General features: G+C 70.5%; 64 protein-coding genes and 2 pseudogenes (1 of these 66 only partly in view). 15 read left to right on the forward strand and 51 right to left on the reverse strand.

Annotated elements, in window-relative coordinates:
* Both ACH4FX_RS02885 and ACH4FX_RS02890 read left to right on the forward strand, forming a co-directional pair.
* Window positions 1–472, forward strand: partial view of a response regulator transcription factor gene (locus ACH4FX_RS02885; RefSeq protein WP_003984832.1) — the 3' portion only. 209 nt of this gene lie to the left of the window's left edge; 472 of the gene's 681 nt are visible here — the last part of the coding sequence; its start codon lies beyond the left edge, outside the window; its stop codon occupies window positions 470–472.
* A 59-nt stretch (window positions 473–531) separates the two neighbouring features.
* On the forward strand, window positions 532–1779 hold the full coding sequence (locus ACH4FX_RS02890; RefSeq protein ID WP_398474397.1) for an ATP-binding protein: 1248 nt from the start codon (window positions 532–534) through the stop codon (window positions 1777–1779).
* A 64-nt stretch (window positions 1780–1843) separates the two neighbouring features.
* Here the strand turns inward: ACH4FX_RS02890 and ACH4FX_RS02895 are convergent, their stop codons facing one another.
* Together ACH4FX_RS02895 and ACH4FX_RS02900 are read right to left on the reverse strand one after the other, a co-directional pair.
* Window positions 1844–2374, reverse strand: coding sequence for a GtrA family protein (locus tag ACH4FX_RS02895; protein WP_398474398.1), 531 nt, complete (start codon window positions 2372–2374; stop codon window positions 1844–1846).
* Window positions 2375–2510: 136 nt separating this feature from the next.
* Entirely contained in the window at window positions 2511–2948 is a 438-nt protein-coding gene (locus ACH4FX_RS02900; RefSeq protein ID WP_398474399.1) for a protease inhibitor I42 family protein, read from the reverse strand.
* Window positions 2949–3093: 145 nt separating this feature from the next.
* On the opposite strand from ACH4FX_RS02900, the gene ACH4FX_RS02905 reads away from it, so the two are divergent.
* The 3 genes from ACH4FX_RS02905 to ACH4FX_RS02915 all read left to right on the forward strand — a co-directional run bounded on the left by ACH4FX_RS02905 (window position 3094) and on the right by ACH4FX_RS02915 (window position 6028).
* Complete coding sequence (locus tag ACH4FX_RS02905) at window positions 3094–4233, forward strand: 5-(carboxyamino)imidazole ribonucleotide synthase (protein WP_398474400.1); 1140 nt, start codon at window positions 3094–3096, stop codon at window positions 4231–4233.
* A gap of 107 nt (window positions 4234–4340) precedes the next feature.
* Entirely contained in the window at window positions 4341–4844 is a 504-nt protein-coding gene (purE, locus tag ACH4FX_RS02910; RefSeq protein WP_398474402.1) for a 5-(carboxyamino)imidazole ribonucleotide mutase, read from the forward strand.
* Window positions 4841–6028 carry a dipeptidase gene (locus tag ACH4FX_RS02915; protein ID WP_398474404.1) on the forward strand — a complete coding sequence of 396 codons (1188 nt, stop codon included), beginning with the start codon at window positions 4841–4843 and terminating at the stop codon, window positions 6026–6028. Before purE ends, ACH4FX_RS02915 begins: the two co-directional genes overlap by 4 nt.
* A 63-nt stretch (window positions 6029–6091) precedes the next feature.
* On the opposite strand, the gene ACH4FX_RS02920 is transcribed toward ACH4FX_RS02915, so the two are convergent.
* Entirely contained in the window at window positions 6092–7432 is a 1341-nt protein-coding gene (locus ACH4FX_RS02920) for a UDP-glucose dehydrogenase family protein (protein WP_398474406.1), read from the reverse strand.
* Window positions 7433–7631: 199 nt separating this feature from the next.
* Between ACH4FX_RS02920 and ACH4FX_RS02925 the strand changes: the two genes are divergently transcribed.
* Entirely contained in the window at window positions 7632–8804 is a 1173-nt protein-coding gene (locus ACH4FX_RS02925) for an acyl-CoA dehydrogenase family protein (RefSeq protein ID WP_398474408.1), read from the forward strand.
* Window positions 8805–8869: 65 nt separating this feature from the next.
* On the opposite strand, the gene ACH4FX_RS02930 is transcribed toward ACH4FX_RS02925, so the two are convergent.
* Window positions 8870–10183, reverse strand: coding sequence for an LCP family protein (locus tag ACH4FX_RS02930; protein ID WP_398474410.1), 1314 nt, complete (start codon window positions 10181–10183; stop codon window positions 8870–8872).
* Between the two features lie 292 nt (window positions 10184–10475).
* Here ACH4FX_RS02930 and ACH4FX_RS02935 point away from each other — a divergent pair.
* Together ACH4FX_RS02935 and ACH4FX_RS02940 are read left to right on the forward strand one after the other, a co-directional pair.
* Window positions 10476–10721 (forward strand): annotated as a pseudogene (locus ACH4FX_RS02935) (acyl-CoA thioesterase); the annotation flags it as partial.
* A 130-nt stretch (window positions 10722–10851) separates the two neighbouring features.
* The gene (locus tag ACH4FX_RS02940) at window positions 10852–11400 is read left to right on the forward strand and encodes an acyl-CoA thioesterase (protein ID WP_398474411.1); all 549 of its coding nucleotides are present in this window, start codon (window positions 10852–10854) and stop codon (window positions 11398–11400) included.
* 1 nt (window position 11401) lies between these two features.
* Here the strand turns inward: ACH4FX_RS02940 and ACH4FX_RS02945 are convergent, their stop codons facing one another.
* From ACH4FX_RS02945 to ACH4FX_RS02965, 5 genes are all read right to left on the reverse strand, one after another.
* Entirely contained in the window at window positions 11402–12580 is a 1179-nt protein-coding gene (locus ACH4FX_RS02945; RefSeq protein ID WP_398474413.1) for a methyltransferase domain-containing protein, read from the reverse strand.
* Window positions 12577–13533: an ATP-grasp ribosomal peptide maturase gene (gene tgmB / locus ACH4FX_RS02950; protein WP_398474415.1), complete on the reverse strand. Its 957-nt coding sequence runs from the start codon at window positions 13531–13533 to the stop codon at window positions 12577–12579. The genes ACH4FX_RS02945 and tgmB overlap by 4 nt, the downstream gene beginning before the upstream one ends.
* Window positions 13533–13829, reverse strand: a complete 297-nt coding sequence (gene tgmA, locus ACH4FX_RS02955) for a putative ATP-grasp-modified RiPP (protein WP_398474417.1) — start codon at window positions 13827–13829, stop codon at window positions 13533–13535. The genes tgmB and tgmA overlap by 1 nt, the downstream gene beginning before the upstream one ends.
* A 322-nt stretch (window positions 13830–14151) precedes the next feature.
* Window positions 14152–14343: a DUF397 domain-containing protein gene (locus tag ACH4FX_RS02960; protein WP_398474419.1), complete on the reverse strand. Its 192-nt coding sequence runs from the start codon at window positions 14341–14343 to the stop codon at window positions 14152–14154.
* Window positions 14344–14355: 12 nt separating this feature from the next.
* Window positions 14356–15204 carry a Scr1 family TA system antitoxin-like transcriptional regulator gene (locus tag ACH4FX_RS02965; RefSeq protein ID WP_398474421.1) on the reverse strand — a complete coding sequence of 283 codons (849 nt, stop codon included), beginning with the start codon at window positions 15202–15204 and terminating at the stop codon, window positions 14356–14358.
* 236 nt (window positions 15205–15440) lie between these two features.
* On the opposite strand from ACH4FX_RS02965, the gene ACH4FX_RS02970 reads away from it, so the two are divergent.
* Both ACH4FX_RS02970 and ACH4FX_RS02975 read left to right on the forward strand, forming a co-directional pair.
* Window positions 15441–15896, forward strand: a complete 456-nt coding sequence (locus ACH4FX_RS02970) for an ATP-binding protein (RefSeq protein ID WP_398474423.1) — start codon at window positions 15441–15443, stop codon at window positions 15894–15896.
* Window positions 15893–16105 (forward strand): hypothetical protein, encoded by a 213-nt coding sequence (locus ACH4FX_RS02975; protein ID WP_398474425.1) that lies wholly within the window; start codon window positions 15893–15895, stop codon window positions 16103–16105. The genes ACH4FX_RS02970 and ACH4FX_RS02975 overlap by 4 nt, the downstream gene beginning before the upstream one ends.
* Window positions 16106–16541: 436 nt before the next feature.
* Here ACH4FX_RS02975 and ACH4FX_RS02980 read toward each other — a convergent pair whose 3' ends face one another.
* From ACH4FX_RS02980 to ACH4FX_RS03175, 40 genes are all read right to left on the reverse strand, one after another.
* Window positions 16542–16799, reverse strand: coding sequence for a hypothetical protein (locus tag ACH4FX_RS02980; protein ID WP_398474427.1), 258 nt, complete (start codon window positions 16797–16799; stop codon window positions 16542–16544).
* Window positions 16796–17047 carry a hypothetical protein gene (locus ACH4FX_RS02985; protein WP_398474429.1) on the reverse strand — a complete coding sequence of 84 codons (252 nt, stop codon included), beginning with the start codon at window positions 17045–17047 and terminating at the stop codon, window positions 16796–16798. Before ACH4FX_RS02985 ends, ACH4FX_RS02980 begins: the two co-directional genes overlap by 4 nt.
* A 68-nt stretch (window positions 17048–17115) precedes the next feature.
* Window positions 17116–17982 carry a peptidoglycan-binding protein gene (locus tag ACH4FX_RS02990; protein ID WP_398474431.1) on the reverse strand — a complete coding sequence of 289 codons (867 nt, stop codon included), beginning with the start codon at window positions 17980–17982 and terminating at the stop codon, window positions 17116–17118.
* Between the two features lie 66 nt (window positions 17983–18048).
* Window positions 18049–18294 carry a hypothetical protein gene (locus ACH4FX_RS02995; RefSeq protein WP_398346823.1) on the reverse strand — a complete coding sequence of 82 codons (246 nt, stop codon included), beginning with the start codon at window positions 18292–18294 and terminating at the stop codon, window positions 18049–18051.
* Between the two features lie 27 nt (window positions 18295–18321).
* A complete protein-coding gene (locus ACH4FX_RS03000) occupies window positions 18322–19797 on the reverse strand; it encodes a hypothetical protein (RefSeq protein ID WP_398474433.1) in 1476 nt (491 codons plus the stop codon).
* Window positions 19798–19809: 12 nt separating this feature from the next.
* Window positions 19810–20553, reverse strand: a complete 744-nt coding sequence (locus ACH4FX_RS03005) for a hypothetical protein (protein ID WP_398474435.1) — start codon at window positions 20551–20553, stop codon at window positions 19810–19812.
* A gap of 1 nt (window position 20554) precedes the next feature.
* Entirely contained in the window at window positions 20555–21655 is a 1101-nt protein-coding gene (locus ACH4FX_RS03010; protein WP_398474437.1) for a hypothetical protein, read from the reverse strand.
* 449 nt (window positions 21656–22104) lie between these two features.
* Window positions 22105–23106, reverse strand: coding sequence for a hypothetical protein (locus tag ACH4FX_RS03015; protein WP_398474439.1), 1002 nt, complete (start codon window positions 23104–23106; stop codon window positions 22105–22107).
* Window positions 23107–23119: 13 nt separating this feature from the next.
* Entirely contained in the window at window positions 23120–24052 is a 933-nt protein-coding gene (locus ACH4FX_RS03020) for a phage distal tail protein (RefSeq protein WP_398474441.1), read from the reverse strand.
* 1 nt (window position 24053) lies between these two features.
* Window positions 24054–26462, reverse strand: coding sequence for a phage tail tape measure protein (locus tag ACH4FX_RS03025; RefSeq protein WP_398474633.1), 2409 nt, complete (start codon window positions 26460–26462; stop codon window positions 24054–24056).
* Window positions 26463–26695: 233 nt separating this feature from the next.
* Window positions 26696–27181 carry a hypothetical protein gene (locus ACH4FX_RS03030; protein WP_398474443.1) on the reverse strand — a complete coding sequence of 162 codons (486 nt, stop codon included), beginning with the start codon at window positions 27179–27181 and terminating at the stop codon, window positions 26696–26698.
* Window positions 27181–27705 carry a phage tail tube protein gene (locus tag ACH4FX_RS03035; RefSeq protein WP_398474445.1) on the reverse strand — a complete coding sequence of 175 codons (525 nt, stop codon included), beginning with the start codon at window positions 27703–27705 and terminating at the stop codon, window positions 27181–27183. The genes ACH4FX_RS03030 and ACH4FX_RS03035 overlap by 1 nt, the downstream gene beginning before the upstream one ends.
* A gap of 9 nt (window positions 27706–27714) precedes the next feature.
* On the reverse strand, window positions 27715–28146 hold the full coding sequence (locus ACH4FX_RS03040; protein WP_398474447.1) for a minor capsid protein: 432 nt from the start codon (window positions 28144–28146) through the stop codon (window positions 27715–27717).
* Window positions 28146–28499, reverse strand: a complete 354-nt coding sequence (locus tag ACH4FX_RS03045) for a hypothetical protein (protein ID WP_398474449.1) — start codon at window positions 28497–28499, stop codon at window positions 28146–28148. Before ACH4FX_RS03045 ends, ACH4FX_RS03040 begins: the two co-directional genes overlap by 1 nt.
* Window positions 28496–28807 carry a hypothetical protein gene (locus tag ACH4FX_RS03050; protein ID WP_398346835.1) on the reverse strand — a complete coding sequence of 104 codons (312 nt, stop codon included), beginning with the start codon at window positions 28805–28807 and terminating at the stop codon, window positions 28496–28498. Before ACH4FX_RS03050 ends, ACH4FX_RS03045 begins: the two co-directional genes overlap by 4 nt.
* 5 nt (window positions 28808–28812) lie before the next feature.
* The gene (locus ACH4FX_RS03055; RefSeq protein ID WP_398474450.1) at window positions 28813–29211 is read right to left on the reverse strand and encodes a hypothetical protein; all 399 of its coding nucleotides are present in this window, start codon (window positions 29209–29211) and stop codon (window positions 28813–28815) included.
* Window positions 29212–29335: 124 nt separating this feature from the next.
* Complete coding sequence (locus ACH4FX_RS03060; protein ID WP_398474452.1) at window positions 29336–30193, reverse strand: N4-gp56 family major capsid protein; 858 nt, start codon at window positions 30191–30193, stop codon at window positions 29336–29338.
* 64 nt (window positions 30194–30257) lie between these two features.
* A complete protein-coding gene (locus ACH4FX_RS03065; protein ID WP_398474454.1) occupies window positions 30258–30890 on the reverse strand; it encodes a hypothetical protein in 633 nt (210 codons plus the stop codon).
* Between the two features lie 278 nt (window positions 30891–31168).
* A complete protein-coding gene (locus ACH4FX_RS03070) occupies window positions 31169–31333 on the reverse strand; it encodes an Rmf/CrpP fold protein (RefSeq protein WP_398474456.1) in 165 nt (54 codons plus the stop codon).
* A 9-nt stretch (window positions 31334–31342) separates the two neighbouring features.
* Window positions 31343–33562 (reverse strand): phage minor capsid protein, encoded by a 2220-nt coding sequence (locus ACH4FX_RS03075; protein WP_398474458.1) that lies wholly within the window; start codon window positions 33560–33562, stop codon window positions 31343–31345.
* Between the two features lie 723 nt (window positions 33563–34285).
* On the reverse strand, window positions 34286–35764 hold the full coding sequence (locus ACH4FX_RS03080; protein ID WP_398474460.1) for a phage portal protein: 1479 nt from the start codon (window positions 35762–35764) through the stop codon (window positions 34286–34288).
* Window positions 35761–35922, reverse strand: coding sequence for a hypothetical protein (locus tag ACH4FX_RS03085; protein WP_398474461.1), 162 nt, complete (start codon window positions 35920–35922; stop codon window positions 35761–35763). The genes ACH4FX_RS03080 and ACH4FX_RS03085 overlap by 4 nt, the downstream gene beginning before the upstream one ends.
* The gene (locus tag ACH4FX_RS03090) at window positions 35919–37172 is read right to left on the reverse strand and encodes a PBSX family phage terminase large subunit (RefSeq protein ID WP_398474463.1); all 1254 of its coding nucleotides are present in this window, start codon (window positions 37170–37172) and stop codon (window positions 35919–35921) included. Before ACH4FX_RS03090 ends, ACH4FX_RS03085 begins: the two co-directional genes overlap by 4 nt.
* A 3-nt stretch (window positions 37173–37175) precedes the next feature.
* Window positions 37176–37685, reverse strand: coding sequence for a helix-turn-helix domain-containing protein (locus ACH4FX_RS03095; RefSeq protein ID WP_398474465.1), 510 nt, complete (start codon window positions 37683–37685; stop codon window positions 37176–37178).
* A gap of 198 nt (window positions 37686–37883) precedes the next feature.
* Window positions 37884–38840 carry a DUF2637 domain-containing protein gene (locus ACH4FX_RS03100; protein WP_398474467.1) on the reverse strand — a complete coding sequence of 319 codons (957 nt, stop codon included), beginning with the start codon at window positions 38838–38840 and terminating at the stop codon, window positions 37884–37886.
* 76 nt (window positions 38841–38916) lie between these two features.
* Complete coding sequence (locus tag ACH4FX_RS03105) at window positions 38917–39465, reverse strand: helix-turn-helix domain-containing protein (RefSeq protein WP_398474469.1); 549 nt, start codon at window positions 39463–39465, stop codon at window positions 38917–38919.
* A 60-nt stretch (window positions 39466–39525) separates the two neighbouring features.
* Window positions 39526–40584, reverse strand: a complete 1059-nt coding sequence (locus ACH4FX_RS03110; RefSeq protein WP_398474470.1) for a hypothetical protein — start codon at window positions 40582–40584, stop codon at window positions 39526–39528.
* A 202-nt stretch (window positions 40585–40786) separates the two neighbouring features.
* Window positions 40787–41587 carry a hypothetical protein gene (locus tag ACH4FX_RS03115; protein WP_398474472.1) on the reverse strand — a complete coding sequence of 267 codons (801 nt, stop codon included), beginning with the start codon at window positions 41585–41587 and terminating at the stop codon, window positions 40787–40789.
* Window positions 41588–41966: 379 nt separating this feature from the next.
* Window positions 41967–42182 carry a hypothetical protein gene (locus tag ACH4FX_RS03120; RefSeq protein WP_398474474.1) on the reverse strand — a complete coding sequence of 72 codons (216 nt, stop codon included), beginning with the start codon at window positions 42180–42182 and terminating at the stop codon, window positions 41967–41969.
* Between the two features lie 76 nt (window positions 42183–42258).
* Window positions 42259–42765 (reverse strand): single-stranded DNA-binding protein, encoded by a 507-nt coding sequence (locus ACH4FX_RS03125; RefSeq protein WP_398474476.1) that lies wholly within the window; start codon window positions 42763–42765, stop codon window positions 42259–42261.
* Between the two features lie 100 nt (window positions 42766–42865).
* Window positions 42866–43225, reverse strand: a complete 360-nt coding sequence (locus ACH4FX_RS03130; protein ID WP_398474478.1) for a hypothetical protein — start codon at window positions 43223–43225, stop codon at window positions 42866–42868.
* On the reverse strand, window positions 43222–43908 hold the full coding sequence (locus tag ACH4FX_RS03135) for a hypothetical protein (RefSeq protein ID WP_398474480.1): 687 nt from the start codon (window positions 43906–43908) through the stop codon (window positions 43222–43224). The genes ACH4FX_RS03130 and ACH4FX_RS03135 overlap by 4 nt, the downstream gene beginning before the upstream one ends.
* A 4-nt stretch (window positions 43909–43912) precedes the next feature.
* The gene (locus ACH4FX_RS03140) at window positions 43913–44731 is read right to left on the reverse strand and encodes a helix-turn-helix domain-containing protein (RefSeq protein ID WP_398474482.1); all 819 of its coding nucleotides are present in this window, start codon (window positions 44729–44731) and stop codon (window positions 43913–43915) included.
* An 18-nt stretch (window positions 44732–44749) separates the two neighbouring features.
* Window positions 44750–44911: a hypothetical protein gene (locus ACH4FX_RS03145; protein WP_398474484.1), complete on the reverse strand. Its 162-nt coding sequence runs from the start codon at window positions 44909–44911 to the stop codon at window positions 44750–44752.
* The gene (locus tag ACH4FX_RS03150) at window positions 44908–45588 is read right to left on the reverse strand and encodes a hypothetical protein (protein WP_398474485.1); all 681 of its coding nucleotides are present in this window, start codon (window positions 45586–45588) and stop codon (window positions 44908–44910) included. The genes ACH4FX_RS03145 and ACH4FX_RS03150 overlap by 4 nt, the downstream gene beginning before the upstream one ends.
* The gene (locus ACH4FX_RS03155) at window positions 45585–46232 is read right to left on the reverse strand and encodes a hypothetical protein (RefSeq protein ID WP_398474487.1); all 648 of its coding nucleotides are present in this window, start codon (window positions 46230–46232) and stop codon (window positions 45585–45587) included. Before ACH4FX_RS03155 ends, ACH4FX_RS03150 begins: the two co-directional genes overlap by 4 nt.
* Window positions 46229–47305: a recombinase RecT gene (locus ACH4FX_RS03160; protein ID WP_398474489.1), complete on the reverse strand. Its 1077-nt coding sequence runs from the start codon at window positions 47303–47305 to the stop codon at window positions 46229–46231. Before ACH4FX_RS03160 ends, ACH4FX_RS03155 begins: the two co-directional genes overlap by 4 nt.
* Window positions 47302–47529, reverse strand: a complete 228-nt coding sequence (locus ACH4FX_RS03165; protein WP_398474491.1) for a hypothetical protein — start codon at window positions 47527–47529, stop codon at window positions 47302–47304. The genes ACH4FX_RS03160 and ACH4FX_RS03165 overlap by 4 nt, the downstream gene beginning before the upstream one ends.
* Entirely contained in the window at window positions 47529–47753 is a 225-nt protein-coding gene (locus ACH4FX_RS03170) for a hypothetical protein (RefSeq protein WP_398474493.1), read from the reverse strand. The genes ACH4FX_RS03165 and ACH4FX_RS03170 overlap by 1 nt, the downstream gene beginning before the upstream one ends.
* Window positions 47750–47962, reverse strand: a complete 213-nt coding sequence (locus tag ACH4FX_RS03175; protein WP_398474494.1) for a helix-turn-helix domain-containing protein — start codon at window positions 47960–47962, stop codon at window positions 47750–47752. Before ACH4FX_RS03175 ends, ACH4FX_RS03170 begins: the two co-directional genes overlap by 4 nt.
* A 296-nt stretch (window positions 47963–48258) precedes the next feature.
* Between ACH4FX_RS03175 and ACH4FX_RS03180 the strand changes: the two genes are divergently transcribed.
* The 4 genes and pseudogenes from ACH4FX_RS03180 to ACH4FX_RS03195 form a co-directional block, all read left to right on the forward strand.
* Window positions 48259–48669: a helix-turn-helix domain-containing protein gene (locus tag ACH4FX_RS03180; RefSeq protein WP_398474496.1), complete on the forward strand. Its 411-nt coding sequence runs from the start codon at window positions 48259–48261 to the stop codon at window positions 48667–48669.
* A gap of 19 nt (window positions 48670–48688) precedes the next feature.
* Window positions 48689–49069, forward strand: coding sequence for a hypothetical protein (locus ACH4FX_RS03185; RefSeq protein WP_398474498.1), 381 nt, complete (start codon window positions 48689–48691; stop codon window positions 49067–49069).
* A 105-nt stretch (window positions 49070–49174) separates the two neighbouring features.
* Window positions 49175–50938, forward strand: coding sequence for a recombinase family protein (locus ACH4FX_RS03190; RefSeq protein ID WP_398474499.1), 1764 nt, complete (start codon window positions 49175–49177; stop codon window positions 50936–50938).
* 21 nt (window positions 50939–50959) lie between these two features.
* Window positions 50960–51265: pseudogene (locus tag ACH4FX_RS03195) on the forward strand (acyl-CoA thioesterase); the annotation flags it as partial.
* 22 nt (window positions 51266–51287) lie between these two features.
* Here ACH4FX_RS03195 and ACH4FX_RS03200 read toward each other — a convergent pair.
* Both ACH4FX_RS03200 and ACH4FX_RS03205 read right to left on the reverse strand, forming a co-directional pair.
* Window positions 51288–51980 (reverse strand): hypothetical protein, encoded by a 693-nt coding sequence (locus ACH4FX_RS03200; protein WP_398474501.1) that lies wholly within the window; start codon window positions 51978–51980, stop codon window positions 51288–51290.
* A gap of 75 nt (window positions 51981–52055) precedes the next feature.
* Window positions 52056–53507 carry an LCP family protein gene (locus ACH4FX_RS03205; protein WP_398474503.1) on the reverse strand — a complete coding sequence of 484 codons (1452 nt, stop codon included), beginning with the start codon at window positions 53505–53507 and terminating at the stop codon, window positions 52056–52058.
* A 302-nt stretch (window positions 53508–53809) separates the two neighbouring features.
* Between ACH4FX_RS03205 and ACH4FX_RS03210 the strand changes: the two genes are divergently transcribed.
* Window positions 53810–54865, forward strand: coding sequence for a glycosyltransferase family 2 protein (locus ACH4FX_RS03210; RefSeq protein ID WP_398474505.1), 1056 nt, complete (start codon window positions 53810–53812; stop codon window positions 54863–54865).
* Window positions 54866–54964: the final 99 nt, after the last annotated feature.

Genomic DNA, 54964 nt, shown 5'->3' on the forward strand with positions numbered 1-54964 from the left:
AGGCCACTCCTTCCCCATCCTCGTGCTCACCGCCCGCGCCGACGAGGTGGACACCGTCGTCGGCCTGGACGCCGGCGCCGACGACTACGTCACCAAGCCCTTCCGGCTCGCCGAACTGCTCGCCCGGGTGCGGGCCCTGCTGCGCCGCGGTTCGTCCGCCGAGCCGCAGCAGCCGCCCGCGACCCACGGCGTACGGATCGACGTGGAGTCGCACCGCGCCTGGATGGGGGACGAGGAACTCCAGCTCACGGCCAAGGAGTTCGACCTGCTGCGGGTGCTGGTGCGGGACGCGGGACGGGTCGTCACCCGCGACCAGCTGATGCGCGAGGTCTGGGACACCACCTGGTGGTCGTCCACGAAGACGCTGGACATGCACATCTCCTGGCTCCGCAAGAAGCTCGGCGACGACGCGGCCAACCCGCGCTACATCGCCACCGTCCGCGGCGTCGGCTTCCGCTTCGAGAAGAGCTGAGGGCCCGCCGCCGGGCGGGAAGAAGCAGAAGAACGAACGCATCCCGCCCGGAGGACACCGTGCGCCGCCGTCTGATCAACTCCACCCTCGCCGTGGTGCTCGTCGTGATCGCCGTCTTCGGCGTGTCGCTGGTCATCGTCGAGACCCGCACCATCCAGTCGGGGGCGCAGGAGAGCGTCGCCTCCGAGGCCGTACGGCTCGTCGGCATCGTCGAGAGCCGGCTGGGCAGCGGCGAGAAACTGACGCCCGAGATCCTCTCGGAACAGATCACCGCGAAGCGGTACGCCGAGATCGAGGTCCCCGGCCGGCCGCGCATCGAGATCGGCTCCCGGCCGGCCGGCGACGTCATCGAGTCCACGCAGCACGGCGACCGCGGCGAGACGGTCACCGTCCAGGAGCCGCGCTCCACGGTCAGCGCCGAGATCGGCCGGACGCTGCTGGTGATCCTGGCCGTCGCGATCCTGGCGATCCTGGCCGCGGTGGTGCTCGCCGTCCGCCAGGCCCGCCGGCTGACCGCGCCGCTGACCGACCTCGCCGAGACCGCCGAGCGGCTCGGCTCCGGCGACCCGCGCCCGCGCCACCGCCGCTACGGCGTGCAGGAACTGGACCGGGTCGCGGACGTGCTGGACGCCAGCGCCGAGCGGATCGCGCGGATGCTCACCGCCGAGCGGCGGCTCGCCGCCGACGCCTCCCACCAGCTGCGCACGCCGCTGACCGCGCTGTCCATGCGGCTGGAGGAGATCACCGTCACCGACGACCCGGACACCGTGAAGGAGGAGGCCACCATCGCGCTGGGCCAGGTCGAGCGGCTGACCGACGTCGTCCAGCGGCTGCTGACCAACTCCCGCGATCCGCGCTCCGGCTCCGCCGTCGCCTTCGACCTCGACGAGGTCGTCAAGCAGCAGGTCGAGGAGTGGCGCCCGGCCTACCGCAGCGCCGGCCGGGCCATCGTGCGCTCCGGCAAGAAGGGGCTGCGCGCGGTCGGCACGCCCGGCGCGGTGGCGCAGGTGCTCGCCACCCTGATCGAGAACTCGCTGATGCACGGGGACGGGACGGTGGCGCTGCGCACCCGGGTCACCGGCAACCAGGCGGTGGTCGAGGTGACGGACGCCGGCCGGGGCGTGCCGCCGGACCTCGGTTCCCGGGTCTTCGAGCGGACGGTCAGTGGCCGGAATTCGACCGGGCTGGGGCTGGCCGTGGCCCGCGATCTGGCGGAGGCGGACGGCGGGCGGCTGGAACTGCTCCAGCAGCATCCGCCGGTCTTCGCGCTGTTCCTGGCCCGCGAGGCGGAGTCGGCCGGGGAGTGAGCGGCCGGTCGCGTGCGCCCGGTTGCTGCCCGTACGGCTGCCCGTACGGCTGCCCGTACGGCTCCTAGTCGCGCGGCGGCTCGGTGGTGGCCGCGCTCGCCGCGCGCCGCGCCTGCGCGCCCTCGGCCAGGAAGGACTCCGCGGTCTCCACGGCCTTGCGCGCGGGCAGCGCCCGGAACACCCAGGTCCGGTACGACCAGAAGCGGAAGAGCGTGGCCAGGCCGATGCCGAGGAACTTGAAGACGTTGCTCTGGAGTGAGGTGTCCCACCCGAACCCGTACGTCGCCACGTACAGGACGCCGTTCTCGATGACCAGGCCGACGACGCTGAACAGCAGGAAGAGCGTCAGCTCCTTGGTGCGGCCGTTCTTGTCGCGGTCCCGGTAGGTGAAGTAGCGGTAGCCGAGGTAGTTCGTGCCGGTGGCGACCACGGTCGCGACGATGCTGGCCCGGACGACGGGCAGCTCGGTCAGGTGCCGTACGAGGTTGAAGACCACGAAGTTGACGAGGACCCCCGCCCCGCCGACGGCGCCGAACTTCATGAGTTCGCGGGCCAGTGCGTCCAGTCGGGCCCGCAGTGCGCTCCGTTCACTCATAGTGATCGTTCAGCTCCTGGTGGTGGGCGTTCGTGGGCGTCTTCGCGCGGTCGTCAACCTGAGTCCGCCCGCTCATGCTAACCAGGCGACCTGTGTGCTGCCTGCCATCCGTGACCGGAGGGGCGCCCGGGACTTGTCAGTCCACGGTCACCCGGAAGCGCCGGATCCTGGCGTTCTCGTCCTGCTCGTCGGCCTGCGGAGTGCCACAGCGGTAGCAGTACCTGAGAGTCACCTCGGTACGTCCGGCGCCCCGGGCCGTGAAATCGGCGTAGCGGATACCGCCCGATCCCGGACGGGTCGGCTCGCCGGCGTCGTAATGCCCGATCGCCCCCTTCAGTACGGCCGGGTCCGGCGCCGGTGCCGCGAGGACCCATCGGAAGCCGCTGGCGGGGTTGTCCTTGAGGCGGATCGAGAAGTGGGTGCCGACGGAGACCGTGATCTCCCGGTCGTCCTCGGCGAAGACGACGGGGGCCGTCAGCTGGGTGACCACCGCGTAGACGGCGGCGAGCAGGGCCGCCACCGCGACGGCGATCCCCGCGGTCCTGGTGCGCCTGGGTATGCCTCCGTCGCCCATGTGTCCTCCCCCTCCACGGCGGCGGCGAGCCTACCGCTCCGGGGTGATCTCCGGAGGCCGGAACGGTGAGGGTGGCGCGCTTGCATTCGTATGTTCCTCCAAGGGGGGCGACCGGGCGGGACGGCCGGGCGGCTACCCTGGGGGCGTGACGTTCCCGGTAGTCGGCATGGTCGGCGGCGGCCAGCTCGCCCGTATGACCCACGAGGCGGGCATCCCCCTCGGCATCAGATTCAAGCTCCTCAGCGACACTCCGCAGGACTCGGCGGCCCAGGTGGTCGGTGACATCGTCATCGGCGATTACCGCGACCTGGACACGCTGCGCGCCTTCGCCCGTGGCTGTGATGTGATCACCTTCGATCATGAGCACGTTCCCACCGAGCACTTGAGGGCACTGGAGGCCGACGGCATCCCCGTACGGCCCGGCCCCGACGCGCTGGTGCACGCCCAGGACAAGGGGGTGATGCGCGCGAAGCTGACCGAGATCGGGGCACCCTGCCCCCGGCACCGCATCGTCGCCGACCCGGCGGACGTGGCGCGGTTCGCGGCGGAGGGGGAGGGCTTCCCGGTCGTCCTGAAGACGGTCCGCGGGGGCTACGACGGCAAGGGCGTATGGGTCGTACGATCCTCCGAAGAGGCGGCCGAGCCGTTCCGCGCCGGGGTGCCGGTGCTCGCCGAGGAGAAGGTCTCCTTCGTCCGGGAACTGGCCGCCAACATCGTCCGCTCGCCGCACGGCCAGGCCGTCGCGTACCCGGTCGTGGAGTCCGTCCAGGTCGACGGCGTCTGCGACACGGTCATCGCGCCCGCCCCCGGCCTGTCCGACGAGCTGTCCGGCCGGGCCCAGGAACTGGCGCTGCGCATCGCGCGGGAGCTGGGCGTGGTGGGCCACCTCGCGGTCGAGCTGTTCGAGACCGCCGACGGCCGCATCCTGGTCAACGAGCTGGCCATGCGCCCGCACAATTCCGGCCACTGGACCCAGGACGGCGCGATCACCTCGCAGTTCGCCAACCACGTACGGGCCGTCCTCGACCTTCCGCTCGGCGATCCGCGCCCGCGCGCCACGTGGACGGTGATGGCCAACGTCCTCGGCGGCGACTATCCCGACATGTATTCCGCGTACCTCCATTGCATGGCACGGGACCCGCAGTTGAAGATCCATATGTACGGGAAGGACGTGAAGCCCGGCCGCAAGGTCGGACACGTCAACACCTACGGCGACGACCTGGCCGACGTGCGCGAGCGCGCCGCGCACGCCGCCGGCTATCTGCGAGGAACCATCACCGAATGAGTGCCCACCCGTCGCCCGGCCACCGCCCCTCAACGAGCTCCCCCACACTCCGTGCGGGGGGACCCCCAGCGCGCCCCTCCGATTCTTCGCCCACTGTCGGCATCGTCATGGGCTCCGACTCCGACTGGCCCGTCATGGAGGCCGCCGCCAAGGCCCTCGACGAGTTCGAGATCCCCTACGAGGTCGACGTCGTCTCCGCGCACCGGATGCCGCACGAGATGATCGCGTACGGCGAGCAGGCCGCGGGCCGTGGCCTGAAGGCGGTCATCGCGGGGGCCGGGGGCGCCGCCCACCTGCCGGGGATGCTCGCCTCGGTCACCCCGCTGCCGGTCATCGGCGTGCCCGTACCGCTGAAGCACCTGGACGGCATGGACTCGCTGCTGTCCATCGTGCAGATGCCGGCCGGGGTGCCGGTCGCCACCGTCTCGGTCGGCGGCGCCCGCAACGCCGGGCTGCTCGCCGCCCGCATGCTCGCCGCCCACGACCCGGAGCTGCTGGCCCGGATGCGCGAGTTCCAGCAGGAGCTGAACGAGCAGGCCACCGAGAAGGGCAAGCGGCTGCGCAACAAGGTCGCCTCCCCGGCCGGCTTCGGCTTCGGGGGCGGCAAGTGAGCGCGTCCCTGGAGGCGGCCCGCGCGCTGCTCGCCGAGCACCCCGTGGTCGACGGCCACAACGACCTGCCCTGGGCGCTGCGCGAGCAGGTCCGCTACGACCTCGACCGGTGCGACATCGCCGCCGACCAGAGCGGCCGCCTGCACACCGACATCCCCCGGCTGCGGGCCGGCGGCGTCGGCGCGCAGTTCTGGTCGGTGTACGTACGCACCGACTACACCGGCGACCAGGCGGTCAGCGCCACCTTCGAACAGATCGACGTGGTGCGCCGGCTGGCCGACCGCCACCCCGGCGACCTGCGCCTGGCGTACACCGCCGACGACATGGAGGCGGCCCGCGCCGACGGCCGGATCGCCTCCCTGATGGGCGCCGAGGGCGGCCACTCGATCAACAACTCGCTGGCCACCCTGCGCGCGCTGTACGAACTCGGCGTCCGCTACATGACGCTCACCCACAACGACAACATCGACTGGGCGGACTCGGCCACCGACGAGCCGCGCGCGCACGGCCTCACCGCCTTCGGCCACGAGGTCGTCCGCGAGATGAACCGCCTCGGCATGCTCGTCGACCTCTCGCACGTCTCCGCCGACACCATGCGCGACGCGCTGGACACCAGCGCCGCGCCGGTCGTCTTCTCGCACTCCTCCGCCCGCGCGGTCTGCGACCACCCGCGCAACATCCCGGACGACGTGCTGGAGCGGCTGCCCGCCAACGGCGGCATCGCGATGGCCACCTTCGTACCGAAGTTCATCCTGCCCGAGGCCGTCGACTGGACGCTGCGCGCCGACGAGAACATGCGCGCGCACGGCTTCCACCACCTGGACACCACCGCCGAGGGCATGGCGATACACCGCGCCTTCGAGGCGGCGAACCCGCGTCCGCTCGCCACCGCCGCCACCGTCGCCGATCACCTCGACCACATGCGCGAGGTCGCCGGCATCGACCACATCGGCATCGGCGGCGACTTCGACGGCACCGCCTTCACGCCCGCCGACCTCGCCGACGTGGCCGGCTACCCGAACCTGGTCGCCGAGCTGCTCGACCGCAAGTGGTCCACAGCCGACCTGGCCAAGCTGACCTGGCAGAACGCGGTCCGTACGCTCCGCGGCGCCGAGGACGTCGCGCGCACGCTGCGCGCCGGACGCGGCCCGTCCATCGCGACCATCGACCAGCTGGACGGCTGAGCGGCAGCACAATGCCAGGAGGGCCGGACTCCGCGGAGTCCGGCCCTCACTCGTACGCCTCTGCTACGCCTGCGGACGCCCCAGCGCCCGGTACGTCCAGCCCGCCTTGCGCCACAGCGCCGGGTCGAGCGCGTTGCGCCCGTCCAGGATGCGCGGGGTGGCCACCACCTCGGCCAGCGCGGCCGGGTCCAGCTCCCGGAACTCCCGCCACTCGGTCAGGTGCAGCACCACGTCGGCGCCGCGCACCGCGTCCCGCGCCGTGTCCGCGTACCCCAGCGTCGGGAACACGCGCCGCGCGTTCTCCATGCCCTTGGGGTCGTACACCGTCACCTGGCCGCCCTGGAGGTGGATCTGCCCGGCGACGTTGAGCGCGGGGGAGTCGCGCACATCGTCCGAATCCGGCTTGAAAGTGGCGCCCAGGACGGCGACCCGGGTGCCGAGGAAGGAGCCGCCGACCGCCTCCCGGGTCAGCTCGACCATGTGGCCGCGGCGCCGCATGTTGATCGAGTCCACCTCGCGCAGGAACGTCAATGCCTGGTCGGCGCCCAGCTCACCGGCGCGCGCCATGAACGCCCGGATGTCCTTGGGCAGACAGCCGCCGCCGAAGCCGATGCCGGCGCGCAGGAACTTCTTGCCGATCCGCTCGTCGTGACCGATCGCCTCCGCCAGCTTCACCACGTCGCCGCCGGCCGCCTCGCAGACCTCCGCCATGGCGTTGATGAACGAGATCTTCGTGGCCAGGAAGGAGTTGGCGGAGGTCTTGACCAGCTCCGCGGTGGGGAAGTCGGCCACCACGAACGGCGATCCCTCGGCCACGGGCTTGGCGTACACCTCCCGCAGCACCTCCTCGGCCCGTCCGCCGTCGACACCGATCACGATCCGGTCCGGGTGCAGGGTGTCCTGCACGGCGAAGCCCTCGCGCAGGAACTCCGGGTTCCAGGCCAGCTCCACGTCCTCGCCGGCCGGCGCCAGCTCGGCGACCCGCGCGGCCAGCCGGACCGCGCTGCCCACCGGGACCGTCGACTTGCCGACCACCAGCGCCGGGCGCCGCAGCAGCGGGGCCAGCGACTCGACGGCCGAGTCGACGTACGACATGTCACAGGCGTACTCGCCGTGCTTCTGCGGGGTGTTGACGCACAGGAAGTGCACGTCGCCGAAGTCCGCGACCTCTTCCCAGGAGGTGGTGAAGCGCAGCCGGCCGCTGGCGCCCTCGATGCCCGCGACGTGCGACCGCAGCAGCTCCTCCAGGCCGGGCTCGAACATCGGGGTCTCGCCCCGCTCCAGCATCTCGATCTTCGCCGGGTCGATGTCCAGGCCCAGCACCTCGAATCCCAGCTCCGCCATGGCCGCGGCATGCGTCGCGCCGAGGTAGCCGGTGCCGATCACGGTGATCTTCAAGGCCATGGGTGCTCCAGGTGCGTACGGGGAGGTCTGCGCAGCCTGAGCATAGTCCGGCCGGTGTCCCGGCCTTCGGGCCCGGTGGCCGGGACTGTACGGGTGGCTGTCGGCAAACTCACGTCCCCCACCCGCCCGACGGCCCCTAGAATTCGGGTTACTTAACGGTAGTTAGCGTTGTAGACAGCTCTCAGGGGAGTGAGAAACCTTGGCGGGAACCGCTGATTTCGATCTGTACCGCACGTCCGAGGAGCACGACATGCTCCGCGAGTCGGTGCGCTCGCTCGCCGAGGCGAAGATCGCGCCGTTCGCCGCCGAGGTGGACGAGCAGGCCCGCTTCCCGCAGGAGGCCCGGGACGCGCTGACCCTCAACGACCTGCACGCCGTCCACGTACCGGAGGCGTACGGCGGCGCCGGCGCGGACGCGCTGGCCACCGTCATCGTCATCGAGGAGGTCGCCCGGGTCTGCGCCTCCTCCTCGCTGATCCCCGCCGTCAACAAGCTCGGCTCGCTGCCCGTGATCCTCTCCGGCTCCGAGGAGCTGAAGCGGAAGTACCTGGGCCCGCTCGCCAAGGGCGACGCGATGTTCTCGTACTGCCTGAGCGAGCCGGACGCGGGTTCGGACGCGGCCGGCATGAAGACCAAGGCCGTACGGGACGGCGACCACTACGTCCTCAACGGCGTCAAGCGCTGGATCACCAACGCCGGCGTCAGCGAGTACTACACGGTCATGGCCGTCACCGACCCCGAGAAGCGCTCCAAGGGCATCAGCGCCTTCGTCGTCGAGAAGGACGACGAGGGCGTCTCCTTCGGCGCCCCGGAGAAGAAGCTCGGCATCAAGGGCTCGCCCACCCGCGAGGTCTACCTCGACAACGTCCGCATTCCCGCCGACCGCATGATCGGCGCGGAGGGCACCGGCTTCGCGACCGCGATGAAGACGCTGGACCACACCCGCATCACCATCGCGGCCCAGGCTCTCGGCATCGCCCAGGGCGCCCTGGACTACGCCAAGGGCTACGTCCAGGAGCGCAAGCAGTTCGGCAAGCCGATCGGCGACTTCCAGGGCGTGCAGTTCATGCTCGCCGACATGGCCATGAAGCTGGAGGCCGCCCGGCAGCTCACCTACGCCGCGGCCGCCCGCTCCGAGCGGATCTCGGCCGGCGGCAAGGACGAGGACCTCACTTTCTTCGGCGCCGCCGCCAAGTGCTACGCCTCCGACGCCGCCATGGAGATCACCACCGACGCGGTCCAGCTCCTCGGCGGCTACGGCTACACCCGCGACTACCCGCTGGAGCGGATGATGCGCGACGCCAAGATCACGCAGATCTACGAGGGCACGAACCAGGTGCAGCGGATCGTCATGGCGCGCAACCTGCCGTGACGCGACGCATGTGAGAGGGCCCCCGCCTCGGCGGGGGCCCTCTCACGTGTTCCGTGCCGCTTGTTTCACTCGTTCCCGCCGACCGTCACCGGCTCGTCGTTCTTCAGCTGTTCGACGAGCTTGGCGACCTTGGCCTTGTCCCAGCGGAGGTTGCCGCCGGTGGTGCCCGCGATGGGCATGTTCATCGACTTGCCGTCGCCGCCCGTGACGCCCTTCATCGCGAAGAACATCTGGCCCAGGTCGAACAGGCCCATGTCCTTGTCGACGACCAGGGTGTCCAGGCCCGCGCCCAGCGTCGGGTAGAGCTTGAAGGGGTTCATGATCGTGCCGGGGGTGGCCGTCTGGTTGGCGAGGGCGGCCAGGAACTTCTGCTGGTTCTTCGTACGGTCCAGGTCGCTGCCCGCGAAGGCGTAGCGGGTGCGGACGAAGGCCAGGGCCTGCTCGCCGTTGAGGGTCTGCTTGCCGGCCTGGAAGTCGGCGCCGGACTTCTTGTCCTTGAACGCCTTGGGGATGTCCATCTCCACGCCGCCGATCGCGTCCACGATGTTGGCGAAGCCCGCGAAGCCGATCTCGACGTAGTGGTCGATGCGCAGGCCGGTGTTGTGCTCGACGGTGCGCACCAGCAGCTCCGGGCCGTCCTCGGCGTACGCCGCGTTGAGCTTGGTGTGCCGGCCGCGACCCGGGTACTTCTTGCCGGACTTGGAGCCGACGAACGAGGGGATCTCCACGTCCGAGTCGCGCGGCAGCGAGACCAGCGTCGGGCCGTTGCTCCCGTCGTGCAGGATCATCATCGAGTCGGTGCGCTTGCCCTCGGCGGAACCGGTGTGCAGCTTCTTCTTGTCCTCGTCGGACATGCCCTCGCGGCTGTCCGAGCCGACGATCAGGTAGTTGGTGCCGTCGCCCTCCGCCGGCCGGTCGATGACCTTGCTCAGGTCCACCTCGCGGCGCAGCTTGCCGTCCGCCCAGAAGTACGTGGCGACCGAGGTGACGAGCAGTACGGCGACCAGCGTCAGCACGGTCCACTTGATCCGGCGGCCCCAGTTGGGCGCCGGGCGCGCCCCGCGGTCGCCGCCCCGCCCGCCGCCGCGGCCCCCGCCGTAGACCTGGCCGGTGTTGTAGCCGTCGTCGTGACCGCGGCCGTCGCCGTACCGGTCGTGGCCCTGGCTCTGGTGGGGGACGGCCGGGCCGCGCGGCGAGAGGTGCGGCGGCAGCGGCGGCTCGGGCGGCTGCTGCCCCGGCCCGGGGCCGGACCCGCCAGGACCGCCGGGGCCGTGCGGACCGCCGCGCCGCACGTGCGGCATGGCGCGCGCGCCCTCCGGCTCGGCGCCGCTGCCACGTCCGTACCGGTCTCTGTTGTCGGACCCAGGCCACTCGTTCATGGAGGAAGTCTGCCTGTCCTACCGCTCCGCCATACAGCCCAGGTACGAGATCGGGCCGCCGCTGTTGCAGAGCTGATGCAAAGTGACACGGGGCGTCGCTTGCGCAATCCGGGCGGAGCCGCCCAATCCGGCCGGTTCTTCCTGGTCGGAGGCGGGGCGGCGGAGGGCGCTGGAACGGGGTGGGGCGACGGCGCGGGTAACACGCCACGGTGGCGCGGAGCGTGGAGCGTGGGGTACGGGGTGCGGGACGGGCGCCGGTGGAGGAGCGTGCGCCCGCGCATAAGCTGGGCGCATGACCGATCTCGTCACCACCGGCCCGGAGGGCGACCTTCCGGGCAAGCCCACCTCCGTCTCCCGTACGACGCTGTCGCACATCATGACGGCAGGCGACACCAACCTGCTCGGCACGGTGCACGGTGGCGTGATCATGAAACTCGTCGACGACGCGGCGGGCGCGGTGGCCGGCCGGCACTCCGGCGGGCCCGCGGTCACCGCCTCCATGGACGAGATGGCCTTCCTGGAACCGGTCCGGGTGGGCGACCTGGTCCACGCCTAGTCCTCTAAGACATAAACACGCTGACCAGCGAAAACGCGCGGCGAGGGTCTACGGGGGCGGCCCCGGCATCGTCCGAGCACGGTGTCGGGGCCGTCCGCTTATGGTGGTGAACATGACTGATCAGGTCTCTACGGAGCTGGAAAGCGATCCTGCGGGTAAGCCAACGTCGGCTTCCCGTACGACGCTGTCGCACATCATGACGGCGGGCGACACGAACCTGCTCGGCACGGTGCACGGTGGCGTGATCATGAAACTCGTCGACGACGCGGCCGGCGCCGTGGCGGGTCGGCACTCCGGCGGGCCGGCGGTCACCGCCTCCATGGACGAAATGGCGTTTCTCTCGCCTGTGCGTGTCGGCGATCTTGTGCATGTGCACGCTCAGTGCAACTGGACTGGACGGACATCCATGGAGATCGGCGTTCGGGTCATGGCCGAACGCTGGAACGAGTCCACGCCCGCGACACAGGTTGGCTCGGCGTACTTGGTCTTCGCGGCTGTGGATGAGGACGGCAAGCCCCGTTCTGTGCCGCCAGTCATACCGGAGACCGAGCGCGACAAGCGCCGCTACCAGGAGGCGCAGATCCGTCGTACGCATCGTCTGGCGCGGCGGCGGGCGATTATGGAGCTGCGGGAGCAGGGCGGGTCGGACGACGCCGGGTAGGTCATGGGGCTTTCAGGTCCCATCGGTGGCCGGTGGGGATGTGCCATGCGTAGTGCTGGCGGTTCGGGTCGCAGGCGTAGCCGAACTGATCTTGTGTGGGTTGGTCGTGGTCGTTCCACCACTGCCACGCGGTTTCCACGTGCGTCCACAGGTTGTGTGTTCCGCCGTAGGTGACGGTGTGGGGGTGGTCTGCGGTGATCGGGGCGCGGGCCCAGGTTCCGTCCTGCTGCTGTAGTTGGAGCGACAGGGTGCCGTCGTCGGCGGAGTGGTAGACGAGGGCGCTGTGTGGCAGGTGGAAGGCCAGGAGCAGGCGGAAGGGGTAGTGATCCCGGATGTCTGCTGCGGTGACCGTGGTGGGCCGTATGGCGGTTTCTGGGGCGTACGGAGGGCGGTTCTTGCGGGGGTAGGTGTGGGCGTCGCCGCGGGCCGCCATGAAGCGGCCGGTTGTGGCGGTGAAGCGGCCGGCGGCGTGGTCGCCGTCGACCGTGAGGCGGACGAGTCCCCCCTCGATGCCGAGGTCAAGGTCGGTGAGGATGGCGCCGCCGGGGCGGGTCTGCTGGAGCCACGCAGTGGGGATGGTCTGCACGGAGCAGGTGGCGAGGATGCGGTCGAAGGTGACCGATCCGGGGTGGCCGAGGCGGGCGTCGGCGGTGGTGAGGTGGGGGGTGTAGCCGAGGCCGGCCAAGCGGTCGCGGGCGGTTTCGACGAGGGCGGGGTCGATGTCGCTGGAGTGCACGCGGCGGGAGCCGAGGCGGGCGCACAAGAGGGCGGTGAGGTAGCCGGTCCCGGTGCCCACGTCCCACACATGGTGACCGTCGCGAAGGTCGAGTTCTTCGAGCATTCCGGCCGTGATGTGTGGTGCGGTGGTGGACGAGGTGGGGATGCCGGTCCACGTGCGGGCGTCGATCTGTTCGGCGGTGGCGGGGTCGAGGGCGGTGACGAGGGTGCGGTCGCTGTAGGCGGCGGTGAGCCACGCGTCGCGGTCGGAGGAGTCGTGCAGGCGCCATGCGGTGATGCCCTGCTCGGTGGTCTGCTGCTCGTACCAGCGCGGCACGAAGACGTGGCGGGGCACGGTGGCGAAGACCTGGGCCCAGGAGGCGGAGCGGAGTGCGCCGGCCTTTTCGAGGTCGATGACGAGGGCGGCCATTCGGCGCCGTACGTCGTCGGAGATGGGGTTCACAGCACTCCTTGCAGTTCGTCGGCGATGGCTTCGGCGATGGGTAGCCCGGTGGCGTGGGCGATCCAGTCCCATTGGCCGCAGGGGTTGGCTTCGAGGAACGTCCACTCGCCGGAGGGGGATACGACGAAGTCGCAGGCGGCGTATCGGAGGCCGAGGCGGCTGGTGAGGCGGCGTACGGCGTGTGCGATGCGGTCGGGGGTGTGGGTGGGTTTGTAGGTGAGGGCGGGGTAGTCGCTGCGCCAGTCCTCGTGTGCCTGGGGGCTGCCGGCGTGGATTTCGGCGGCGAAATGGCGGGAGCCAACGACGGTGAGGCGGACCTCGTACGCCTTGTCGGCCCATGCCTGAAAGAGGTGGGCGGTGGTGGTGATGCCGGAGAGGTCGGCGAGGTCGTCGGCGGTGAGGCGGCGGGTGTAGATGGTCTTGAGCTGGTCGCCCTCGATGAAGACGGGGCTGGCGATCGGCTTGCAGATGATCGGGCCGCCGATGTCGTCGGCGAACGCGCGCACGGCGGCCGGGTCGTTGGTGATCAGCGTTGGGGGGACACGCAGGCCGCACTCGCGGGCTGCGGCGAGTTGCAGGGGCTTGTACTCGGCGCGGGACATGGCGGCGGGGTGGCTGACCCACCGGCAGTTGAGCGAGGTGAGGATGCCGCCGAGGCCGGCGCGGGCCTGGGCGGCGGCGAAGCGGCGTTCCGGGCCGGACATGCCGGGTGGGAACTCAAAGGCCGTAGGGGCGCGGAAGTAGGCGGCCTCGATCTTGGAGAGGTCCGCGGTGTGGTGCGCGGTGGACAGGGTCCCGGCCCAGCCGGTGGGGCCGAGGTGGCTGTCGAGGGTGAGTTGTTGGGGGAAGTCGGCGGAGTCGAGGCGGAACACGTCGACGCCGCGGTCGGACAGCATTCGCACGATGCGGTCGGCGGGCCAGTCATCCCGGGCCGCGACGACAAGGACGGTCATCAGTCCTTGGCTCCCTCGTCGAGCGGGGGCGGGTCTTCCACGTCCCCGTCTGGGACGGTCGGATCATGGGTGCCGGCGAAGGTGAGCGGGTCGCCGAACAGGCTGACGGACACCTGTAATTCGGGGTCGTAGACGGCGGCCGGCCGTACGGACGCGCGGGTGGCGTCGGGGACGCGGGCGAAGCGCAGAATCCAAGGGCGGGTGTTCGGCCCGGTGGGGGATTCGGCGCTGTGTGGGATACGCCCGTTTTCGGGGGCGAGCGGAAAAGATTCCCGGGGGTGCGCAACCGATGTCACAGGGCCTTTCCTTCCCCTTGCGGGTATGTGTAGACCTGCTGCGTGCTGCTGTGCCCCTCCCCGTCGCAACCTGCTAGGGAAAATCGACAGGGAGGGGTTCACGGGTTCCCTCATGCCATGCGGCATTAAGAGACGCGCACCGATCCGCGCATTGCGGGATGCGGCCTCGGAGCGGCGGCGCACTGCCACGGTAGCGCGTCTTCCATGAACGTCTCAATGGTTGTACGTCTAAAGGGTGAGACTGCATATGCCAATGATTGATACCTGCATGCAACGACAAAACCCCCTATCTCGACGGATAGAGGGTTGCCGCAGTGAAGGGTCAGATCATGTCGTCGAACTCGCCTTCCTTGGCGCCTGCGAGGAACGCGCGGAACTTGGCCCGCGATGTGCGGACAATGGCGTCTGGGGCGTCGCTCTCGCGCATCAGTATTTCACCCTCGTGCATGGCGATCTCAACGCAATTGTCCTCTGCGTCGGTCGACTTAGACGACTTCCGCCACTGAATTTCCACTATCTCCAGCCTTCATGCTTGTTTTGCTATTTGACGAATGAAGTCGGCTGACTTCGCGGCAGGCAAAGACCTCTCTTGCGTGCGATCGAGAACCGCACGGTAATTGGCCAAGCGTGTTTCTGCATCCAAGAACGTTGGGCCTGTCGGAATGTCGGTCTGCACGGTGTCGAGTTGTGGGACTGGGCCATGCACGTACAGTGTCGAGCTTCCAGCATTGGGGAACCCGGGACCGAACGGAATGATGCGAACCTCGACGTTGTCGCGCTCCATCTGTTTGAGCAGGAACTCGCGTTGGGTGCGGGCGACTGCGCGTCCGCCGAACTCCATCCGCAGAGCGGCCTCATGAATCAGGAAGGTGCACGAAGGGGGCGTTGTGCGGTCGAGTACGTCGCGACGCCTCAAGCGGTGCGATAGACGACGGCGGAGCGCGGCAGGTTCGAGGGGCGGGACGGCTTCCTCAAAGACGGCGCGAGCGTAGTCCTCGGACTGAAGCAGACCAGGCATGTGCATGATCGTCACCTGTCGCAGTGCTACCGCGTGGTGCTCCAGTTCAGCCAGGTCCAAGACGCCGCTTGATAGGTCGTCTCTGTAATCCTCCCACCAGCCGTGTATGCGTTCCTCGGCCATCGCTGCCAGAGCATCGACGTAGTCGGTATCCGGGCACGCGTAGTGCGTCGCCCATGCGCGCACGCGCTCGCCGCTCACTCCGAACCTTCCGGACTCGGTGTTGCTGATCGTGGTGCGATCGGTGCCGAGTAGGCCCGCGGCCTCACCCAGTGCGAGGCCGGCATGTTCGCGCATTTTGCGCAACTCGACCCCTACGCGGCGTTGGCGCGCGGTTGGCGCCTTTCTTGGTGGCATCGGCTCCCCTCCTGCTCTGCTCCAGTGTGGACCGTGTACCAACGAGGGTCCACACGGTTCCATCTTTCGTGCGAAGGGGTACAACAAGTTAGACGGACGCGCTACCGTCTTCGCAGCACCGCGTAGTGCGCCGGTAAAGCCGCAGAGCGGCTGCTCGCGCACGCCTTCGGGCGTGCCCCGGGGAGCGGCAGAGCCACGGTGGCGCACCGCGCAGACCCGCGTTGGGAGACGTAGCAATGACTCTCGCACCCCCTGCACCATCCCCCGCACCCCCCGAAGCGCAACACCACTCGTTTCGGTTCGATCTGCCCAGCGGCGCTACCGCGCCGAAGATCGCCCGGACCGTCCTCGGTGACCTGCTGACCCTGCTCGGCGTCGACGATCTCGCCGACGACGTACGTGTATTGGTCAGTGAACTGGTAACAAACGTCCACCTGCACACTTCCACACCCGTCGTACGCCTCGACGTAGCCGTGCACCCCACGTCCGTACGCGTGGCCGTGTGGGACGACGCCCCCCGTAGCCGCCTACTCAGCCTGCCTGCTCTGGCCGACGACAAGTCGGGCCGCGGCCTGCTTCTGGTCGAGGCGCTCGCGTCGCGCTGGGGCATCTATCGGCCCAACGTCGAATGCCGCACCCGGAAGGGCGTGTGGTTCGCGCTCGACAGAGACGCCAGAGAGGACGCTGCATGACCAAACGGCTTGCACAAGCGGTCGTCTTCCCGCCTGTCTACGTGAGTTGGGTGGGCGGGGAACGCCCGGTGTGGCTGCACATCAACCACATGCAGCACTACACCGAACTCACCGTCGAGGATGCCCTCGACGCCTTATACGAACTCGCGGCCGTCATGGGCTTAGAGGTCTACGACCCCACGGTGCACGGAAGGGGGGCGGCGCAGTGACGTACGCACCCCTGCTGTGGGGCCTGTTCATCCTCGGCGTGTGCTGTGCGGCAACGGTCCTGCTCATCCACTGGGCGACGTGGCCGACCACTCTGCATGGCGTTACGCCCCCGCCAGATCGCCGCGGGTATCTCTACACCTGCCATTGCAGCGCGTACGAGGGGCCGGTGCGCGTGCACATCGACGTTGACGACGAACCACGCGGCCGGCACAGGTCGCCTGCACACCGCCGCTTCCGCCCGAACCTGCCTCCCAACGTGGCGGGCGGACAGCGTGGAGAGGGGGCGAGTTTCCCTCACAAGTAGCCGAACAGGCGTATCAGTGAGCGGACCTCTCTGGCGGCCCGCCGGCCACAAGTCGGCGGGCCGCCGCACGCCTCAAAACGACAAAGGCGCCCCCACCCCGGCACGTAGCCGGAGCGGGGGCGAAGTGCTGTTCAGCGGGCGGCGGTGGCCTGCCACAGGGTGACCAGAACGCCGACGATGGCGACCAGGGCCGCGATGCTGGGCAGGGGCCACCTGCGGCCTTCAACGGCGTCGAGGCGCTTGTCGAGATCGGCGAGGGCCCGGTCGGTCTGGTCGGACCGCTGCACGAGCAGGGACAGAGCCCCGTCGACATGGGCGAACCGCGTCTCGATCGTGCCGCGGATGCGTTCGAGTTCGACGGCGACCGCGGGCGCGTCGGGGTCGGTCACACGTCGCCCCCGTCCGTACGGGCCGGGGCCTGGTCGTCGACCAGGCCGAGGCCGACGCGGTCGAGCAGGGCCTCGACCTGCGGCAGGGCCATCACGCGGGTGAGGCCACCGGCGACGGCGAGGGCGCCGGCCACCCACGGCAGCGTGTCGGGGATGCCGGATGCGTCGATGATCGCGGGCAGGGCCAGGGAGAACATGACGATGCCCTGGAGGATGGTGCGTACGGTGCGCTTCGCTTCGGGGGACATGAGGGTTCCTCTCGGGGAATGGGAGCGGGCCCGCGCGGCGGCGCGGGCCCGTACGGGTGTGGTGGAGGTCAGACCTTGGGGACCTTGAGCGCGTCCCACTGGCGGCGGCCGGGCCAGCCATCGCAGTACTGCGGGGCGTCGCCGAGGCGCTTCTGCCACTTGCGGAACGACTCGCGATCAGCACTGGTCCACTGCGGGCCGGGCCCGGACGCATACGCCGAACACCCCACCTCGACCAGGCGCCGGCCCATCGCGGTCACGATCGGGGACCGCGGGTAGGTCTTGAAGAAGTCGACTCCCGGAAACGGCTCGTACTGCGGCGCCGGGACGGGCTTGCCGGGCTTGGTGCCGAGGCGGCGGTCGATGCGCTCGCGCATGGTGGCCATGCTGAAACCGCGCGGGTCGATCTTGGTGTTCGTCCACTCCTTGTGACCGATCACGCTCGCTGCACTCCAGCCGTAGGCGCGGCAGATGGCGGCGCCGGCCCGCTCGATGGCGTCGAGCTGCGCCTCGGGCCACGGGTCGGCCCCGTTGCCCAGGTTCACGCACTCGAATCCGTAGAAGTGCACGTTGCCGTCGGTGTTGTTGTCGTTGGTGGCGGGCAGGGCGCGCTCGGCGATCACGGCGTTGAGCACGTCGCGGTCGCCCTTGCCCGCGTGGTTGGCGCGGCCGGAGCTGATCAGGTAGACGTCGCCGTTCTTGGCGATCACGGCATGGCACAGCGGCCCGGGAAGATCGGCGTATCCGTCGTGGCACATGCGCACCGTGTTGTCGGTGCCGGAGCTGACGGTGTGATGAATGATCACGCCGTTGACCGGGCCGAACGAGCCCTTGTGGTTGCGGTTGTGGGAACGCCAGTTGCCGTACTCAATGACGTTGAGTCCCTCGGCGCGCAGGGCGGCGAGCAGGCGGTCGGCGGAAAGCGGCTGTGCCATGTATCTCCAGACATCAAGAAAGCCCCGGCCATGTGGCACGGGGCTGGGGCGTGGGAGCGGAGCGGATCAGGCGGGAGTCTCGGTCTCGCTCACCAGGAAGGCGTCGATGTTGTACCCGCGGTCGGTGGGCAGGGCGGCGGCGAACGCCTGGGCGGCGGCGCGCAGCGCGGCCTCGTTCTCCTGGGGCGTGAGGTAGACGGAGCCACCCGGCGCCCAGCCGGTGACGGCAATGTCGTGGCTGATGACGGCCCTACTCAGCCCCTTGCCGTCGCCGTAGGTCACGGTGACTTCGGCGCGGACGGTCTTGGACATGGATGGGTCCTCTCTGTTGCGGGCAGCTCAGGCCAGGGCGAGAGCCATGATCGGAAAATCGTGGTCAGTCAGTGCGTTCGCCTCGGCCTGGTTGAGGCGGGCGGGGGTGTCGGACTGGCCGTTGAGGTACCAGGCACGCGCGAACGGCGCACCGAAGAAGAAGTTCGCCGTTGCGACCGGCGACTCGTTCTGCACGTGGAAGTACGCGTAATCGGCTGTGCCGCCCGTGGTCAGTGCCCAGGTCAGCCAGTAGCGGCCGGGCGCCAGAGTCACCGTTGCAGGCATGGCGATCGGCGTTGCCCCGATGTGGTTGTTGAGCATCTGCGGTGGGCTACCGGCGGTCTGCCCGGCCATCGCGAGGCCGACCGGCGCCGCGGTGCTGGTGACCTTCGTGCCGTCCTCGCGGTAGATCCCCGCGGCGTAGCGGTTGGACGACACGCCCCCATAGCCGCGGGCGAACATGATCACCCGGTTGACCGGGGTCGGCTCGGTGATGTTGATGCCGCAGACGTACAGCCGCTGAGGAGTGAGGTACTTGATCACGGGGTTGGCGACCGTGTACGGGTCACACGTCCATGCCTGAAAACCGAGAGCCTGCGGCGTCCAGACGTTGCGGGCGCCACTGGCCGGCGCGGGGAGCTGCGCGGCGGGCACGCGCCCGTCCGCACCGAGCTGGGCGACGCCGTTCGGGGCGCCGGCCGCGGCGGCAGGGATCGCTCCGACGCGCGCGGCGTCGAGCTGCACGTCCGGGCCGCGGTCCCCGTTGACGGACGCCACGCCGCCCGCGGTGAGCGGGGGGAGCTGGGCGGCGGGCACGCGGCCGGCGGCGTCGAGCTGCGCGACACCGCCCGGTGCGCCCGGCGCGGTGTCCGGTACGGCGTGCACGTCCGCGGCGTCGAGAGTGACCTCGGCCGCGGAGCGCCCGTTGATGGACTGGACGACGCCGGGGGCACCGTCCTTTCCCGGTGCCCCGTCGGCGCCGGGCGGGCCCTGCTCGCCGCGTTCGCCGCGGGGGCCCTGTTCGCCGCGCGGGCCGGTCGCACCCTCCGGCCCGCGCGGGCCGACCAGGGACGCGAGCCAGTCGGCGGGCGTGCCGGAGAAGCCGCTCGCGACGGCTACCTCATAGGCGCTCGCGCCGCGTACGGCGACGTAGTTCGGCTTGCTGGGGTCGGTGGGCGCGATGTCGGCGAGGTCGACCTGCGGCGTCTCCGCCGGCAGCAGAATCTGATAGCTGCGGCCGTTGGGGATACCGGCGAGCTGCTCGGCGACGGTGTACGACCAGCCGGACGGGTCCATGTGCGGCGCGTCCGTCGCGGGCAGACGCGCGGTGATCCGGCCCTGTGCGTCGAGCGTCGCCACGACCGGCCCGCCGAGGATCACGTCGGAGTCGGGGAACGTCAGCTGTGCGGGCGCGCGGAAAATCACGCTGCCGGACAGGGGTTGCCCGTCGGGGGAGAGGAAACGGCCGGTCACGGTGACCGTGGGGATGTTCTCGGGCAGCACGAAAGCACTCCATTACTCGGCTTCTTTGGCGGTGCGGGTGTTCACGCCCCACATGCCCAGGCACCACGCTTCACCGGTACCGGTGCCGTTGGCGCGTCGGGCCTGGAGGACGAGTACGGCGGTATCGCCGATCTTGAGGCGGTGGTCACCAGGGGTGAACCGCGGGGTAGTGAAGACTTCTCTGCCGCTGGACGCGACCACCTCGCCGAGCTGCGACAACTCCCCACCGTGGTTGATCATCAGACGCGTCTCGACGGTCGTCCCGGGCGGGGCGTAGACCGACCAGGACGCGGCGAGTACGGCATGCTGCGCCTGGATACGCCCGATGTGCGTGGTGTGCCATTCGGACCCGGTGACGTAGACGGCTGAGGACATGGGAATGGGCACCCACGGTCGGCCGAGGTAGCCGTCGGCGTAGTAGTCGTCCATCACAATCACGTCGCCGGAGCGCGACCGCAGGCGGACCATCTGCCGGACGTCGTCGCCATCGAAGGTGTTGTTGCCGACCTGGACGGCCGGGGTGCCGTCCTCGCGGGCCAGCTCGACGTACCAGTCACCTTGGGGGGCCTGCCCGGTGCCGAAAACGTCGTGTCCGTTGGGCGCCTGCACGCGCAGTTGTCCGCCCTCGCCGATGGTTACAGTGCCGTGCGAGATGGTGTTCAGCGCCGGCCGCATCTGCGAGCGGCCGGAAAGCTCCCGCACCTGCCGTTCGAGGGCCCGGATGCGGTCGAGCAGGTCAAGGGGGATCGCGGCCATGTCAGGCGGCCTCCAGATAGAGCTTTGCGGTCTCGGGCGTACCGCGCGACGGCGGCGTGATCGCGATGCCGACGACCCGGTACCGGCGGTCGAGCCCTTCGGGGAACCACAGATCGCGGATGCGCAGCCTCACGGTGGTGCCGAGCAGGGCGGGCGAAATCGCGTCGGTCACGCGCACGGTGATCTCGGGAATGGTGAGCGGGTGGCGGGCGGCGGCCCAGTCCGCGCGGGCGTGCGCGTCGAGGGTGGCCTGTTGCTCGACGGTCGAGTGATCGCTGCTGCCGTCCAGCCGCGGCCAGCCGGCCGCGATGGCGTCCTCGGCGACCAGGAGCTGAGAGAGCATCGGCGTGGAGTCGGCGGCCTGGTTGCTGTTGCTGGACGCGCCGCGCGACTGCCAGACGTTCGCCTGCCCGGTCGCGTCCACCGGCCACGAGTACGTCAGGACCGGCCCGGGGTGGTCAAGGACGATGTCGGCGGTACCGCTGCGCAGTATCGGGGCCCCCAGACGCAGGCGTTTGACCCGTCGGCCGGACTCCGGATCGCGGTAAGACGCGATGCGCCACTCGAATCCGCCCTCGACCTGACCGAGTTTGGACAGAAGATCGCGGACCGTGGGCAGGTCGTACCGGCTGTACGTGCGGTCGCGCAGCATCCCGGAGGCGTGGGTGTCGTACTCGATGCCGATGTCTCCGCCGGCCTGCTGCTGCGCGTAGTCGACGAGCTGCCGCGCGATGTCGAACTGATCGACACCGGCCGCGGTCATCGTGTCGTACAGCAGCCGGTGATCGAGGTACGAATCCCAGGTAGCGGCCTGTATCTGCATGGACAGAAACCCGCGCGAGGAGCTGCTGACGTTGGCGGTCCACAGGATTCCGCCCCACCAAATCTCGCGGCCCCGCTCGATCCACACGGCCGTGCGGCCGGGCGTCACCGCGCGCCGCACCCGGGCCGCAAGACCGGCGTTCGGTATGGGAATGGTGGCGCCGAGCGACCCGGCCTTGCCGATCCAGTCGTCAAGGGACACGCCCTGTACCGGCAGGGCGTCGATGAGCTGGTCGGTGCGCAGGTCGCAGAACAAGGCCCGGTAGGCAGGGGGAGACAACTGTCACCCCGCTTCCTGGTGTTCTTGAAAGCGGGCGCGTACCGTAAGTCCCACTGTCGGGGCGTAGTTTCTCGGCACCAGAGTCGGTTTTTGTCGCTGCTTCTGGTGTCCGGGTTGTTACACCGCCTCAGCCAACTACCTGTGCATTTCCAGTAGTCGGGCTGAGGCGTGTCTGCCTCGGAACGGCTGCCCTTCAGAGAAGGAATCTTGGCCGTTGAACTCGGGAATCTCTACGCGGGCCCTTCTGCTGGCCCTTGCGTCTCTGCTGTCTCTGCTGGTCGCCGTAGTCGCTGGTGTCCTGTCGTTTGCGTCAGGCACGAGTGTGCCGGGTGCAGTCCTCTACGGCGGCGGCGCCTTCGTCGTCTGGATGACGCTATGTGTATCGGTGCTGTCCGCGATGGGGCTACTCGACAGGTCAGCGGCGGGCCGGTGAATCAGCGCACGGTAGGTCAGTCGGTCCACCAGGAGCAGCCGAACGCCAGCCACGAAGATGAGGGGCGCTGAAAAGCTGCGGTGATCTTGCCTCGGCCGCTGATCTCGCCGCGGACGGTGCCGGCCGGAGAGGTCGCACTGACCTCACAGCCGAAACTCACCTCGGCGTACGAGGTGGGCGACTGCGTGGGCCAATACGTCTGGGGCAGGGTCAGACCGGGCAGGGGTTGCCCGTCGGCCGGGATGAGTCCGGCAGTGCGCACGATGCGCCCGCGGAGGTGCACCTGCGTGCCGGTCTTACGGATCTGGAAGGGGTACGCGTTGCTGCTAAAGCGCGTGTAGCCGGTGGGCAGGGGCAGGTCGAGCCACCCGGTATCGGCCGGGTACGGCTGCCACGCCGCGGCGGCGGCGGACCAGCGTTCCAGTCCGGTGCCGGTGTCGCGGTACTGCCCGTCGTAGGCGCCCGGGTAGGACGCGGGCCCGCCGCGGGGGATGATCCCGCCGTACGACGCGGTGTAGCGGCGCCGATCGGTCAACGCGGTGGCCCAGTTGATCCCGCCCACCCCGGCGGACGTGCCCGCCGGAACCGCGATGTCCCACAAGGCGAGGCAGGCGGGCGGCAGGGTCGGCGCGGTGGGGGTGTCGGAGCGTTCCCCCTGGATGATCTCGACCGCGGCGAGGGTCTGCTCGCTGGTGTCGTACAGCCCGTCGAGGACACGCAGCACGACCGTGTCGATCCGGCCGTACTGCGCATCCCCGTCGGCGACCGTCAGCGTCTCCGGGGCCGTCACGGCGACCGGGTACGCCCCCTGTGCGGCGGTGCCCTGCACCAGGGCGCGGCCGACACCGATCTGCACCTGCATGGCGCCGACCCCGGTTGCGGTGAACGGCCGGCCTCCGGCGATCACTCCGGCGCGCGAGGTCATTTCGTCCTCCGGCGCCATGGTCCCCACGGGCGCGGTGCGGGTGTCTTGTCGGGTCTGCCCAAGGGGCAGCAGCCATGCGGCGCGCACGGTCACAGGCGATCTCTCCTTACCAGTAGGCCGAGCGGTAGCGCACGGTGACGCTCGCGCGGGGGTCGGATGATCCGGGCGCGGCCCGGAACGCGAACTGCGTGACACCGGGGGCGAGGGTGAATGCCTGCTCTGGGATCGAGCGGGCGGTCGCGGTGTGCAGGCGCGAGGCGCCACCGTGGCCGTTGAGGGTGACGGTGCCGGCGTTGGTGTCGACGTGCAGTACGTCGTCGGCGGCGAGGTCGATGTCGTACTCGACCACCTCGCCGGTCGTGAGGTTGGTCAGGCTCGGCCGGGTGACCGGGCCCCGGAAGGTGATCGCGGGGTGAGCGTCGGCGTCGCCCTCGTTGACGGCGATCAGGGCGCCGGTCGATCCGGGGGCGCCGAAGTCGAGCTGTTCGGGGCCCGGGTCGAGGTGCCAGTCGAGGTGTTCGGGCCCGGGGTCGAGGTGCCAGTCGAGACCGGGCTCGGGGGAGGGCAGGCGGGTCTCGATGCGCTGCTCAGTGAGGGAGTAGAGGCGCGGGTCGGTGGCCTCGAACTGGAGCGCGCCGCCTTGTGAGAACCCGATGCGGTACCCGCTGGTGTCGACGGGGATGGAGCGGCGTAGGCACCGGGCCCAGCACATGAGCGGCGGCGCGTCGTCAAGGCGGATCGCGAGCGGCAGTTCGTCGTCGCGGAACGCGAGGTGTGCGGACAGGGTCCGTACGGCGGCCGACATGGCGCCGGGCGCCGTACGGATCACCAGCCCGTCAACGGTGATCGTGCGCGGCTGCGCGTACAGCGGCCCGAGGTAGGCGCCGTGCCCGTCCGAGCGCGTCACGGTGCCCGAATCGAGGCCGGGCGTATCGATCCAGCCGGAGAGGGACTTCCAGCGTACGGCGGTGCCGGGGCCGAGCAGCAGGTCGCCGTACTGAATGTGGCCGGGCAGGGTGACCAGGTCGCCGGCGGCCATGTCACCCCCTGCCCTTGGCGTGCCAGGCCAGCGCCGCGGCCGTCTGATCTGCGGTCGCCGATCCGGCGTGCCAGTTCTCGATGTGCACTGCGGGCGACATGCCCCCGCCGAATCCGGGCCCGTACGACGGACCGCCACCGGCGGCGGCGAACTGCGGCGCGGGCGGGAGGGACACAAGGTTGCGCATGGTGCGATCGACCGCGGGCGCACCCGCCTTGATGCCCTCGACGACACCGGCCGGAATGAACTTGCCGATCTTGTCGCGCATCAGACGCGAGGGCGAATGGATGCCCAGCGCGCGGGCGATCGGGCCCGGAATCATGTCCTTGGCCCAGCTCACCAGCTTGCCAGCAATCCACGGGCCCATATTCCGGATGCCGTTCCACAGGCCCCGGATCAGGTCAGTGCCTTTGTCGTAGAGCATCGATCCGAAATCGCCGAAAAACCCGACGATCCGGCCCGGCAGTCCGCGCACGAAATCGAGCATTTCCCCGGCCTTGCGCTTCGTGCCCTCCTTGATGGAACTCCAGTGCTTAATGATCAGCCCAACGAGAGTCCAGTTCAGGAAGAAATCGACGATGCGGCCCGGCAGGGCCTTGACCCAATCGACGATGGCCGTCCACACGCGCTGAGTTCCGGCCTTGATGGAATCCCAGTGCTTTATGATGATGCCGACGAGGGTGAAGTTCAGGAACAGGTCGATCAGGAATTGACCAACGGCCTTGATCTTCTCCCAAATCCAGTCCCAGACGGCGGCCGTCTTCGCCTTGATGGAATCCCAGTTGGAGACGATCAGCGCGACCAGACCGACAACCGCCGCGATGATCAGCGGTATCGGGCCCATGGCCAGCAGCCACGCCGCGGCCATCCGGGCGCCCTGGATCATCGACTGCGCGCCCATGAGCACCCAACCAGCCACCACCCGCCCGGCGTTGACCGTGGCGGCGGCACCTTGCGCCGCCCACCCGGCCAACGTCATAGCGTTCGAGGCGACGAACCGCGCCGCGCCGGTTACCGCGGCGGCGCTCTGTGTGGCCCAGCTCGCGACCACGGCCGCGCCGGTCGTGGTGGCCTGTACGCCGAGGCTGACCAGCGTGGGCAGCATCAGGAGCGTGATCACGCTCGCCGCGATCGTCAGGGCGGTCGAGTGCCGGGAGATGAACCCGGTTACGGCGTCCCACTTCGAGCCGAGCGAGAGCACCCACTGACCCAACTTGATCAACGCCGGAACCACGTACGTGCCGATCACCTCGACGGCGCCTTGCGTCAACGACCGCTTGAAGCGTTCGATCTTCGTCGCGGCGTTGTCGCGCATGGCGTTGCCGGCCGCGTCGGTGGCGCCCTTGACCTTGCCGAGGGCCTGCACCGCGTGCGCAGGATCGAGGGCGTAGATCGCCTGCTGCATGTCCTCGAACTTGGTGCCAAACAGCCCGAGGGCGATCTCGGCCTTTTTGGCCGGGTCCTTGACGCCCCGAAGTTTGGTGATGACCTGCTCGAAGGCTGCCCCGGCGGCGGGCCCGCCCTTCTGAAAGACGGCCTGCATCTTCTCGCCGGACAGGCCGAGATCCGCATACGCCTTCTTTGTGGCGTCGTTCATCCCCTGCGCTTGCAGGGTGAATTCCTTCAGCGCGTCGGCGACTACGTCCGCATCGCGCGCACCGCCCTTGAGTCCCTGCTGGAGCAGGCCCATCGACGTTTTCGCGTCGAGGCCAAGCTGACGGAATTCCGTCGGATACTCCGAGAACGTATCGAGCAGATCCTCGGCGGTATCGATGCCGCGCTGGGAGCCCTTGACAAGGACATCCATGGCCTCATCCGCCGATTTGGCGAGGCCGTTTTTCATCATCGTGCCAACGGCACGAGAGACCTTGGAAACGTCCTCGCCCATGACGGCGGCCGTATCGGCGACCCGTCGGCCCATCGTCTGGACCTGGGCCTGTGTCGCCTCCGGCGGCAGCAGACCATTGCGGGCGATGCCCTTGATGATCTCGGCGCCGTCCTGCACCGAGTCGACCACGGCACCGGCATACAGATCACCCGCGACGCGGCCGTACTTGGCGGCCACGGGCCCGGTGGTGCCGAGCTGCGCCTGCAACTGGCCCGGAATCTTGCCCTGTTCGAGGGCCGAGCCGATACCCGCGATCAGCGCGCCACCGATGGTGGCGCCGATCGCCGCGGCGGCGATCCCCTTTTTCAGGGCCTCGCCGACCTTGCTGGCCGCGCGGCCCCCGCCCCGCTCGGCACCATCGGCCACACCGTCGCCGAGCTGGCGACCGGCCTGCTGACCGCTGCTGCCCGCATCCGCGGCCATCCGGTCGCCGCCGGCGCGCATGGCGGCCTCGGCGCGGCGGATACCCGCACGGGCCCCGGAGTCGTCCACCCGAATCGTGGCGGCGAGTTCGCCGACCATGAGAGCCACGGCTCACCTCCGGGGGGTCGTGCCTCCCGGGGGTGCGGGAGCATCGTGCGAGGGGGTGAGCACGCGGGCGAGCCGCGATTCAGCAGACAGAAGGCCCAGGATGCGCAGGCGGAGCCAGCGCCAGGAGCGGTCGCGCAGCAGCGCGCGGTCGCCCAGGTCGATGCCGTAGACCTCGTGCAGGTCCGCCTCGACGAGCGGCCACTCGTCGAGGATGCGGCGCCACGTCAGCGCGGCGCGCGACCCTTGCCCGCGGGACGGGGCTTGCCCTTCGGGCCACTCGTACCACTCGTAGAGCCCCGAGACTGGGTCGAGTTCGCCGCGCCCGACCGGGCCCGACGTGCCGCCCGGTTCGGGGCCAAGCGGTTTGGGTCGCCGGCCGCGTTCCAGAACTGTTCGGCGGCGTCCTTGTCCTGCGCGATCCACACCATGGCCGTGATCGCCGCGTGCTTGAGGGCAGGCCACGGCACGCCGTCGGCCACCATCTGAGCGTGCGCGGGGCCGAGCACGTCGCGGAACAGATCGCGCTCGGCCGCATCGCTGAGGATCGTCTCGTCGACCTTCCCGCCGTCGGCGGCGACCGCCGCGGCGTTGGTGATCGCCTGTACCCGCAGACCGACCTCGGCGGACGGGGCGGGCACGGTGTAGACGGTGCCCGCAACGGGGAGTTGCAGGGTCTCGTCGAGGAGTTCGCCGAGTTCCTTGAAGGCCATTACGCGGCCCCCTTCTCAGGGGTCAGCGTCTTGCCGGTACCGGCGGCCGGGTTGGTGATCTCAACCAGCGGGCCCGACCCGGTCAGGGTGACCTTGACCGTGTCGAGTTCGTCGGCGCCGCCGCCGTCCGGCTCCCACGTGACCAGGGCCTGGCCCGCGTACGCGTCCGCGGCCCCGTTGCGGTCGTAGTACCGCACCCGCACATACGAGTCAGCACCGAACGCCATCGACGCCTTCCGCAGCTTCTCCTGTACGGCGTTGAAAGCCCCAGTGGTCGGGTGGGCGCGGTGCGCGATGGTCGTCTCGATGGACCACGCGAGCATGGTCACGGTCTGCTCGACCCACCCCTCGGCGTCATACGTGGTCGATTCCTGCTGCGTCGGTTCGATCTTCGGCGCGAACTCGCTGATACCCGGCAGCAGCGTCCATGCGGGGGTGGTGCCGTCCGTGCTCATGTCGATCTCGCACCGGTACCGGCGCGCAAGCGCGGTGATCGTCTCGGCCGGCGGCGTCGGGGTGCTCAAGGCGCCTCCCTATTCAAGGTGTCGGGCCGCGCGGTGTGCGCGGGCGTAGTAGTTGCTGCTGCGCTCCGCGCGCCCGCTGCTGTCGGCGCCGATGGGGGCGGCCGAGTTGCGGTAGATGAGCTGCACCCACGCGGCGCCCCAGTGGTGGGGGCCGGAGCCGTGCAGCACGTCGAGTACCTGGTCGTCGAGGGCGTCGACTTCGCGCGGGTCCGGCCCGGCGCGGGTGCGCACCTGTATGCCGGTGGTGGTGTCGGTCAGGGCTGCGGACTCCTCGACGGGGTACGCCGACAGGCAGATGACCCGATCCGGCGCCGGAGGAGTGGCGGCAATGGTGATGGCGGTCTCGCCGGCCGCGTACACGCCGTCGGGCCGGTAGGTGCCGACCCCGGCGGCGTCGAGCAGACGGGCGAGACCGTCGAGCAGATCAACGGTGTACGACATCAGCGCAGCGCCCGCCGGACCTGCGCGGCGATCAACGCCTGCACGGTGTCGGTGGAGCCGGGCAGGACGCGTTCGAGGTACTTGGCGGTGCGGCCCGGGTCGTGCCGGGCGGTCATGTCCTCGTGCACGCGGCGGGCGTACGGGGTGTCGTACGACACGGCGGCCGTGCCGCGGCGCGCGTCCACACTGGTCGCGCCGCTCCGTTCGAGGGTGCCCTCCTCGATCGGCACCAGCTGACGGCTGAGCTGTAGAACATGCTCGGCGCCGAGCAGGGCACCGCGGGCGGCGGCCTGCCGAAGCGCCTCGGTCACGGCCTGTCCGTTCCAGTGCAGTTCGGCGCGCGGTCCGCTCATTCGCAGGTCACCTCCGTACAGGCAGGCACCGGCAGACCGGGCGCGGTGTGGTGGGCGGTGGTGAGCGCCGTAGTGGTGCGCCCGTCGGGGAGCGTGATGCGGGACCCGGGCGGGCAGTCGAGCAGCGGCCCGGCCACGATCGTTGCCGAGGCGGTCACCTGTCGGCCGTCCGGGGCACGCACCATTCGCACGCTCACGTCGACCAGGGCGGGCACGTTCGGGATGGCGTGGCGGTACTGGGGCCCGTAGGCGCCTTCCCCGGCGTACGGCTCGACCGTGATGCGGTGGCGCAGCAGAACCTCGGGCACGCGGGTCACCACGCGATCACCCGGCCCGGGGTGAGTCCGGCCCGCCGCAGAATGCGGTCGGCGCGCGGCGCCAGCTCCACCCCGGTAGCGCCCGGCGGGCGCGCGGTGCGCCCCGACAGGCTCACGGGCCCGATGCTCACCGAATCCCAGTGATCACCTGCACCGGTGCCGTCGGTGCCCGCAGCGAGCCAGTACTCGACCTGCGCGCACGTGGCGCGGGCGAGAGCCTCGGCGGTCACCGGGTCGGTCGGGTCACCGTCCGCGTCGACCGCGTAGACCGCGGTCAGCAGCGCCGAATCGATGTCCTCGGACGCTCGGGCGAGCAGCCGCTCGGCGTCGTCCGGCGCCGCAGTCCCAGCCCACGCGGCCAGCTGTTCAGGCGTGGCGTAGGGGCGGCGCGCCATGGTCACCCCCTCTTGGTGCGGGCAGCAGAACGGGCCGCCGGCTTCTTCACCGGCGGCCCGTCGGGGGCCTGCTCCTCACTGGTCGCAGGATCGTTTCTGCTCTGGTGGTAGCGGCGGAGCAGCATCAGGAACCGCCGTCCTTGGTGGCGAGTGTGCCGACGCACACGCCCTTGTCGTCGAGGCGCTTCACGGCGTAGTGGATGTTCGTAGTGATGACGGTGGTGCGCTTGAGGATGTCGCGGTCGGTCTCGACGATCGGGGCGCGCTTGTAGAGCAGGCCGAGAGAGTTGGTCTTCAGCAGCAGGAAGCGGCCGGCGGCGACTCGGTCGGTGACGATGACGGGCATACCGGCGAGGGCGCCGATCGTGCCTGTGGTGACCGGGATGGAGCCGCCCAGCTTGGAAGCGTCGGTGAACTGCGGATCGTCCCACACCTGTGTGCGCTGGGCGGAGTTGATGAACAGGCCGGCGAACTGGTCGGGCTCGAACTCGTCGCCGAACAGCGCAACAGCGTGGTTGACCACCTTCCACGACAGCGCAGTGTCGGTGGCGGCGTACTGGTACGGCTGTCCGCCACCGGCGGCGGTCTCGTCGGCCTGGGCCTGGGCGATCAGGTCGGCATCGACCTTGCGGGCGGCAAGGATGCCGAACTGGCGCTGTGCCTCGGCGCGCGGGTCGCCCAGCGCGGTCAACATCGCCTTATCGCTGATCTCTACACCCTTACCGACTTCCTTGATGGTCGCCGAGCTGCTGCTCTGCCCCATCACGGACGTAGTCATGGCGACGGCCTCGGTCAGCTCGTCCAGTTCGCCGAGGGCGCCCCACTTGGGGAAGCTGATCGATGCGCCGGGCTGGCCAACGAGGGTGTTGTCGACCATGACGGCAGACGATCCAGCGACGCGTACGGCACCAGTGAATCGGGCCTGCGCCATGTCGGCCCACACCTCGGGAACGATCAGATTTGCGGCCTTGGTCTCAGGCACAGTGGTACTCCTGTTCTGCCGGCGCGGTGCCGGGATGGTCGGGGGCCCGGCGCGGGTGCCGGAATCAGGAACCGGCGAGGCGCCGGTACGTGTCGGGATCGGACTGGAACAGCTCGGCGCGCGCGGCGTAATCCATGGCGGCGAACTGAGCGGCCGTGACGCCCGGCGACGGGGGACCGCTGAACTCCGCGCCGGCGCGTACGGGGCCGGCACCGGTGGCGCGCAGATGCGGGCTGGCCTCTACGGCAGTCTTGATCACCTCGGCGAGCCGGTCGCCGAAAGCCTTGTCGTCAGGGTCGAGGTCGGCGAGCTGCTTCTCGACGGTGCGGGAGTCGAGCAGGCGGGCGGGGTCGGCGCCGGCGGTGTGCGCGGCCTGGTGCGCGGCCAGCTCGACACGGAGCTGCCGCGCCTCGGCGCGGGCCTGGTCGCGCTCGGCGGCGGCCTGCTCGGCCAGACGCGCCGGGTCGGCCTCGCCGTCGGCGCCGTCCGGGTCGAGCACCTTACGCAGGGCGGCGAGCAGGTTGTCGCGCTCGGCGGCGGCCTGCTGCGCGGCCTGCTCGGCGGCGCTCACGCGCTGCTCGGCGGCCGGATCGGCGGCCGGGGCCGCGGGGGCGGGCTCGGTGCCGGTCGGCTCCGGGGTGTTGGCGCCCGGGTCGGTGCCGGGGGCCTCGGCGGCAGGGGTGGCGGTTTCGGACATGCGGAATCGGCCTCCGGGGCGTGTGCGGGCATGAAAAAGGGCCCGCCGATGGCGGGCCCAAGATCACTTCACTGATTCGAACTGTGTGTCAGCTACCAGGGGTATTACTCAGGTATGGATGAAAATGTACGAGTGGTAGGGCGATGTGAGATCTGCGATGGAGACCGTATACAAAAGCCGGTGCCGATATACCCGTCTTGGAGCAGCTCGCCGGTCTGGCGATGCAGGCTGCGCACTGAGTGTGAGAATGGGTGTGACCAGGCCGCACCACAAGGTGATTAGTCGGCAGCCTCGGCGTCGAGGGGGCGGGCCTTGGCGTAGCCACGCACCCACGCGGAGCGGCGCAGGTCACCGCGGGGGTAGGGGCAGACGGTCACGGGCTGGCGTTCACGGCCGGCCGCGGCGCCCTCGTTGATCGCGCGCACCAGTTCAGCGCGGCTCACGGTGCCCCCTCAGAGTCGGTTCTGCCGGTCGCTGCGCGCCTTGCGGGCGGTGTCCGCGGCGGCGTCGCGTACGCCGGTGAGCTGCTCGGTGTACTCCGCAAGCGTAGTGCGCGGGTGATCGGCCCACCACCGTTTGAGGTCCTCCGACGCGCGGGCGTACGCCACGTGCGACGGGCCCGTGAACAGGCTCCGCGGGTCGACGCCGGCGGCCTCGGCCTCCCGCGTGAGCAGGTGCCCGCGCAGCTCGGTCTCGGCCTCCAACCACTGAGCGTAGATGTGCTCTTGGTACATCTCGCGTACCTGCTCGCGGGTGTAGGCGGTGCGCTGCGCCTCGGCGGCCTGCTCCCGCTCGGCGAGCCACCGCTCGGCCGCGGTCAGCTCGGCGTACGGATCGTCGAGGGCCAGGTGCGCCCAGTCGTCCGGCTCGGCGGCCGGGGCGAGGGCCTCCTCGATGGCGGCCCGGTCGGCGAGTTGACCCTCGACGGTGTGCGCGCCAGCCGCAGCAGGCGGCGGAGCGGGCGGGTACCGCCGGTCGAGTTCGGCGGCGATCCGCTCGACGTCGTACTCGGTGGCGTAACGCATGGCCCAGCCGAGCAGGTCGTCGCCGACCGCGGACAGGTCCGCGACCAGGCGCCCGCCGGGGAACAGTGCGCCGAGCAGGTGCCGGCGGTGCGCCTCGGCGGCCAGGGCGCCACGCTCGGTGTCGTCGGCGTGCCGGGCGCGTTCGGCGAGCTGCTGCTCGGACATGCCGATCAGGTCCCGGCGGGCGCCGGGCAGGGCGGCGTCGAGGTCGCGCCGGTCCATCTCCGCCATGACGCGCAGCAGGTCAGCGTCGGACAGGTGCGAGGAGACGCGGGCGAGTTCATCGTCGCTGTAGGTGGCGAGGTTGTCGGCGAGACGTCCCTGTGGCCGGATGCGGTCGAGCAGGTCGGCCGTTTCGCGGCGGTCCGCTTCGGTGGCGATCCGGTCGCGGGCGCGGTCGTCGAGCACTCCGGGGCGCATGGCGGCGCCGAGCTGCTCGTCGGACATCTCCCGCAGCGTGCCGTCGTCACCGGCACGCACGCGGGCGGCCTGCATGACATCGTCCGGCGCCGCCGTGGTCTTCGTGGGGAGGTTGGACGCGCCCGGCTGCTCCCGGTGGCGCAGGCGCCGCAACTTCGGATGCGCGGCCAGATGGAGCCGCATGGCCCCCTGCCACTGGCGCACCTTGGCCTCGGCCTGCGCCTTGGCTTCCGGCGTCGTCGCACCGGCCACCCGGTTCTTGTACTTGCGAATGTGCCGCTCGATCTCGCGCTGCCGCTGCCCAGCCTCGTACCCGGAAGGGTCCGGCTCCGGCGCCTCAACGCGGGTCAGGCCCGGCGTGTAGCTGCTCACGCTGTGTCGGCAGTTGGGGTGTTGGAGTCCGGCGCGGCGGGCCTCGTCGAGCGATCCGGCCACGTCCACGCGGATCATGCGGCCGTCGTCGAGGGCGTGCTCGACCTCAACCGTCCGGGCCCCGTCCGGCCCGCCAATGGACAGGATGCGGCGCTCCCACGGGCGGCACAGCGGGCACTCGCGCGGCGAGTTGGAGACGATCACCAGGTCAACGCCCGCGTCGGCGAGGGTGGTCATGTGCGCTTCGGTCGCGGCCCGCGCGACGCTGGTGCGCACCGCCATTTCGGCGTACGCGGTCAGCGACCAGCGGCGCCCGGCCCGGTCCCGAAACGAGGAAATCCCCCGGTCGGCGAACCGCTGCATGGCCTGCTGTGTGGCCTGGCGGCGCGTCTCGGTGCCGAGCAGGGGCGCCGCGGTGACCTCGGCAACGACCTGCCGATACCCGTCCTCGACCGCGCGGAGAATGCCGCGATGGGTCGAGGTGACGGTGTCGATGGTCTCGGCGGCGAGGCGGTCGACGGCCCGCGCGTGCGGGGTCCGCTCGGCCACCGTCCGCAGCTCCTCCTCCGGCAGGGCGTCGAGTTCTTCGAGGGCGGAGGCGCGGCCAGCGGTGTACGCCTCGGCCACAGCGTGGCGTACCTCGGTGTCGACGGTCCCGGCGAGGGCGCCGAGCAGCACGTCGGCCGCACGCCGCAGCGGTGACACGGCGGCGAGTTTGGCGACGGCCCAGCCGGGCGCGTCCAGCCCGGCGGCGAGCTGCCGCGCACACAGTTCGAGCAGGCGTCGTTCGACATCCGCGTACAGGTCCGCGGTCACCGCGGCGAGGTACTCGACCTGATCGGGGGACACAGGCATCGTCCCCCCGATCGCGCCAGGTAACGAGTCGATTCAGTTTTGCGCTGCGCTGGAACCTAACGATTCCTCGCAGGGTGCGGGCTATTGGTTTTCGCGTACCTCGACCCAGTCGCTACAGCTCGATCCCCATGCTGACAAGCACAACCGGAAGAGGGCGCTTTCACCGAAAGCCTCGCTGTAGCGGTTCGTTCCTGTCGACCAGCCGTAGTTACCGTCTGCATTCCCGGTGCAGTAGACCGGAGTTGTCTCTCGCCTACTGCTGGAGTCGCCGTGGTTGCGCGTGTAATGCTGCAAGTACGCAGCACCGTCGGAACTTGGGCAAACGGCGCGAAGTTTTGCGGCGATCGTGATGCGATTCCTCTCAAAGGTGACAGTCCCTTCGGAGGATGTCGCCCACTGGCCGAGCCAGCCTCCCGCGTAGAGGTCCGGGATTTTACGGGTGATGTTTGCTGCCTGCGCAGGCGTAGTGCCGGACAAAGCAAGGCCGATGGCCGAGGCAAGAACGAGGGCGCCGCGGAAGGTTCGACGGACAGTGCGCATGAGGACCTCCGAAGTTCAGCGGTGAAAACATGCCTTTGTGTCCGCTGAAAGGATTCCCGTTAAAAGAGGTCGTGACCCTCAATGTGCCCGGCGCGTGGGAGTGCGATCCGCTCCAATCGGTCCGTCGAAAATATGAAGATGCGCCCCCCAGGGGAGCCAATCCTAACGGGCGGCCGAAAAAGATTACTGGGCGAGAGGAAAGGCTCCGACCGGGTCGGGGGCGGCCTGCCCCGTCTCCGCGTGAATGCGTGCAACTTCCTCGGCAACGGCCTGGTCGTCCCAGTCTGGGCGCAGAATGCGCACCTTCGTGTCGGTGCTCAGGGCCTGCGCCTGTGTGAGCAGGGCAAGTGTCTGCGCAGTGCTGCCAGGGTCCTCGGCGACACCGTCGCCGATATCCACGGTCGGCCGCTCCGGCGTGACACGGCTGCCGAACTGCGCGGCGTCGACGGCGAGCAGGGCATGCAGGATGTCGGCGATTGCCCGACGCCAATACCTGGCTTTCTTGCCGCGGGTCACCATCGACCGATGGTCACGGGCGGCGATCTCGGTTGCTGTGACGGCGGCCCCGTCCCCGTCGAGTCCGATGGAGGCGGGGGAGTAGCCGGCCGCGGTCGTGGCCTGCCGCACGATGGTCTCAGCGGTCGCGCGGTGCTCTTCGACCCGGATGGCGAACTGCGACAACGTGATGCCGGCGCCCTGCTCCGTCGGCGGGATGTTGAGGGTCTGCCATACCTCCTGGTCGGCGTCGAACGACGCGCCGCGGCCGGGGCCGCGGTCACGCAGGTAGCCGTCGGGCACGATCAGGCGGGCGCGGGCCAGCCGAATATCCCGCAGCCAACTCGTCCATGTCTCGTCGAGAGCGTCGAGCAGGTCGTGCACGCCCTGTAGATCACTGCGTCCCCAGGGGGCGCCGCGGTGTCGGCGGTTGGGGCCGATGTTCGGCACGTACACGGCGGTGAGCAGATCGATGCCGGTTTCGATGGCGTCGCCTTCCGCACCGAGGGAGTCGGTGAGGGCCGCGGTGTCGGGGTGCTCAGTGAGTGGCACGCGGCGGCCGAGCTGGTCGTCGGTCCCCTCGTACAGGCCGTGCAGGATGCGCCCGCGTTCGTGGCGTTCGAGGTGACGCCACACGGTCGCGGTCGTCGAGGACAGGGCCCGCCAGAAGGTGACGGCCTTCATGATCCCAAAGTGCCATTCCGGTACGGCCTGGTCGGGGTGTACGGCCGTGAGCAGGGGCCGGTCGGGGGCGGCGTCCCGGTCCCACGTCACCCGCAGGAAAACGCCGCTGAGGGCCGCGGCGGTCTCGGCCGCGGTGAGCAGCAGCTCGGGCACCCCGCCCGCGTCGAGCAGGGTGTCGAGGCGATCCTGCGTCGCGGTGTCCCCCACGGTGATCACGGGAGTGTCGGCGAACAGCAGATCGGCGGAGGTCTGCGCGATCTCTCCGGCGAGGGGAATGTGCAGCCGGTGCTCGCGCTGGCCCGGCGGGCGGTGGCGCCCCCACAGACGGCGCCGGCCGTCGTGGCGGTGTTCCGATGCGTGGCGGTAGACGGTGGTCAGCTTCTTACGGTCGCCGGAGTACCAAGCATCGTCGAGCTTGATGTCGGCGTACAGCGGAGCGACGCTCCGAGGCGGCCACGCGGTCCCGTTCTCCGGCAAGCTCACGTCGGCCCCTCCTCTTCTCGCTGCTCGGCGAGGCAGTCGGCGACGGCGTGCAACAGCTCGGCGAGGGCTCCGGGGAGTTCTTCCGCGGCATCCACGGTGACGGTGCCAACCTCGGTCTCGTGGCCCAGCACGCGCAGGTGGACAGGCAGGGTGATCACGCGGCCACCTCCTTCGTGGTGAGCAGGTGGCGCCACTCGTGGGCCGTGCTGTGCACCGCGTACCGCAGCGCGTCAACGGAGTGGTCGTTCGCCTTGATGGGCCGGTCTTCGCCCTTGGCGGAGGCGGCCGGGTCCCATGAGTAACCGGGGAGTTCGGCGAGCAGGCCGGTACAGGACGCGTGCACGCGCAGCAGGCCGGCGGCGAGGGCGGACGACACTGACCGGATGCCCGCGCCAACCTCGTTGTCGGCTCGGGTGACGCCGGGGTGCCCGTCAGCCCAAAGCTGAGTCTGAAAACTGGCGGCCGACGGGTCGATGAACGTCCACTCCGGCTCGACCTGCTGCCGCGCCAGCCACGCCCGTACGGCTTCGCTGTACTGGGCGTCGGTCATCTGCCGGTGCGCGGCCTTACTGTCGTGGCGCCACTCCGAGACGACGTACAGCCGGTCGTCGGCGCCGAGGCCCAGCACCAGGGCGGCGAACGGATTCGTCGTGCCGTAGTCCGCGGCGCACCAGTAGCGCACCATCGGCGGCAGAGTGTCGACGACGTGCTGCTGCTCGTCCCACATGTCGAACACGGCGCCTTCGGCGACGACCCATGCACCGTCGATCATGCGGCGACGCCACAGACCGACGTATTCGGCGCTCAGAGCCTCGACGTATGCCGCGGACAGTGAGGGGTTGTCGGCGAGCTTGAAGTGCCACGCCCGCAGGTCCAGTTCGGCGGACCGGTCGAGGTAGCCGACCTTGAGCCAATGCCGCGGCGAATCGGGGTTGGTGGTGGCGAGCAGCCGCGCGCCGGGCGTACTGAGTCGGGCGAGAAGCTGCGTCCAGAAACTCTCTGGAACGAGGGTGGCCTCGTCGACGTAGGCGAGCTGTGCGGTCAGGCCACGCAGGCGCCCCTCAGCCCGGACATCGGACGCGCCGATCAGGTGGACCGTACGGCCAAGAATCGTGGCCGTGGTGGCGCCGCGGGTGTGGTGAATGTGCCGCGACAGAGGGCCGAACAGAGCCGGGTCGGCCAGCGGCTCGAACACGTTGCGCTCGATGGTCTGCAAGCTGCGGCCGCAGATCAGGATGAGCCCCGACGGGCCGGCCGCGGCCACCGCGATCACGAACGCCAGCAGGCTTGCGACGGTCTTGCCAGACCTGACGCTGCCGTGCCATAGGTTGATACGGGCGGTGGCGCGCCCGATGGAGCGGAGCTGTTTGCGGGACAGGGGGAGGTCGACGCCTTTGGGCAGGCGCACGGCTCACCCCCCGTCGTCCCCCTCGTCGTCGGCGAAAGCGCCGGTGAGAACGTCGCCGAGGGTGCCGAGCATCGAACGGACCTGGTCGGCGCCCTCGCCGCCCTCAGCAGGGGCGAGGCGCAGGGACCGGTCGATGGCTATGGACGTGGCGGCGAGGATCTGCCGTTGATCGGAGAACTGCGGCCGGTCGAGGGCCTGCTCGGACCACTGATTGTCTTTGCCGCCGAACGCTCCGATGGTGCAGGGCTCCCAGAGCTGCGCGCGCAGACGCTCGGCGTCCTGGTGGAGGGTCTCGGCGAGCTGCTGCCGGCGGGCGGCAAGGTCGATACGGCGTGCCTCGGTGGCGGCGACGACTTCGGGCCCGCGCTCGAACGACAGGTTCAGGTCACGGGCGATCTTGGACACGGTCGAGCCGCTGCGCCCGATCTCCCGTGCGATCTGGTTGCGGGTGTTGCCCGCAGCGTGCAGGCGGCGGACCTCGTCGCGGTCGGCGTCGGTGATCGGCTCGCGCACGGTCTCACCTCCCGCGGGAATGACGACGCCCCGGTGCAGGGGGGATGCACCGGGGCGTCGAGGGTGGGGTGTTTCCGGGCACGCCGGAGACGCCCCCCATTAGATCACGATTCGATAACGGAGGCAAAGGGGGTTTCGAGGGCCTGCTCGACCAGGCGGCGCAGCTCACCACCCCTCGTGCGTTTCACCCCCAGTGCCTTACCGAGGGCCTCGGCCGTCGGCCGGCCGCCGGTCTCGCGTCGCAGGCGGCGGTACGCGGCGACGGCGTCGGCCGGCGCAGCGACGGCGGGCTCTGCTGCGTCGTCCGGGGTGGCGTCGTCGAGCGGTGCGGGCGTCGGGGAGCGGCGGCGCGGTGAACACCGCGGCCAGGGGGAGCGGCGCCGGGATGTCGTCGAGAGCGTCGTCGAGGACGGGCGGCGCCTCGACGGCGGCGACGGCGGCGGCGAGATCGACGAGTGCGAGCGGCGGCGCGGCGGCGGTGGTGAGGGTGGCGGCGGCCTGCTCGGCTCGGGCGGCGGCGTCTGTGGCGGCGACGGCGGCCTCGACGATGTCGGCGGCGGCGTCGCGGGTGTCGGCCCGTGCGGTGGTCACCGCTTCCGTGACGGTGGCGACGGCGTCCTCGACGGCGGCCTGCGCCGTGTCGGCGGCGGTCTGAGCGGCGGCGGCTGCGTCCTGGGCGCGGCGGGCGGCGTCGGTGGCGGCGGCAACGGCCGGGGCGACGTCGTCGGCGGCGACGCTGTCGGCGGTCGGCAGCATGCGCACCAGGAGTTCCGTTGCGACAAGCTGCGCAACAGGCGGCACGACGGCGATGGCGGCGCCGGCGCCGGTGCCGTCGCTGTGCGCGATGTTGAAGCACAGCGACGTCAAGGCGAATGCGACGACGGTCAACCAGTAGGCAGTCGTCGGTCGGCCGGCGCGCCGGGCGGCGATGACACCGACGGTGCCGACGACCGCGCCCCCATCCACCAGAACAGCGAACATCCACGCCACATCGGCGGCGGTGCCATGCTCGGCGGCGAGGGCGGTAAGCGCCTCAAAGGACAGCCGGAACGCCAAGGCGGCGAAACCGGCGGTGGCAGCCACGGCGGCGGCGAGGTGCGCCCATGAGGGCGTACTCGTGTCCGGGCGTGCGTAGGTAGGGTGGTGCGTAGCCATGGGCGGGGGTTGCTCCCGTTCTCGGTTAGGGCCCGTACGGCGGTGAGGTCGCCGGAGCGGGCCCGTACTGTTTCGGTTACTGCTGGTCGCCGGTGGCGCCTTGCTCGGCTTCGTGCCCCTTGCGGCGCTCTTCACGTAGAACGCCGTACACACGGGACTCAGTAAGACCGATTTCCGCAGCGATCTCTCGCGGCTGCTTACCCCCTTCGGCCGCGCGCATGATCACGCGGGGCGTGACAGCCTGGGCAGCTTCCCCGGCCAGACGGAGTGTGCGCACGTCGTCGAGGGTGAGTTCGTCGGCGAGCTGGTCGAGGTAGGTGGGGCGGTGGTCGCGCTGGGCGTAGTGCTCGGCGATTTCCTGTACGTATTCGAGGGGGTCGGCGTCGGTCGGGTTGGGGTCACCTGCGAGGGCGCGCGCGGCCACTGTCTTGCGCTCGTGCTCCTCAATCAGCGTGAGAATCTGTTCACGCAGCATGTCGGCGTCGCTCAACCGGCGCATCTCGGCGTCGCTCAACCGGCGGTTGCGACGTACACGCCGGTCGATCTCGCCCGAAGTCCAAGGGGCCTCACCTGAGTGCGTAGCGGTCGGCTTGTCGCCCTGCTCGGCGGGCTGCTTGTCGTTCACCTGTACTGCTCCTGTCGATGTGGGACAGGGCCCGCCCCCGGCTGAGGGCGGGCCGGTTGGTTACGCGGCGGACTCGGGGGCGAACAATGCGCCCTGCTCGGTGGCCGGAGTGATGTCGAACAGGGTGCCGTTGGCGGCCTGTTCGCCGATCCACTCGTCGCGCCATGACGCGTGGCTGGCCCTCTCGATGTCTGCGGGGCGCAGCTCGGAGCGGTAGAGGCGGCGTCGGGCGAACCCGCCCTCGCGGCGGATATTGGCCTGAACTTCGGGCAGGGCTTCGGCGGCGCGGGTCATGTCCTCGACGGTGGCGCCTTCCACGCGGGCGATCTCCTCCTCATTGCGAGTCATGATCGTCCACGTGTCCGACGGCTCGTCGGTGGCCTGCTGCTCCCGTGCGTCAGCACTCGTGTGCTGCTCGTCTGCGGGGGCGAGCAGTGCGGTACGGACCTGTTCCCAATCCGTTGCCGCAGCCTCTTCGCTGCTCATGGGGTGGGCCCACATGGCAACAGCCTCTCCGAAGAGGGGTGAGTGCAGACGCGTCATGATGTGGGGGAGGTGCTCGCCGCTGGTCCGGATGGCGGCGACGATGTCGGTAACGCTCGGCCCGCTCTGCTCGGCAGCCTGGTCGGGCGCGCCTTCGGCCTGCTCGACGATCTCGGCAACCTTGACCGCGGCGGCGGCGAGGGGCGAGGTGGCGGCGAGGGCACGGGCGTAGGCGCGCTCCTCAGCGGCCCGGACGCAGGGGGCGCACAGGCCGTCAAGGCGCCCGGAAAGGTCAACGTCCTGCGGCTCGCGGTACTCGGACACGGGGCGCCCGCACAGGGTCTCGTCGTTGTTTGGCGAGTAGTGGACGCGGCGCCCCTTGCCGACCAGGGCGTACCGGACGTTGGCGCGCTCGCGGAGTGCCGGCGCGGCCGTGCTGTGGTTGGTGGCGGTCTGCTCGGCGGCGACGCGGTCGCGCTTCTCGGCCTTGGCGCACACCTGGCACACGCCGGTCACGTACTTCTCTTCGGTGGGGTTGGCTTCGAGGGTGCGCCCGCAGTAGCTCGCGGATGTGCCGGGGCGGCGGTAGTGGGCGGCGCCGCGGCTGCGGGGGTTGGCGGGGCGGTACATGTCCATGGGGGTTGCTCCCTTGGTTGTGGTGTGCCGGGTGAGGTCCGGCAGGACGCCGGGTGAGGTCCGGCGAGCCTCACTGTAGCGACTTGTGAAGTCGTTTCACAGGGGTGGAGTTGCGGAAGTTGCGTTGGCCGCGCCGAAGTTGGTCCGCCGAATTCCGTGCGCCACGCATGAGGGGCCCCGGGGTCGCCCCTGGGGCCCCTCGTCACGCTGCCTGCGCCAACCTGTCCCCGGCTTGCTGTGCGGTGAGCAGCAAGGGCAGGCACTCAGGCCACCCCCACACGCGGCGCCCCTGCGCGTCCTGAGTGGTGTTGGCCCCGCACGCTGCGCCCGTACGGCAGGTCACGGTCGGCGGTTCGGCCGGCGCGGCACGCACGACCAGGGCGCCCCCGCATGACGGGCACGGGGTCGGCAGGGTCCGGCTGGCGGTGATCGCGTCCGCGGCGAGGATGCGCGCGATGCGCTGCTCGCACTGCCGGGCTACGCGCGCCGCTTCGTGCAGCAGGTGCTCGGGGAGCGGAGAGAACGGGGCAGGCAGCAGGGTGCCAGTCTCATCGTGTTCGGGGGCGGTGTCCTCGTCGAGCACGCGGCCCTCGACGTACAGGACGGCCCAGTGCAGACCGTGCGCGCGGGAGCCTGCGGCCGTACGAGCGTCCGGTGCGCCCGGGTTCCGATACGTCCACCGGCGCGGGTCGGCTGGGTCGGTGTGCTGCACGGCGGCGGCGAGGGTGTCAGCGAGGTCGAACACCTGCTGCTCGACGAACAGGGCGCAGTCGAGCGCGTCGAGGTTCGCGGGCGCCGGATGCTGCCGCAACGTGAGGGGCGCACGGTCCTCGACCAGCAGGGCCCCGTCGTCGCTGCTCCCCGTGTTCAGGAACGCGCGGGTCTCGGCCGGCGGCCACTCACGGGAGGCGGGCGGTGTCTCGATGGCGGCGAGCAGGGCGCCCCACTGCTCCCGGATGGTGCGCAGGCGGGCGGTGGTGCGGTGGGCGACGGGGTGCTGCACGGGCGGTGTCTCCTCGACGGGTGTGGCCCAGAACAGGGGTAGTTACCGGCGGCGTGGGGGGTGTTATGGCGTTCGGCGGACGAGGGCGATTCGTTTTCGCCATGCTGTTTACGTGGCTGAGCAAGAGGGAGTGATGAACACGCCCGAGGGCGTCGCTTCCGAGCAGGTCGTGTTGCTTGCAGAGGCAGCGTCGAGGGCGCGTGCCTGCCTGGAGAAGGGTGATTCCCTTGGAGCTTTCATGGCGGCCGTCACTGCTTCCGAGGTGGGAAACCTCGCTGCGGGCGCCCTGTTGGTTGTGATGGCTGGTCAGCGTGAGGGCGCCGATCCTCGTAAGACGGAGTCCCGGCCCCCGTGATGTGAAACCAAGTGGTGCGGCGGGTCATCGCTTCACCATCGAGGCGCGCGGTATCTCGTACGACGCGATCAGGTCCCCGTCGGCGGCGCGCAGCTCGGCCTCGGTGGCGGAGCGGTCGGCGCGGTCGAGTTCGTCGCGCACGATCTCGACCAGGTGCGCTACGTCGAGCAGCGACGCGGGGAGCGGCAGGGCGTGTTCGGTTCGGGTGACGTGGACGGTGCGGCGGTGCGGAACGATCACGGGTGGGGCTTTCTGTGAAGAGGGGCGGGCCGCCCCCTGCGCGTGGGGGCGGCATCGACCGGTCGCGGGCGAGAGGTCAGAACGGGGGCTCGTCGCTGTATCCGCCCTGGTGCTGCTGCGGCTGCTGGGGCCGCTGTGCGGGGCGTTGCGGCTGCTGCTGGGCCCACGGGTCGGCGGCAGGCTGCTGAGGCGCCTGCGGGCCGTTGAAGCCGTTGTTGCCGGTGGTTTTCGTGATGGCGGCGGTTGCGCGGAGCAGGGAGGGGCCGCAGTCCTCGACGTCCAGCTCGAACACGGTGCGCTTGACCCCCTCGCGGTCTTCGTAGCTGCGCTGCTTGAGACGGCCCTGCACGATGACCCGGGCGCCGCGGCTGAGGGTTGCGGCGACGTTCTCGCCGAGGCTGCGCCACGCCGAGCAGGTCAGGAACAGGCTCTCGCCGTCCTTCCACTCGTTGGCCTGCCGGTCGAACGTGCGCGGGGTCGAGGCGACGCGGAAGGATGCGACCGCGACGCCGGCGGGGGTGAACCGCAGCTCGGGGTCGTCGACCAGGTTGCCTATAAGCGTGATGACGGTCTCGCCGGACAACGGGCGCTCTCTTTCTTTAGTGAAACGAAATGCTCGTTTTGAATCGTACGTGAAACGTAGCGGGTATGGGTGTGCGCTGTCCTCCGAGTTGCCCCGGGGGTCAGCGGATGCCGCGGCCATTGGCGACATGGCGGCAGGCGACGCGTCCGCGGTGGTCTCGGCCGGTCGGGGCCTGCCGCATGAGCCGCTCGTACATGGCGCGCTCGTCCTGGTCGACGACCTGCTCGACGCGCGGCGGCGGAACGACGACCGGCTCGACCTTCGGGGCCGGTGCGGGCGGGGCGTAGGTCTTCACGTGGCGCCACGACCAACCGGCGGCGGCCTCCTCGACGGTGGCGGTTGCTCCGGCGGCGGCCCACCTGCGGGCAGTGGCCCGGATGCGGGCCCGGTCGCTGCCCTGCGCGGTGGTCGTGTGTGCGGGCGCCGGCCATACGCCAGTGACACGGAACGTGCGGGTCACGCTGCTGCCCCCTGTCGGGTACGTGCGGCAGCGAGGTCGACGCGCGAGGGATGCGGGACGGTGCGCCGGGCGTTGCCGCGGGCGGTGCCGTCGGGACCGGTGCGGCGAGAGCGGCAGGGCTCGCCGATCGGGGCGTGGCACCACTCGCACCGGACGCTGAGTGGGTCGGGGCGGCCGGCCATGACGGCGGCCTCACGTGCGGCCCGTGTCGGCCGGAAGGGGGCGAGTTGGGCGCGGACGACGGGCGGGATGGGCGATCCGGTGGCTTCGAGATACGCCTCAATGTCCGGGCCCGGCCCGGCGGTAATGGCGCGCTGCTCGACCGGCGCCTGCTGGCCGTGCGCAACGGCGTGCCGGGTGCCGAGCAGTTCGGCCCGCCATGCCGTGACGTTGTCAGGGTCCGCGGCCGGGGTCGGGTCGGTGTGACGGGCGAGGCGGTCGCGCTGGTAGGCGCGCCACTTGCGGGCGACGTCCACGGGCAGGATCGGGTACGGACTGTCGAGGATGTGCGCCCGTACGGTCTCGCGGGCGTCCCACCCGTGCTCGGTGGACAGGGGGACGTCGCCGAGCAGTTCGTGCCATTGGGCGATCTGGTCGCGCAGTTCGGCGGTGTCGGTGCGCATGGTGCGCGGGTCGAGGCGGCCGATGTAGGCGAGCAGTCCAGCGATTTCGCGGCGTTCCACGGTCTTACTCCGTTCCGGTCGGGTCGTCTTCAAGGGCAGCGAGCAGGGCGGCGGTGTGGGCCTGTGCGCGGGTCCGGCCGGGCGCCGAGGCGGGCGTGCCGCCGGGCAGGGCGTACAGGGCGGGGCGGCCGGGGGCGGCGGGGCGCTCCCGTGCGACCCATGCGCGCCAGTCGGCGGCCCACGCCGCACGCGCACGCGGGGCGGCGGTGTGCCGGTACGTGCGCCACTTCTCCGTAGCGGCGAGCAGGCCGTGCTCGCCGAGGCGGTCGAGGTGGCCCTGCTGCTGCGCCCATGTGCGGGCGGCGTCGTCGAGGTGCCACTCGTCGACGGTGGTGGGGGTAGAGCTGCTGCTCTTACCGTTCACCTTCGGTTCACTTCTGTTCTGGGGGTCGGATTCCGTCCCCCCGCCGGGTCGGATTCCGACCCCCTCCCGGGTCGGATTCCGCTCCCCCGGGTCGGATTCCGACCCCCCTTCGAAGTGGTCTGCCGGGTCGGATTCCGACCCTGCGGGGGCCGCATTCCGGCCCCCCTCGACGTCCTGCTCGGCGAGGAACCGCGCGGCGGCCGGCAGCTGGTAGTACGTCTCTCCGCGGGGCCCCTTGCGGCCTTCGAGCAGCAGCAGCTCGTCGCCTTCGAGCAGCTTGTCGAGCGCGGAGCGCACGGCCGTACGGGACGCGTTGGCGCGCTTCATCAGCGCGGACACCGAGGCGTACGCGATGCACCGGCGGTCAGGGCACCGGTCGGCGATCAGAACGAGGACCATGCGGGCGGTGCCCTTGGTGGTGCTGTGCTCCCACACCCATTCGCGGGCGTTGTAACTCATGTGCGGGGGTCTCCGGGTTCAGGGTTGAGCGGGTGCGGGGCGGGGCGGCGCGCTGGGCTCCGGGCGGCCGTTGAGGGCCGCGGGGGTGTGCAGGGGGCACCGGTAGCCGGGCAGGTAGCGGCGGGCCCCGGGGATGCGGCAGAAACGTTTGTTCGCGCCGATCCAGTGGGCGCACTTCATGCGGCGCCCCCTTCGACCAGGGCGAGGGCGTCGACCTGCCCGGGGCCGGCCGCGGGAGGCTCGACCGGGCGCAGTCGGCGCCGCCGCGGCGCGGCAGGGATCGTCTCCGGGTACGGCAACCCGGTCCCGTCGAGGCCGAGCTGCACGGCCGGGGGCGGCAGCAGCTCGGGCCACTCGACCCGGGCCAGGGCGGCGCGGTGCCGGTCCGGCACGGGGGCGAGCGGTTCGCCGAGCCAGTCGTGCCCCATCGCGGCGAGCACGTACGCGTCGGCCTGGTTGTCGTCGCGCAGCGCGATTCCGTACCGGGCCGCAGTGGCGTCGAGCACCGCCGCTTTCCCTGCGCGGCCGTCCCCGGTCGCGTACCGAGCACGGGCGGTCGGGGCGACGACGGCGACCGGGATTTCCCGGGCGGCGAGGCGGTCGACGACCAGCCACCACAACCCGGCGCGGTCCCAGGTTCCGGCGCCGCGCGACCCGTAACTGGGCCCCTCGACTACGGCGAGATCGCAGGTACCGACGGTGTCGAGGATGCGGTCGGCGAGGCGGTCGAGGCGGGCGCGGCGCACCGCGTACGGGTCGTGCCGCCGTCCCTTGCTGCCGAGGGTCTGCGCCCAACCGGCGCTGGCCACACCGGCACCGGTCAGCGACAGGTCGAGTCCCCGCACAATGCGGCTCACGCTGCGTCCCCGTCCTCGACGGCCGGCGGCGCCGGGGCAAGGGCGGGCAGCGCGATCGGGGCCAGGGCCCCGGCCCGCCATGCCTCGGCGACCAGGTCCCGCCCGGCACGCTTGCCCTTGCTGGCCCGGGTGAAGTTCACCGAATGCGTGCGCGCGCGGGCGGGCACGATGCTTACGCCGGGAACGTCGAGGATTTCGCCGGTCTCTTCGTCGAACACCTGCGGCACGCCCGCGGCGGTCATCCGTTCGAGCAGCAGTGTTACGAACTTGGGCTGCACGGACTTGACCAGCCGCGCCGGGACGGGCCGGACCAGCTTGGTCACGGCCTCGCTCGGATACGTCCGGTGCGCCCACTCGATGAACGCCTGCTCGTCAGTGATCTTCGCCGCCGCTTCACCACCGCTGAGGCGGACGTCCCCCACCTTGGTGCCATCGGGCAAGCAGGCGTCGAACTTCGTTCCGCCCGTTGTGCGCTTCTGCTCGTCGAGCATGGCCTGCACTTCCTTGCGTGCGTCCTTGTACGCCTTGTCGACCTGGTCCAACAGGGCTTTCAGGACTGCCTCTTTGGTGGTGGCGGCCTTGATCTGCGCCGCGGTGAACTTGGGCGCCTCGACCTGCTGCTCGGTCTCCTCCGAGGTGCTCACGCGGCGGCTCCCTCGACGGCGGCGCGCAGGTCCGCCGTCAGGGTGGCGAGCTGCTCGGCGGTGCACTCGGCGGCCGGGCGGCCGTGCTCGGCGCGCGCGATGTCGTCGAGGTGCTCGGCGGTCAGGCTGAGGGCGGTCCCCACGGCGAGCAGCTCGGCGAGGGCGGCGGCGTGCTGGTCGCCACTCTCCGCGGCCGGCGCCTGCTCGGGCGTCTCCTCCTGGTCGTCCCGGTGCTGCTCGTCGTCCTGGTGCTCGTCGTCGGTGCGGGCACCGGGCTTGTCCGCCCCGATGGCGGCGAGGTCGGCGAGGTACTCGCGCGGGGCGCCGGACTGCGCGGCCTCCTTGTAGAGCGCGCGGACGGCGTCGGCAGTCTCCGCGGCAGTTGCCTCGGCGAGGAAGTCGCGCGGCGGACCGTCGGCCGGTGCCTGCTGTACGACGGTCGCCTGCTGCTGCACAGGAGCGTCGGCCCGCTCGACGATGACCGGGTTGCCTTCCTGGTCGACGACCTCGCCGAGTTCCTCGGGTGTGTAGATCGCGCCGTGCAGCACCTCGGGGCACGCCGAACGTACGCACTCGGCAATCGCGCGGGCCCGCAGCATCGCGCGGGGGTACTTCGCCCAATTGCTGTCGCTCTTACCGGGGTAGAGCTGCGCGCGGCGGGCGTCGTCGAGCGTCCACTCGACACGGTTCTCGAATTCGGGATCGTCGTGGCGCCAGATGCTCACGACGCACGACTCGTTCCCCGGGCGGATGCGCACCTTGTGCCCAGCCTCGCGGGCCCGGGACAGCATCAGGTCGGCACTCTGGGTGGGCTTGCCCTTGATGACGTGGATCGTCGTGATGGTGGTCACGACGTCGAGGCCGAGGGCCCGCCCGTACTCCATGGCCCACAGGACGGATGCCGGATTGTTCCGGTACTCGGCCGGGAGCAGGTTGGCTCCGGCGAGGGCCTCGGAGAACTGCCACGCCTCGTGCGGGGACATGTGGCCGAGCGACAGGGCGCCACCGGGCGCGGGGTGGGCGAGGGCAGCCTGCTGCTGCGGGGCGCGAGTGGGCAGGGTGGCGACGGTCACAGGGTGGCTCCGTTCGTAGTGCTGGACAGGTCGAGGACGGCGGCAAGGCGCTCGCGTGCGGCGTCGAGCGCGGCATAGGCCGAGTTGCGGCCGTAGTCGGTGGCGGCCGGGTCGTGCAGCATGTGGTCGGCGTGCGCGGACGCGTCGGCGAGGCCGAGCAGCAGGTGTTCGACGGTGGCCGGGTCGTCGGCGTACGCCTCGGCGAGGGCGTCGAGGGGGCTCATCAGGCGGCGGCGGAGATCGGGGCCGCGGCCGGCTGCTGTTGGCGGACGATGCGATGCAGTCGGCGCAGGTGCAGTTCGATCTCGTCGGCGGTGCGGAAGCTGTTGACGGCGGCCTGCTCGGCGGCCTGCCGGATGGGCAGGGCGTCGCGGCGGGCGCGTGCGTGGTCGAGGATGCGGCGGGCGTCGGCGAACGCCTGCTCGCGGGGGATCACGGCGGCGCTCATGCGCTGACCTCCTTGCGGACGAGGTCGGCGGCGGTGAGGCCGTAGGCGCGCTCGATGGCGGCGAGGCCGGCCGGGCTGGGGGCGTGGCGGCCGGTGGCCCACCGGTAGGCGGCGAGGTAGGGGACACCCATGCGGCGGGCCATGGCGGCGGGGGTGTGATCGCCGCGCTTGGTGGCAGCAGCGCGCAGGGCAGCAGAGGCGTAGGGCATGGCTGTTCCTTTCACGAGAGAAACGTTTCTCTCGGGAGTGAAACTACCATGATTGTTTCGTGCGTGAAACGGACTGGTCGTCACGCACCGTCGGCGACGAGGCCAGAGGGGCTGTCACTCCGTGACGGTATGTTTCAGAACGTGGGTGACAGGCCGTCCCCTGCATGCTTAAACTGAAAAATAACGATCATCCTGTGACGAACAGTGACAAGCACGACGCAGCGGGGGAGGGGCGCAAACCTTGACAAACCGGAACTCAGGCTGTGGGTTTCATTCATGCGCGATATGTTTCACGCATGACATCAGGTGCTGCCCACTCACCACAGACGTTCGCGACATGGCTCCGCGAGCAGCTCGACCAGCGCGGTTACACCGAGCGCGGAGGACAGAAAAGATTCGCCACCGACTCAGGCATCAGCCCGGCGACCGTCTCACGACTCCTACGAGCTGACGGCATCCCCGACCTCAAGACGCTCACACTCCTTGCCGAAGCGGTGCGCGTCCCCCTCGGCGAACTGCTCGTACGCGCCGCCATCGCCAAGCCCGAAGACCTCGCCGCCGCCGCCCGTCCCATCAGTCCTGACCCCATAACGCCACAGCAGGCAGCAGCCGAGCTAGGCATCACAGACCCGCAGTCCGTCGCCGCATTCGAGGCCATGGTCAGCGCCCTACGCGGCACGAAGGACGACCGCCGCGCGAACGGATAGCACAGAAAGGCCCGCCCCATTGATCACCCGCGAGCACCTCAACATCGCGGCCACGCACCTTGCGTTCGTCATCAGCCTTGCCCTGATCGCCAGCGGCGCAGCAACTGATAACGGACCGCTCGCGGCTGTCGGGGCCTGCCTCGCATTCGCCCTCCTGCCCGGTGTCATCCTCTCCCGCGTCCGCCGGCACACCCGCATCAGCCGCGACTCGGACGAGGCCCTGCGCCGGGAGGGATACCGCCTCTGCCTCGAACACTGCTCCCGCGGACTGATCACCCCGCCCAACGGCGACGGAACCACCAACACCACGCCGGACACCCCCACCGTGCGACGCCTCCACGCCGTCCCCGCGCCACGCAGCGCCGCACAAGACGAAGCGCCATCGCGCCGCACTGCCTGACGAAACGTTTCAGCGCCGAAGGAGGAACCGCCATCAGCCGTACGCGCTACCGCGGGGGGGGGTAGCGCAACCGCGCACCCATACACAAAGGAGGGCACCGCGCCCATGATGCGCGCACCAACCGCCACCATCACATGGGAAGAACTCCAAAAGACCTTTCAGGACGTACCCGACTCGTTCCGCACAGAAGACCTGCCGGCACCGTTTCGCGCGCCAGACGATCTGTCTGAACTCGACGACCTAGAGCCGTACATCGGGTACATACGCGTCAGCACTTGGCGAGAGGAGAAGATCAGCCCCGAACTACAGAAGTCGGCCATTGAGGAATGGGCGCGAAAGACCGGACGCCGGATCATCGGTTGGATAGTCGACCTCGACGCCACCGGCCGGAACTTCAAGCGCAAGATCATGCGCGGAGTCGAAGCGATCGAGGCAGGGTTCGCCCGAGGCATCGCCGTGTGGCGGTACTCCCGCTTCGGGCGCAACAGGACCGGGAACGCCGTAAACCTCGCCCGACTCGAATACGCCGGCGGACGCCTCGAATCCGCTACAGAACCCGTCGACGCCGAAACGGCCATCGGCGAGTTCCAGCGAGAAATGATCTTCGCGTTCGGCAACTTCGAGAGCAACAGAGCCGGTGAGCAGTGGCGCGAGACCCACGAGCACCGACGCAACACAGAACGCCTCCCCGCCACCGGACGGAAGCGGTTCGGGTACATCTGGCATCGGCGCTGGGACCCGAGGACAGAGACCCTCCAGAAAGAGCGGTACTCACTCGACCCCGAGACAGCCGAGATCGTTCTCGAAGCCTACGAGCGGAAGGTGCACGGGAACGAGGGGTTCACGACCATCTGCGCATGGCTCAACTCTCTTGGCCTCCGAACCACTCAGGGCAACCCCTGGGAACAGTCCGCCCTACGCAAGTACATGGATTCGGGATTTCCCGCCGGCCTGCTCCGTGTCCACAACCAGGACTGCAAGTGCACCGAAATGTCGACGTGCAAGAACTTCCACTTCATGCCCGGTGCGCAACCCGCCATCGTCGATCAAGAGCTGTGGGACGCGTACCTTGCGCACCGCGAGCTGATCAAGAGCCAGCCGCCGCGCGAGCGGAACGCCACCTACCCACTCACGGGACTTATGCGTCACGGCGACTGCCAGCGCAGTCTGGCAGCGTTCCGGGGCGGTTCCACGGGCGCCACGGTGAACGGCTACGGCTACCGCTGCAACTGGTACACCAAGAGCGGCGGGACCGCGTGCACAGGGGTAAGCATTACCCGCGCCAAGGTCGAAATGGCCGTGCTTACGTTCCTGGCCAATGAGGTAGCGCCAGGCGTCGACGCGGCGCCCCCCGTGCAGCAGCGGCGGCGGCAGGACGTCGACAGGGCGCGGGACCTCGCCAAGCGGGAGCGGGAGCGACTGACGAAGCAGATCAAGAAGCTGTCGGACGGCCTTGCGCGGCTCCGGGCCGACCACGCGGTGAACGCAGACGACTACGAGCCGGGAGAGTACGAGGCGGCACGCGACAAGATCAGGAAGGAGAAGGCGGCAGCCGAGCAGGCGCTACAGGACGTCGTCGAGGTCGAAACGACTCCGCAGCAGGTCGACTTTCAACCGCTCGTCCTGGGCCTGCTCGATGAGTGGGACACGCTCACCGTGGGGGAGAAGAACGGCATCCTCCGAAAGCTGCTGCGGCGCGTATCGGTCGTGCGTATCGACCGCGGCCGGGGCAAGCGGGCGACGTCCCGCGTCGAGATTCATCCGGTGTGGGAGCCGGACCCGTGGGCGCCGCAAAAGGTGTCCCTGGTGAAGCAGCCCAAGCAGGCAGTACCGGCCCAGCGGGCGCCGCACCTCGCCGTTGTTGCGTAAGCGTGAGTTTGTGTTTTAGAGGATCTATTACATGTGAAGGCCCAGGTGAACTGGACCGGCCGGTCGTCGATGGAGATCGGCGTACGGGTGCTGGCCGAGCGCTGGAACGAGTCCACGCCCGCGACCCAGGTCGGCTCGGCGTACCTGGTGTTCGCGGCGGTGGACGAGAACGGCAAGCCCCGCCCCGTGCCCCCGGTCATCCCGGAGACCGAGCGCGACAAGCGCCGCTACCAGGAGGCCCAGATCCGCCGCACCCACCGGCTGGCCCGGCGCCGCGCGATCAAGGAACTGCGGGAGCAGAGCGCGGCGGACGAGAGCGACGCGTAGGGCGGACCCGTACGGGGCACGGTCACGCGCCCTCCGGCCGGACCAGGTCGAGGACCGCGTCGGCGTCGGTGGTGCGCGGGCCCTCCCAGAGCAGCACCCGGTCCGCGCCGGTTTCGGCGAGAAGCCGCTCGGCGAGCCGGGACGCGCTGCCGAGGGCACGTTCCACGACGTCCTGGCCGCTGCTCCGTACCGCCCACCCGCCGCCGTCGCGGACGTCGAGGCGCCAGGTGTAGCGGACGCGTTCACGCAGGATGCGGTACACGTACGACGGTGTGACGGCGAGGTCGCGGGCGATGGCCGGTGCTTCGAGGCCGTCCGCGGCGGCCTCCAGGACCAGGCGCGGCAGGGCGGCCTCGGCGGCCTTGTAGGCGCGCCGGATGCGGCCCGCCTCGGCGAGGGTGAGGGTCTCGGCGCTGATCTCCGCCTCGGGGACGACGGCCGCCGGGTCCGGCCACGGCGCGGAGCCGGAGTCCCGGGACGCGTGGTTCAGACGCTCCACGTCCGCCTGGAGCGCGGCCTCCTCCTGCTCCAGCCGGGCGCGCAGGGCGGACAGCCGGGCGGCGCGGGCGGTCAGGTCCGCGTACCCGGAGCGCTGCGGGGCGGGCGGCGCGTCCGGTACCCGGCTGTCCGGCTGTGAGCGCAGGAACTGCTGCGCGACGGCGGTGATCTGGTCGATGTACCACCGGTCGCCGAGTGGTGATCGTTTTTCACTCATGGGTGGGGACTGTACTGAGTACACAAGGGGCGGACAACCGGGTACATGGCCATCGGCGGTGTCCGGGCCCGGTGATCAGGGGCACCCCGCCTCGTCGCCGGTCAGGGTGGCGAAGTCGCCGGAGCCGGAGGGCTGGGTCGGGTCGTCGGAGCGGACCTTGTGCACCGAGGTGAAGTCCTTGCCGACCGTGACGCGCAGCACCGCGCCCTGGCCGGGGACCTGGCGCAGGGCGGCCCTGGGCAGGGCGGCGGCCAGGGAGCGCACCGAGCGGTCCCAGCGCGGGTCGTAGGCGATCACCGTCCGCCGTACGCGCGCGGGCGCGTTGCCGGGGGTGCCGGTGGTGTCGAAGCCGGTGGCGCGCAGGGCCTTGTCCACCTTGCGGCCCAGCCCGTTCCGCCCGGCGCCGTTGTCGACCTGCACCCGGATCGTGCCGGGCGGTACGTCCACCACCGTCGCGCGCTGCCGGCCGGGCCGCCGCACGGCCAGCGGCCGGTCCTCGCGCAGCGCCTGGAAGAGTTTCTTCGCCTTGGCCTCGTTCCACATCACGGTCGAGCCCACGTTCGGCACCTGGAAGTCGATGTCGCCCAGCGGTACGGAGGCGAACTCGGACGACGACGGGTTGAAGCCGCGCAGCGCCTGGCCGAGATCGACCATCTCGTCGGCGCCGAAGCCCTCGTCGGCCCGTACGGACTCCAGCAGCGCGTCGGTGATGTGCTTGAACTGGACCGGGTTCAGCAGCGCGCCGGAGCTGGTGATCTTGTGCATCAGCGCCGCGAAGAAGCGCTGCTGGCGCTGCATCCGCCCCAGGTCGGAGGCGCTGTCCAGGTGCCGGGCGCGGACGTACTGGAGCGCCCGGCCGCCGTCCAGCCGGGAGCGGCCGGGAGGCAGGTCCAGGCCGGTGTAGCTGTCCTTCAGGGGGCGGGTGGTGCAGATCTCCACGCCGTCGACCGCGTCCACGGTCTTCATGAAGCTGGTGAAGTCGACCTCCAGGTAGTGGTCGATGTGCACCCCGGTCATGCGCTCGACGGTCCGGATGGTCAGGCCGGGCCCGCCCTCCGCGTACGCCGCGTTCAGCTTCACCGGGTGGCCGTGGTGCCGCTGTCCGGTGGTGGTGTCGGTGTGCGGCGGCGTCCGGGCGTACGAGTCGCGCGGCAGGCTGACCACGCTGGCGCGGTCCCGGTCGGCGGACAGGTGGACGATCATGATCGTGTCGGTGCAGTGGCACGGTTCACCGCCCAGGTGGAACCGGCGCTTGTCCTCGGCGGAGAGCCTGTCCCGCCCGTCGGTGCCGACGACCAGGAAGTTCATGCCGTCGCCGCCGCTGTTGTCCGGCCGGTTGCCCAGCCCCTTGAAGGCGTCCACCCGGGAGATGCCGTCCTCGACGCCGGTGACCATGGCGTGCCCGATGCCGCCCGCCGCCAGCAGCAGCAGCGAAACGCTCGCGGCCACGCGCAGACCCCAGCGGGGCCGCCCGTCCGGGCGCCGGTGACGGGCGGGCGGACGGGGCGTGCGGTGCGGTGCGGTCATGGGGACACCTCCGCGGCGGGTCGGGGCGGACGGAGTACGGGACGGGGAGCGCGATAGGGGACGGGGCAGGGGCTGGGCCGAAGCCGTACGGGACGGGGCGGGACGGTGGGTCGGGACGGACCGGCCGGGGGCCGGGAGGGACCGTTTCCGGAACCCGGCGAATCGTCTTTGAACGGGAACAAGCGGGCCGGGTCACCGTAGGCCCATATGATCGGCTGTAAAGCACCACACGCCGGGCGCCGGCCCCAGGGCCACCCGGCTGCCGTCGGCCCCCGTCCCCCATACGCGGTAACGTGACCGCGATGAACGCCACGCCCCCGCAGCAGCCCCCGGCCGTCTCCGTGATCATGCCGGTGCTCAATGAGGAACGTCATCTGCGCAGCTCGGTCCAGCACATCCTGGAGCAGGACTACGCCGGCGAGATGGAGGTGGTGATCGCGCTGGGGCCGTCGACGGACCGTACCGACGAGATCGCCGCCGAGCTGGTCGCCGAGAACGCCTCCGGCGAGCGCCGCGTGCTGACCGTGCCCAATCCCACCGGCCGCACCCCGGCCGCCCTGAACGCGGCGATCAAGGCGTCCCGCCACCCCGTCGTGGTGCGCGTCGACGGCCACGGGATGCTCTCGCCGGGCTACATCGCGACCGCGGTCCGCCTCCTGGAGGAGACCGGCGCGCAGAACGTCGGCGGCATCATGCACGCCGAGGGCGAGAACGCGTGGGAGGACGCGGTGGCCGCCGCGATGACCGCCAAGATCGGTGTGGGCAACGCCGCGTTCCACACGGGCGGTACGGCCGGTCCGGCCGAAACGGTCTACCTGGGCGTCTTCCGGCGCGAGGCGCTGGAGCAGCAGGGCGGCTACAACGAGGAGTTCATCCGCGCCCAGGACTGGGAGCTGAACTTCCGCATCCGCGAGGCGGGCGGGCAGATCTGGTTCTCGCCGGAGCTGCGGGTCAGCTACCGGCCGCGGCCGAGCGTGAAGGCGCTCGCCAAGCAGTACAAGGACTACGGGCGCTGGCGCCACGTCGTGGCCCGCTACCACTCCGGTTCGATCAACCTGCGGTACCTGGCGCCGCCGGCCGCCGTGTGCGCCATCGCGGCGGGCGCGGTGGTCGGCGCCTTCGTCACGCCCTGGGGCTTCGCCGTCCCGGCCGGTTACCTGGCCGCCATCACGGCGGGCTCGGTCCCGGCGGGCAAGGGGCTGCCGCTGAAGGCCCGCGCCCAGATCCCGGTCGCCCTGGCGACCATGCACATGTCCTGGGGCTGGGGCTTCCTGACCAGCCCGCGGTCGCTGGCCAAGAAGGTCATCGCCAGCCGCCGCCCGGCGGTCACGGCCCCGCGCCCGGCCGCGGCCGAGTGAGCCCGGCGGTCCGCACCGCCTCCTGACGCGCGCCCGGCGCCCGTACGACCGACGTGTACGGGCGCCGACGCGTACCGCCCCGCTGCCTCCGTACGCGTA

It is taken from the genome of Streptomyces sp. NPDC018019 (genome assembly GCF_044327805.1).
Lineage (GTDB): Bacteria > Actinomycetota > Actinomycetes > Streptomycetales > Streptomycetaceae > Streptomyces.

Bases quoted from the DNA above. Each gene is read 5' to 3' on its own strand.
- ACH4FX_RS02895 (WP_398474398.1), bottom strand. From the start codon at position 2,374: ATGAGTGAACGGAGCGCACTGCGGGCCCGACTGGACGCACTGGCCCGC.
- ACH4FX_RS02900 (WP_398474399.1), bottom strand. From the start codon at position 2,948: ATGGGCGACGGAGGCATACCCAGGCGCACCAGGACCGCGGGGATCGCC.
- purE (WP_398474402.1), top strand. From the start codon at position 4,341: ATGGGCTCCGACTCCGACTGGCCCGTCATGGAGGCCGCCGCCAAGGCC.
- ACH4FX_RS02920 (WP_398474406.1), bottom strand. From the start codon at position 7,432: ATGGCCTTGAAGATCACCGTGATCGGCACCGGCTACCTCGGCGCGACG.
- ACH4FX_RS02930 (WP_398474410.1), bottom strand. From the start codon at position 10,183: ATGAACGAGTGGCCTGGGTCCGACAACAGAGACCGGTACGGACGTGGC.
- ACH4FX_RS02940 (WP_398474411.1), top strand. From the start codon at position 10,852: ATGACTGATCAGGTCTCTACGGAGCTGGAAAGCGATCCTGCGGGTAAG.
- tgmB (WP_398474415.1), bottom strand. From the start codon at position 13,533: ATGACCGTCCTTGTCGTCGCGGCCCGGGATGACTGGCCCGCCGACCGC.
- ACH4FX_RS02965 (WP_398474421.1), bottom strand. From the start codon at position 15,204: ATGCCACCAAGAAAGGCGCCAACCGCGCGCCAACGCCGCGTAGGGGTC.
- ACH4FX_RS02970 (WP_398474423.1), top strand. From the start codon at position 15,441: ATGACTCTCGCACCCCCTGCACCATCCCCCGCACCCCCCGAAGCGCAA.
- ACH4FX_RS02975 (WP_398474425.1), top strand. From the start codon at position 15,893: ATGACCAAACGGCTTGCACAAGCGGTCGTCTTCCCGCCTGTCTACGTG.
- ACH4FX_RS02985 (WP_398474429.1), bottom strand. From the start codon at position 17,047: ATGTCCCCCGAAGCGAAGCGCACCGTACGCACCATCCTCCAGGGCATC.
- ACH4FX_RS02990 (WP_398474431.1), bottom strand. From the start codon at position 17,982: ATGGCACAGCCGCTTTCCGCCGACCGCCTGCTCGCCGCCCTGCGCGCC.
- ACH4FX_RS02995 (WP_398346823.1), bottom strand. From the start codon at position 18,294: ATGTCCAAGACCGTCCGCGCCGAAGTCACCGTGACCTACGGCGACGGC.
- ACH4FX_RS03005 (WP_398474435.1), bottom strand. From the start codon at position 20,553: ATGGCCGCGATCCCCCTTGACCTGCTCGACCGCATCCGGGCCCTCGAA.
- ACH4FX_RS03020 (WP_398474441.1), bottom strand. From the start codon at position 24,052: ATGGCCGCCGGCGACCTGGTCACCCTGCCCGGCCACATTCAGTACGGC.
- ACH4FX_RS03025 (WP_398474633.1), bottom strand. From the start codon at position 26,462: ATGGTCGGCGAACTCGCCGCCACGATTCGGGTGGACGACTCCGGGGCC.
- ACH4FX_RS03030 (WP_398474443.1), bottom strand. From the start codon at position 27,181: ATGGCCTTCAAGGAACTCGGCGAACTCCTCGACGAGACCCTGCAACTC.
- ACH4FX_RS03040 (WP_398474447.1), bottom strand. From the start codon at position 28,146: ATGTCGTACACCGTTGATCTGCTCGACGGTCTCGCCCGTCTGCTCGAC.
- ACH4FX_RS03045 (WP_398474449.1), bottom strand. From the start codon at position 28,499: ATGAGCGGACCGCGCGCCGAACTGCACTGGAACGGACAGGCCGTGACC.
- ACH4FX_RS03055 (WP_398474450.1), bottom strand. From the start codon at position 29,211: ATGGCGCGCCGCCCCTACGCCACGCCTGAACAGCTGGCCGCGTGGGCT.
- ACH4FX_RS03065 (WP_398474454.1), bottom strand. From the start codon at position 30,890: ATGTCCGAAACCGCCACCCCTGCCGCCGAGGCCCCCGGCACCGACCCG.
- ACH4FX_RS03075 (WP_398474458.1), bottom strand. From the start codon at position 33,562: ATGCCTGTGTCCCCCGATCAGGTCGAGTACCTCGCCGCGGTGACCGCG.
- ACH4FX_RS03100 (WP_398474467.1), bottom strand. From the start codon at position 38,840: ATGGCTACGCACCACCCTACCTACGCACGCCCGGACACGAGTACGCCC.
- ACH4FX_RS03110 (WP_398474470.1), bottom strand. From the start codon at position 40,584: ATGGACATGTACCGCCCCGCCAACCCCCGCAGCCGCGGCGCCGCCCAC.
- ACH4FX_RS03140 (WP_398474482.1), bottom strand. From the start codon at position 44,731: ATGAGTTACAACGCCCGCGAATGGGTGTGGGAGCACAGCACCACCAAG.
- ACH4FX_RS03145 (WP_398474484.1), bottom strand. From the start codon at position 44,911: ATGAAGTGCGCCCACTGGATCGGCGCGAACAAACGTTTCTGCCGCATC.
- ACH4FX_RS03165 (WP_398474491.1), bottom strand. From the start codon at position 47,529: ATGAGCCCCCTCGACGCCCTCGCCGAGGCGTACGCCGACGACCCGGCC.
- ACH4FX_RS03170 (WP_398474493.1), bottom strand. From the start codon at position 47,753: ATGAGCGCCGCCGTGATCCCCCGCGAGCAGGCGTTCGCCGACGCCCGC.
- ACH4FX_RS03175 (WP_398474494.1), bottom strand. From the start codon at position 47,962: ATGCCCTACGCCTCTGCTGCCCTGCGCGCTGCTGCCACCAAGCGCGGC.
- ACH4FX_RS03180 (WP_398474496.1), top strand. From the start codon at position 48,259: ATGACATCAGGTGCTGCCCACTCACCACAGACGTTCGCGACATGGCTC.
- ACH4FX_RS03190 (WP_398474499.1), top strand. From the start codon at position 49,175: ATGATGCGCGCACCAACCGCCACCATCACATGGGAAGAACTCCAAAAG.
- ACH4FX_RS03200 (WP_398474501.1), bottom strand. From the start codon at position 51,980: ATGAGTGAAAAACGATCACCACTCGGCGACCGGTGGTACATCGACCAG.
- ACH4FX_RS03205 (WP_398474503.1), bottom strand. From the start codon at position 53,507: ATGACCGCACCGCACCGCACGCCCCGTCCGCCCGCCCGTCACCGGCGC.
- ACH4FX_RS03210 (WP_398474505.1), top strand. From the start codon at position 53,810: ATGAACGCCACGCCCCCGCAGCAGCCCCCGGCCGTCTCCGTGATCATG.